Consider the following 42,381-nt stretch of genomic DNA (forward strand, 5'->3'; position numbering starts at 1 on the left):
CAGGTGGCGGTGAAACCCGCTGTGGTGCAGGGGTTTCAGTTCTCGGCGACGGCAGCTCGCCCGCGCCGAGAAAGGCCGGCGGTTCCGTCGTCGGCAACTGCCGGCCTTCATCGGCCGGGATATGCCCGGCGTGTCGCTCAGCGCCGCAGGAGATCGGTGATCACATCGACCACCTCGTCCGGCGCCTCCTCGGCCATGAAATGTCCCAGCGCGAGGGTGCGGTGGTCGAGGTCGGTGGCCCATTCGCGCCATACCGCGGCCGCGTCGTAGCCGAGTTCGGCGCCCCAATCCTGCTGAATCACGGTGACCGGCATGGTGAGTCGGTGTCCGGCGGCGCGGTCGGCCCGGTCGTGGTCGAGATCGACGGTGGCCGAGGCGCGGTAGTCGGCGACGATCGAATCCACCGCGCCGGCACACGCGCGCAGGTACTCCCGGCGGACGTCGTCGGGAATCGCGTCGGGGCGCAGGCACCAGGCGTCGAGGAAATGGCCGAAGAAGTCGTCGGCGCTCGCGCGGATCATGCGCTCGGGCAGCCCGGGCGGCTGGGCCATCAGATAGAGGTGGAAGGCGACCGCGGCGGTGTGGCCGTGCAGGACCTCCCACATATCCGATGTCGGCAGCACATCCAGCACCGCGAGATGGGAGATCCGATCGGGACGGTCGAGTCCGGCGCGAATCGCCACCAGGGCGCCGCGGTCGTGTCCGGCCAGCGCGAACCGATCGAATCGGAAGTGGTCGGCCAGCGCGATCACATCGGAGGCCATCGTGCGTTTGGCATAGGTGCCGGAATCGGCGGCGATCGGTTTATCGCTGTCGCCGTAGCCGCGCAGGTCCGGGCACAGCACGGTGTGGTCGCGGGCCAGCGCCGGTGCGACGTGACGCCACATCAGATGCGTCTGCGGGAAGCCGTGCAACAGCACGATCGGAGTACCGGAGCCGGCGTGCGCGACGGACAACGCGACATCCTCGGCGACCGGAACGCGGTCGTAGTCGAAACCGGGGACGGTGGGTGCGGACATGCGGTGACGATCCCTTCTCTAGGCTTGTTCGGTGCGATGTCCATGCTCGGCGGCGGCAATGAGCAACCGATGAGTGCGCAGCTCACCGGCTCCGACGCGGCACCGACGGCCGGTGTCCTGGGCCCGGTGCGGGTCGCCGCCGCCGACGGGACGCCGCTGCCGCTGCACGGCCCCCGGCATGCCGAGGTGCTGGCCCGCCTGATCGCCGCCGGCGGTCGGGTGGTGCCGGTGCCGGCCTTGGTGGCAGACCTGTGGGAGGACCCGCCGCCGGGCGCGGTCGCCGCCGTGCGCACCTTCGTCGCCGCCCTGCGCCGTGCCCTGGAACCCGGCCGCGCGCCGCGCACCCCTTCCCGCGTGATCGTCACCGAGGGCGCCGGATACCGCGTGGCGCTGCCTCGCGATCACGTCGACGCCTGGTATTTCGACGACCTGGTCCGCGCGGCCGCGAATCAGGCCGGGCCGCAGCGGATCGAGACGCTGGAGACGGCGCTGGCGCTCTGGCGCGGAGACGCCTACGGCGACTACCGGTGGGCGGCCGGAGACATCGCGAAGCTCGATGAATTACGTTCTGCGGCAGTGGAAATGCTCGCGGAGGCGCGAATCCGCCAGGGACGGCCGGAACAGGCCGTCGCCGAACTCGAAACCTATCTGCACGAGCATCCCGTGCGGGAGCGGGCCTGGCTGCTGCAGGCGCGAGGACTGTGGCAGGCCGGGCGGCGGGCCGACGCGTTGGCGGCGCTGCGGCGGGCCCGAACCCGGCTGGGCACGGAAGCCGGATTGGATCCCAGCGCCGAACTGATCGCCCTCGAACGCGAAATCCTCACCGGAGAACCGGAATTCGGTGAGCACCGATTGTGGCGTGACACTGTCGCCGCCTACCGCGCCACCGGTCCGCGCAGCCGCATCATCTCCTCCGCCGATCTGCTGCGCGGCCTGGCCCTGACCGACGCGACCGGTCTGATGACCGCCCAGGATCGCCGGGCGCACGCGATCGACGACCTGTTCGCGAGTGACGATCCCGAACTCACGGCCACCGCGCTGACCCGCATGGAGGTACCGGGGGTCTGGTCGGTGCTCGACGATCCGGCCCGGTCGGCGCGCGTGGCCGAGGCCGCCCGCACCACCCTCGAACGCTTGGACGACGACGACGCCGCGCCCGCGCTGCGCGCCCGGCTGCTCGCGCTGTTCGCGATCGAAACCCGCGGCCGCCGTGGCACGTCCGGCGCCGACGCCGCGCGAGCGGCCGAACGTATCGCCCGCGACCTAAGGGATCCGGCCGTGCTCGTGCTCGCTCTCGACGCCCGATTCCTGCAGTCCTTCCACACGCCGGGCCGGTGGCCGATGCGGGCGCGGCTCGCTCAGGAGCTGATCACGGTGTCGCGCCGGCACGACCTGTCGACCTACCTGATCCTGGGTCATCTCGTCGCGATGCAGGCCGCGTGCGCGCTGGGCGAGGTGGCCGTCGCCGACGAGCATGCCGCCGCGGCCGACCGGCTGGCGGTGCGCTACGAGCGCGACCTCGTCGGGGTGTTCACCACCTGGTACCGCGCGCTGCGCACCGTCCTGACCGACCGGCCGGAACCGGAAGTGGCAGACGCCTACGAACGCGCGCTCGCCACCCTGCCGGGCTGCGGCATGCCCGGTGTCGCAGCGGGTCTCGCGCCGCTGACCGGCCTGTGCCTCGCGCTGCGGGCAGGCCGGGACCCGGCCGAGTTCGCCGCGGCCGACTTCGGGCCGAACACTCCCTACGCCGCCGCGCTGCTCGAACCCGAGCGCGCCCACGAGCTGCTGCGCGCGGCGCCGGCGCCGCCGCCGGACCACTTGGCCGAATTGCGTTGGGCGCTACTGGGAATCGCCGCCGACCGATGTGCGGACCGGAGTACCGCGCGTCAGGTGCATCGCGCCCTGTCCCCGGCGCGCGGCGAACTGCTCGGAGCGGGCACCGGCATGCTGAGCCTCGGTCCGGCCGGCGCACTGCTCGATCGTTCGGCGCCGTAACGAAACATTCGGCGTGGCGATCCCTCGGATGTGAGTATCAACGGCCTCTCGGCCGCCCAGCAGCGCGCCGCGTTGCGCCGCCTGGTGGTGGCCTTCGGTGAACTGAACACCATCGTCGAACTCGCCGCGAACGAGGCCTCTCCGGATCTACGCGAACATGCCGAACTCGTGCGGGACATGCTCGGCGCCCTGGTCACGGAGGTGGCCCAGCCCGGGCGTGACCGGCCTTGCTATCTGCCATTGACAAATGGCACATAGGTAGCTGATGCTCGGTATATGGAGACGAGAAGGTCAACGGAGACCTCACCGTCGGCCACCGCACCGGTCCCGTCGTCACCGTCGCTGCGTTCGCGGCTGGCGCTGACCGCGGGACGGTACGGGGTACGGCCGATCAACTGCCTGCTACCGGCGAATCCGCTCGGCATCGCCGCGGCCCGTGGGCTGGTCGCGTCGATCATGGCGATCTGCGGGCCGGTGCTGCCGGGAACCCGTGTGACACATGTGCGTTCGGGTTCGCTGCGCGGGGAGTGGGTGTGCGCGGCCGGAGTCGGTCACGGCGATCGCGCCCTGTACTACGTGCACGGCAGCGGCTATGTCATCTGCTCGGCGCGCACCCATCGCGGTCTGGCGTCGCGACTGTCCCGCGCCACCGGACTCCCGGTCTTCGTCGTCGAGTACCGGCTCGCGCCCGAGCACCCCTTCCCGGCCGCGGCCGACGATGTGGCCGAGGGCTACCGCTGGCTGCTGGCCCACGGCTACCGGGCCGGGGACCTCGTGATCGGCGGTGACTCGGCCGGCGGGCATCTGTGCGTGGACCTGCTGCTCGACAATGCCCGCACCGGAGTGGCGCAGCCGGCCGGCGCGGTGCTGTTCTCACCGCTGATCGATCTGTCCTTCGAACTGGCCCGCGGCTGCGAACGCCGGGCCGCCGAGGCCATGGCCTCCGCGCGCACCGGTCGCGCCGCGGTGCGGTTGTACACCGGCGACGAACCCGAGGATTCGCCGCGGCTGCGGCTGCGCATCCCCGCGGGAATCGCGTTGCCCCCGTTGTTCGTTCAGGTGAGCGGCGCGGAGATGCTCGCCGACGACGCGCACCACCTCCGCGACCTCGCCCGTGCCGCCGGCGTGCCGTGCGAACTGGAGGTGTGGCCGGGCCAGATCCACGTCTTCCAGGCGCTGCCGCTGGCCGTACCGGAGGCCGCGGCGGCATTGCGCCGCGCGGCCGCCTTCATCACCGGGGTACTCGCGCGATCCCGTGCGGCGCAACCGGTATCGAGTGCTCGAGAGGCGGGATAGTGATGTGGATCGTGGATGCGATGGCGGGGGCGAATGCGGCGCTGCGGTCGGTGATCGGCGGCGACCGGAGCACTTACGACGCGAAGGCCGTCGTCACCGGAGCCGGCAGCGGGATCGGGCGCGCCTTCGCCCTCGAGCTGGCCCGGCGCGGGGGAGAGGTGATCTGTGCCGATATCGACCTCGGCCGGGCGGAAGAGACGGTCGCGCTCATCGACCGGATCCACGGCCGCCGCGCGCACGCGTATCGCTGTGACGTGGCCCAGCGCGCGGAGATGGAATCGCTGGCGCAGCACAGCGACGCGATCTTCCACGGCCCGCCGACCCTGGTGATCAACAACGCCGGTGTCGGTATCGGCGGAAAGCCGGTGGGCAACATCGGATTCGAGGACTGGCAGTGGGCGCTGGGCATCAACCTGTGGGGTGTGGTGCACGGATGCGAACTGTTCGTACCGCGGCTGCGCCGGGCCGGCCACGGCGGCATCATCAATGTGGCCTCGGCGGCCGGATTCGCCGCCGCACCCGCGATGGCCCCGTACAACGTCTCCAAGGCGGGCGTGGTGTCGCTGTCGGAAACCCTCGCCGCCGAACTGTCGGGCACCGGCGTCACCGTGACGGTACTGTGCCCGACCTTCGTGCGCACGAACGTCGCCCGCGACGGGCGCATCACCGCCGGATCGGCCCGCCTGGCCACCGAACTGATGCGCTGGACCGGCTTCTCGCCCGACCACGTCGCGCGCATCACCCTCGATGCCCACGAGCGCGGCCGCCTGCATGTGCTGCCGCAGCTGGACGCGGTGGTCGTCTGGCATCTCAAACGACAATTCCCGGCCACCTACACCCGGGCCCTCGGCGTGCTGAACCGATATCTGCCGCAAGCGGATTCGGCCCCGGCATCGGCCGACAGCGAGAAGACAGGAGTCTGACATGTCCTTCGACTTCGACGATATGCTGGCCAAGATCAAGTCCCGGCAGTGGGCGCTGGCCGATATCGAGTGGGACGCACCGGGCGCGGAACTGATCGATCCCGAACTGCACGCGAAACTGACGCCGTTCATGGCGGATCTGATGTGGATCGAGAACGTCGGCGCGCGCGGATTCGCGGCGATGGCGAAGAAGGCCCCGACGCAGACACTGCGGGAGATCTACCGGTACTTCCACGCCGAGGAACAGCGCCACGCCAATGCCGAACTGGCCCTGATGCGCCGCTGGGGGATGCTCGACGGCGACGAGATCCCCGAACCGAATATCAACGTCAAGCTGGTCATCGACTTCCTCGACAGATACGCCGACGGCATGTCGCTGTCGTTTCTGGGCACGGTGATTCCGATGCTGGAGGTGGCACTCGACGGCGCGCTGATCAAATTCGTCACCGACGAGATCGCCGATCCGATCGCCCAGGAGGTGTTCCGCAAGATCAACTCCGACGAATCCCGGCATCTGGCCACCGATTACGCGGTGATGGAACTGCTCGGGCACTCCACCGCCCGCAAGCTCGCGATCGATCTGGTCGGAGGCTGGGTGAAGCCGTCGCTGATGATCGGCGTGCTCAGCTATGTGCCGCTGCTGAACAAGATGCGCGACAACATCGTCGCGATGGGCGTCGACGAGGACAAGCTGTATACCGCGATGCGCCGGTTCAAGGCAGTCGGGGAGCGTACACCCGTGGTGAACCGGGTGCCGATGTACCGGATCGTCAAGATGCACAGCGACTGGGTGATCAACCGCGACCACCCCTACCACCTGCTGGCCGACACACTGGTGAAGGTGACCGCCCGCATCCCCGACCGGGTGCTGCCCGCGCAGCCGACCTGGTCGAAGGAACTGACCTACGAGCCGGTCGCGTGATGAGCGGGAACACCGTGCTGGACGTCGCGATCGTCGGAGCCGGATTCGCCGGGATCGGGGCGGCGATCCGGTTGCGGCAGCGCGGAATCACGAATATCGCGATCTTCGAACGGGACCGGCGGGTCGGCGGTACCTGGCGCGACAACACCTATCCGGGGGCGGCCTGCGATATTCCGTCGCGGCTGTACTCCTACAGTTTCGCGCCGAATCCGGAGTGGTCGCAGACCTATTCCGGTAGTGCGGAAATCCTCGGCTACATCGATGCGATGGTCGAGAAGTTCGCGCTCGGCGCATCGATTCGCTTCGGGCACAACGTGTCCGGATTGGCCTACGACGAGGCGGCGGGAGAATGGGAGATCGCCTTCGACGCCGGTCGCACGCCGGTGCGGGCCCGTTCGGTGGTGCTCGCGTCCGGGCCGCTGGCCAATGCGAGCCTGCCGGACATCCCGGGTCGCGACAGCTACGAGGGGCATATGATCCACTCCGCCCGTTGGGATCACGACTACGACTTCACCGGTAAGAAGGTGGCCGTGGTCGGCACCGGCGCCAGCGCGGTGCAGATCGTCCCGGAACTGGTCGAGCGGGCCGGGTCGGTGAAGGTCTTCCAGCGCACGCCCGGCTGGGTTCTGCCGCGGATCAACCGGCACACCACCGGCCTGACCCGGCAGCTGTACCGGCACCTGCCACTCACCCAGCAGCTCGCCCGGCAGGCCTGGTTCTGGGGGCACGAATCGGTGGCGCTGGGCGTGGTGTGGAATACCCCGCTGACCAGGATCGTGGAATCGGTGGCACTGGCCCATCTGCACAGTCAGGTCCGCGATCCGTGGTTGCGGCGGCAACTGACTCCCGATTTCCGGGCCGGATGCAAGCGGCTGCTGATGAGCAGCGACTACTACCCGGCGCTGCAGCGCGACAACTGCACCCTGGTCACCTGGCCGATCGCGAGGATGTCGCCGGCGGGCATCCGCACCGCCGAGGGGATCGAGCACCGGTTCGACTGCATCGTGTTCGCCACCGGTTTCGAGGTGTCGAAGGCGGGCGCGCCGATCCCGATCACCGGCCGCGGCGGGCGGGTCCTGGACGACGAATGGCGCAGGGGCGCATACGCGTACAAGAGTGTGACCGTCGCGGGTTACCCGAACCTGTTCTTCACCTTCGGGCCCAATTCCGGCCCCGGGCACAATTCGGCGCTGGTGTATATGGAGGCGCAGATCGACTATCTCGCCGCGGCGATCGGCATGCTGCTCGAGCGGAATCTGCATTCGCTCGAGGTGCGCCGCGACCGCCAGGACCGCTACAACTATCGGCTGCAGCGCCGGCTGCGGGCGACCACCTGGAATTCCGGGTGCCGCAGCTGGTATCTGACCGAGGACGGCTTCAACGCGACCATGTTCCCGGGCTTCGGCAGCCAGTTCACCGGTCAGCTCGCCACCCTCGATCCGCACGACTATGTGCTGATCCCCGGGCGGGGCGGCGCCCGCGCGCCTGTCGCCGATCGGGCGGTGACCTCGTTGGGCTAATGTCGACACGATGCGTCGCGCCCGAGCTGCTCACACGGGCCGGAGGCGGGTGCGACGCGGGTCGGCGTCCGGCACGAGGAAAGGGTGGGCGAGAACGGGATGGCGGAGTACCGCATCGATGAACTCGCCCGCGCCGCAGGCACAACCAGCCGCAATGTGCGCGCCTACCAGGAACGCGGCCTGCTGCCGCCGCCGGTGCGCCGGATCGGGCGCGCGCTGATCTACGACGACTCCCACCTGGAGCGATTGAAGATCATCGACGTGCTGTTGCAGCGGGGGTTCACCACCGCCCATATCGCCGATTTCATCACCGGCTGGGAAACGGGTAAGGACCTCACCGAGATCCTGGGGCTGCAGCACGCGGTCACCGCCGCGTGGGGGCAGCAGGACGAGACGCTGCGGGTACCGCGCGAATTGATCGACACCTTCCTCGGCGAGGAGGCGGCCGATCCGGAGATCCTGGAACGTCTCGCCGAACTCGGGCTCGCCCGGATCGGCACGGAGACAATCGAATTCACCGATCCCCAGCTGCTGGAGAATTTCGCCGAACTGCACGGCTACGGGTTCCGGCTGGGCCGGCTGGCCGATCTGCAGGCAGCCGTCAGCGGCCGCCTCGACGAGATCGCCCACGACATGATGTCGGTCGCCAAGCAACAGATCGTCGATGCCCACGGCCCCGGCTGGCTGCCCGACACCGACGACGAAATCGCCGAAACCGCGAAGATGCTCAACCATTTACGCGGTCTCGCCGTCACCGCGGTGAACAACACCCTGGCACGGTCGCTGGATCGTGTGCTGCGCGAGGAGCTGGGCGACTATCTCGCCGAGGCCGTGGACCGGCGCGCCAAGGAACACTGAGCCACGGCGGCGTGAAGTCACCGGCCGGGACCACCCGTCGGCGCCACCGCAGCGGCGCCGTGCCGAAGCTCCAGCCGCCGTTCCAGTCCCTCGATGATCAGCGCGAGAACGAATTCGAACTGCTCACCGGCGCGGCCGTCGCTCTCGCGCGCGGTCGCGACGGCGCGCAGGAGCGGGAATCCGGACTCGTTTCCCAGCGTGCGCCGCACCGCGGCCGCTTGCGGATCGGCCGGCCCGCCGGTGGCGTCGAGCGCCTCGCGTGCGGCCGAATAGGCCATCGCGGCAACAAGTTTCAGCGTGCGCCCGGCTTCGTTCGCATCGAGTCCGGCGCCGACCAACGCGGCCATGATCCGTTCGACCAGTTGCAGTGCCGACAGCCCCGCCTTCCCGTCGAACCGGACGTAGGCGATGAGCGCCCCCACCTGCACCAGAGCATCGACCACCGCGTAGCCGAACGATCGCAGCAGCTCACGCCAGTCCGCTCGCTCGGGCAGGTCGACCCGGCGGAAACCGGTGTCGAACGCGTCGAACGCGACCAGTTCGAGCAGGCCCTGGCGGTCGCTGACGTGATAGTTGAGCGATTTGCGATGCACGCCCAGGGCGTCGGCCACCGCCTGCATGGTCAGATTCTCCGGCTCCAGATCGCGCGCGGCGGCGAGGATGAGATGACGGTTCAGCCGGGGCGGGCGTCCGCGAGCACGGGCGGGGGCGGCCACGGCATCATCGGTCTCTGCCATGGGGTCTCGCTGTTCCTCGGGAAGCGACGGTCGGCACGACGCGTCGCACAACGCTGGGCGACCGCGCCGCGATATCGAGCGTAGCCGCTTTTTCCCGCCCGGAGAAAATAATTTGGGAACTTTCCCGGGTCTCGGCGGAACCGTCCGCCGGGCTAGGATCGACGATCGGTCCTCGGGCGAAGACCAGGTAGGAGTGTGTGATGGCGTCGAAGGCTGCCGGGCAGCGTCGCCGGCCCACCCAGGAGCGCGCCAAGGCGACCCGGGAGCAGATCCTCGACACCGCCGCCCGGCTGTTCGGTGAGCGTGGGATCGCCAACACCTCGACCAACCGGATCGCCGCCGAGGCGGGGATGAGTATCGGCACGGTGTACCGCTACTTCTCCGACCGCACCGTCATCGTCGAGGAACTGCTCGCGCGGCTGCTCGAGAACATCGAAAAGCGCGCCACCGACAGCATTTTCGACCGCTCGGACGCCACCATGCACGAGCTGACCGCCCGCCTGCTGAACTCGATCGCCGAGGAACTGGTGGCCAATGCGCTCCTGGTCCGGGCACTCGTCGCCGGGGTGCAGTTCTACAGCAGCGGCATCCCGGAGTTCGAGCCGCGGCTGCGGCTGCTGATCAAGGTGCTGCTGATCCAGGTACTCGGCCCCGGGGACGATCACGAATACGACGTGATGACCTTCGTCATCATCAATACGGGCTTCTCCGCGGTGCTGCGGGCCTCGGCCATCGAATTCGACGAGCGGCAACGCCGCGAGGCCATCGATATGACGGCGCACATGATCGGCGACTGGATCGAAGCCGAGGCCGCGCGGCGCAGCGGCGAGGCGCGCGTGCCGCGCCTCAGATGACGGTGCCGATATCGGTGGCGACGATCCGGTCGAGGGCGCGTTCGGCGACCGCGGCGATGGTCATCGACGGATTGCAGGCCGCGGTACTGCCGGGAATCAATGCGCCGTCGAGGACGTAGAGACCGCGCGTGCCGTGGACCCGGCCCTCCAGATCGCACACCGTGCCCATCGGCGCGCCGCCCAGCGGATGCCAGGTGCTCGGGGCCGCGGCATTGGTGTCGAGCACCGTACTGCCGGGTCCGGCGATGGCATGGACACGAGCGGCGATGCGCTGCTGCAGTGCGGCGTCGGCATCGGCGGGCCAGTACAGTTTCGCGTCGTCGGTGGCCGCGTCGTAGGCGAGATGTCCACGGCCGTCGGTGATTCCGAATCCGACCAGCATGGTCGAATGCGCGTCGACGCCGGTCGGCGGAATCGACGCCTGGATCACGGTGTTGGCGATGGCCGGGTCGTCCCACTCCTTGCTGCCGTAGACCACCGGCCCGCCCTGGGCGGTGCCGAAATCGTCGGTCGCGCTGGTCCAGGTGAAGATCCGGTCGCCGTTGTTGCCCCACTGGCCCCCGAGGCCGTCGGGCAGATCCGGGATCTGTCCCTTCGCGGCGGCCCGCAGCAGCAGCTTGGTGGTGTTGATACTGCCCGCGGCCATGATCAGCGCCTGCGCAGTGAGGACGAGTTGTTCGACGACCCGTCCGGCGGTATCGATCCGGTCGACGCTGATCTGCCAGCGGCCGCCGGGCGTTCTCGCCACATCGGTGACCTCGTGCTGGGTTCGCACGGTGGCGCGGCCCGTGGCCTCGGCGCGCGCCAGATAGGTGACATCGACGGAGTGTTTGCCGCCGTTGTTCACCCCGAGCGCGCAGTCGCCGTTGATGTAGGACGGTTTCATCTCGCCGCGCACCTCGCGCAGCGCGAAGCTCCAATCGATCGGCATGGGGATCTTCGACAGCTCGTAGCCGGCTGCGCCGACGTTGCGCGCGAACGCCCGGGAGGGCAGATAGGTGGGGCTGTCGATCAATTCGTCGGGCGCGACATCGGCGCCCAGCATCCGCGCCACCCGCGGATAGTGCTCACGCGCCATCAGCGCGTAGTCGAGTTCGGCGGGGAAGACCGCGGCGAAGGTCGCCTCGGTGGGCTGCAAAGTCATGCCCTGGTACACCAGGGAGCCGCCGCCGACGCCCGCGGCGCAGACCGCGGTCATGTTCTCCCCGACGACGGCCTCCAGCAGGCCGGTGTACGGCTCGACCGCCACCGGCACGCCCAGCACCTGCGGCGCGGACCGGTACCAGAGCATGCGCTTGTCCGGGCGCGACGGATGCGGGAAGGTGTCGGCATCGGGGCCGGTGCGCCAGCGCATCCCGCGTTCGAGGACCAGGACGTCGACGCCGGCCTCGGCCAGCCGCAGCGCGCTGACGCCGCCGCCGAATCCGGAACCGATGATGACGACGCGATGATCTTCCCTGGTCAGTGGGACGGACGTGCGCCGTCTCCCGGTGGTCATCCAGGGCTGGGCGCTCGCGGTGGCCGCAGTGGCCAGAGTCAGACCGGCGGTGGTGGCGCCGAGCAGAAAGGAGCGTCGCTTCATCGGGGGCATGCACTCTCCATCAAGACCTACAGGTACGTAATATCGGTCGCGAGGTTCGCTCCGGACGCGAAAGCGGGGTGCGTGCCGGACCGGTGCGACCGAATCCAACCGGACAATTGTCTCCGGTTGCTAGCGCAGTCTGTACGACCCGGCCGGTCTCGTCAACTGCAACTTGTTTCAGTTGAGGTCGCGAGACTCCGCGATCGCGAAATCCGTACGCGCCGAACGACACCGGGCTCCGGCGTCGCCGTCGGTCCGCGATGCCGGGTCGCGGCACGCGTGCGGTAACGTCGGACAGATGACCGCGTCACCCCGGGCCAATCGAGGGCCGAAGGCAGCTGCGGCGAACCGACGGGCATTGGTTCGCGCGGCGCGGGAGGTGTTCGCCGAGAACGGTTTCGACGCTCCGATGAACTCGATCGCCCGCGCGGCGGGAGTGGGCCCGGGCGTGCTGTACCGGCATTTCCCGACCCGCGAATCGATGATCCTGGCGGTGTTCGACGACAACATCGTCGAGATCGAGGAGGTGGCCGATCGGCCGGGGACCACGGCGGTGGATCTGCTGGATTTCATCGTCGACCAGATCGCGGTCTCGGCCGGCTTCATCGCCACCATCGACCCCACCGGCTTCGACGATCCCCGGCTGTTCGAGGTGTCGCGCCGGCTCGTCGACCTGATCGGCGCCAAATTGGCCGATGCCGATTCGCGCGGTTCGCTACGACCGGAACTCACCGCCGAAGACGTCGTGACGGCTCTGGCCATGCTGGCGGCCGTGCTGATCAAAACCGAACTTCCGGCGCGCCGGGCCACCGCGCGGCACGCTTGGCGCCTGCTGATGCGCGGGCTCAGCCGCGAATCCGGCGACTGAGGTGCGTCTGGTCAGCGCAGGCTGAGCGGCAGGCGCTTGATGCCGTGCACGAAATCGCTGTGCACGTAGTCCGGTTCGCCGACGTCGAAATCCGGCAGCCGGGTCAGCAGTTCCCGGAACAGATGCCGCAGTTCCATTTTCGCGAGTTGCCTGCCCAGGCAGAAGTGCGGGCCGGGACCGCCGAACCCCACATGCGGATTGGGGGAGCGGGAGAGGTCGAATGCGTGCGGGTGGTCGAAAACGGCGGCATCGCGATTGGCGGAACAGTAGAACAACACCAGCTTCTCACCTGCCGCGACCGGTGTCCCGGCAACCTCGGTATCGACGGTCGCGTGGCGCGCGAAATGCATCACCGGCGTCGCCCAGCGCACGAATTCCTCGACCGCGCCGTCGATGCGCTCGTCGAAATCCGCCAGTAACCAGGCCCGCTGCGTGGGATGTGCGGCCAGCGCGGCGAGGGCATGCGAACTCGCCTGTTTGGTGGTGTCGTTCCCGGCAGAGCCGAGCAGCACCGTGAACGCGCCGATCTCCTCGTCGCTGAGGCGGTGCCCGTCGACCTCGGCGGCGACGATCCCGGACATCAGATCCTCCCGCGGCCGCTCGCGCCGGCGCCGCGCGAGATCGATGCCCGCCCCGGTGAGCACCGCCAGCTGCCTCATCAGGTGCGGGGCGCGTTCGGCCAGGCTCGCGTATTCCTCGTCGGTCGTGCTGAACAGGCTTTCGACGGCGAAGGCCACCGGTTCCCGGTCTGCCGGGTCCAGTCCGATCATGTCGGAGATGGTGCGCATCGGCAGCCTCTTGGCGTAGGTTGCGGCGAAGTCGACGGTGCCGTCGGCCCGCAGGTCGGCGAGGAGTTCGTCGACCACGACGGCCGCGTTGGCGCGGATCTGAGATTCGATGCGGCGCACCTGTTTCGGGGTGAACGCCGAGCTGATCAGTTTGCGGTATCGCGTGTGTTCGGGTGGATCCATCGTCAGGAAGAACGAGATGGCGCGTTGCATCTCGGCCGGCATCGGATCCATGCTGATGCCCATCCGGGAACAGAAGATCTCCGGATGGCGGCTGATCTGCTGGATATCGGCATGGCGGGTGACGGCCCAGTAGCCGCGCTCCTCGTGCGGGAAGATCGACTCGACGGGCGGATGCCAGCTCAGGCCCGGTTCCGATCGCAACGTCGCGAAGGTCCGGTCACGGGTGCGGAAGTTGTTGCGCCAGAACGTGGAATCGGAGATATCGAGCTCGTGGAAGCTGCGCCGGGACGCGCCCGGTCGATCGGCGGACATCGGGGACGCCGGTTGTCAGGCGGCCAGGTCGGACGATTCGAACGGTGCGAAGAAGGCACCCATCCCGCCGGCGGCCAGGACGTCGCCCAGCGCGATGAAATCGTAGCTGCCACCGGACTTTCCGGCGACCGCGCGCACCTCGGCCAGGATGTCGCCGGTGTCGTGGCGCAACAGCCGATGCCGGGCCCGGGCCAGATCGTGGGCCGGCACCTGCGCTTCGGCGTGGGCCAGCATCAGATGCAGGCACAGCTGCTGGGCCGGGGTCGCCGGACCGGGCGGGCGGCCCGAGGACAGATCGTCCGCCAACTGGTCGAACGTCTGGGCCAGATAGAACAGGAAGACCGGGCGCGGGCTGTGCAGCAGGACGGCGCGCACCTCGTCGCCGAGCAGGTGCGCCGCGGTGCACAGCGCCGCGGCGAGCCGCGGGGTCGGTACGGTGCTGTCGAAGTCGCTCATCTGTTCTCTCCCAACCACTTCAGTACTGCGTGCTGCCCTGGTCCACCGGGATCGCCGCCGCGGTGAGATACCGGGATTCGTCGGAGGCCAGCCAGCAGACGGTATCGGCGACGTCCTCGGGTTCGAGTACCCATGTCGGCAGAAAGGGCGTCATCATGTGGGCCAGTTGCGGATTGGTTTCCATGGCGGCGCCCAGCCGGGTCACCATCTCGCCGGTGCCCATCGCCGAATTCACCGGCCCCGGATGCACGCTGTTCACGCGGATGGCGTGCGGGCCGAGTTCGGCCGCCAGCGCGCGGGCCATCCCGGTGACCGCGTGTTTGCCGGCGGTGTAGTGCACCATGAACGGCTGCATCTTGATCCCCGCCGCCGAACTGATCAACACGATCGACCCGCCGCGCCCACCCTCGACGATGTGCGGCGCCGCGACGGCCACGGTATTCCACGTGCCCGTCACATTGATGTCGATGACGTCGCGGAAGGACTGCGGGGTGATCGCATCCCACGGTTCCGGGACCGCGATCCCGGCGTTGGCCACCACCACGTCGAGCCGGCCGAATTCACTCACCCCCTCGTCGACGGCCTTGCGCATACCGTCGAGGTCGCGGGTGTCGACCGCCGCGGCACGGATCCGCCGGCCGGTCGCCTCCACGAGGCGGACCGTCTCGGCCAGATCCGCGCCGGTCGCGGAATCGTAAGGGACGCAGGGCGGTAGCGGTCCCGCGATGTCGACGGCGATGATGTCGGCGCCCTCGCGCGCCATCCGCACCGCGTGCGCGCGGCCCTGCCCACGGGCGGCCCCGGTGATGAATGCGACCCGGTCGGTGAGTCTGCCGGTCACGTGCCCTCCTGTGGCCCGATGCGGAATGGCTGCGGCGAGAACGGGTGTCGATTCAGTGGGCGGTACCTCCGGTACTCGGCCGGTTGTAGTAGCGCAGCAACACCAGTGCCAGGACGAAGGCCACGGCGGACGCGGCGGCGAACACGTAGAAGATGTTCGTATAGGCGGCACCGTCCGGAAGCTGCGCCAGCGGACCGGTGTTCAGTTTACGTTCCTCGACGTGTCCGGGGGCGTTGATGTGCAGAATCAGCGGGTTGGCCGACATGACCGCCGCGACGGCGGCGGTGGCGGCCGCAGTGCCGAAACTGTTGAAGGCTCCGTACATTCCGGCGCTGATGCCCTGCTGTTCCTGTGGCACCGCCTCCACCACCATATTGGGCAGGGTGCCCAGATATGCTCCCGCACCGACACCGATGATCAGCGCGATCAGCGCCATCTGCCACACGCTGTCGTGGAAGCGGGCGAACAGCAGACATCCGATCACGAACGCGATGGTCGAGGCGAGATAGGGCTTGAGCAATCCGATCCGGGTCGACATCCAGCCGCACAGCGGGGCGACGAGCACGTACACCAGCGCCAGGCCCAGCATGGCCTGCACGGTGAACTGCAACAGCGTCAGACCGAAACCGGGAAGCGTGCCCTCCACCGAGAAGTATTGCGTGACAGCCGATGTGGGAACGTTGATATGCATCTGTTCGGAGGCCTGCTTGGCGGCCTCGGCGGCCGCGCCGTCGACGATCTGCTTCTTGATCGCCTCACCGTCGGCTCCGCCGGGTGTCTCCGCGAGATAGCCCATCGCATACGACAGGCCCTGCATGACACCCACGGACAAGAACGCCGCGGCGAGGATGCCGGCGAACCGCGGGGCGCGCAACAACTTCGGATCCATGATCGGTTCCGGGGTGATCAGCTCCCAGACGTAGAAGGCCACCAGCAGGACCACGCCGCCGAAGAGCCAGGCCAGCGCCGACAGCTCGCCCCAGCCCCAGGTGGCGCCGTTGCTGAGATAGATGAGCACACCGGCGATGCCGGCGCCGAGCAGCACCGCGCCGAGCAGGTCGATCTTGACCTTGGCGCGCAGCTTGGTCTCGGGCACGAACAGTGCCAGCGGCAGGATCGTCACCACGGTCCAGATCACGCAGAACCAGAACAGTGAACGCCAGCTGTAGTGGTCGGTGAGGATGCCGCCGATCAGCGGGCCCAGGATCGCGCCCACGCCGGTGCCGCCGCCCGCGAGGGCGATCGCCATGTTCAGGTGGCGGCGCGGCGCGAGATCGCGGATCAGACCGTAGGACACGAAGATCGCCGGGAAGGCCAGTCCCTGCAGTCCGCGGCCGAGCAGCATCAGCACCCAGTTCGAGGTCAGGGCGTCGATGAGGCAGCCGATGATCGACAGCAACAGGCAGAACAGGATGATCTTCTTCTTGCCGACCAGATCGGACAATTTGCCGAAGACCGGTACCGCTACGCCGCCGATCAGTGAGTACAGCGTGGTCAGCCAGGTGAGCTGGCCGGCGTTCTGCTCCGGGAAGGATTCACCGATGAAGCGGGCGCTGAGACTGATGAACGTGAAATGGAACGGGACGATCTCGGTGCTCGCGACGATCGCCACGATGATGAGGACGACACGGAGCGTGGAGGCGTTTTCCAGGCGTCCGGTGTCGTTGTCATCGGGGCTTTCGACGCTGGTGGTCGCGGTTGCCATGGGTAGTTCTTCTCCTTCACCGCCACCCGTGCGTCGGCTCGCTGCGGCCTGAGTGCGGTGAATCACATAATAGACATGTGAGAATCTAGTTTCCACTAAATGAGAAGTAGATTTCTGACCGTTATCCCGCGGACTGCAACCGGCCCACGAATTCGGCCACGTCGTCGGTCGCGGGGTCGTAACCCGGGAAGTAACAGCAGATGTCGCGGGCGTACTCGCCGAAGCGGGCGTGAGCCTGGGCCGCACAGTCGGCGGGAGAGCCGACCAGCGCGAGGGTCCGGACCATGGGCTCGGTGATCAGTTCCCGCATCTCGGCGTAGCGGCCCTGTTTGGACAGGGCGTTGAGTTCGGGTTGCAGCTCACCCCAGCCCTCGGCGTCGAGGACCGGGCGGTAGGCCGGAGTGGACGCGTAGAAGGCGATGAGCCGCGCGACCGCGTCGACGGCGGCGGCCAGTTCGGGCGCGGTGCGGCCGAGCGCGACCATGGCCTGGGCGACCACCTCGAAGTCGTCGAGCGTGCGCCCGGATTCGGCCAGCCCGCGCCGCAGCGCCGGTACCGTGCGCCGGGTGAAATGAGTGGCACTGTTGAACGGCATGACCAGCAGCCCGTCGGCCGCCTCGGCGGCGGTGCGGGTCATCACCGGTCCCAGCGCGCCCATCAGCACCGGCGGCGGGCCGAACGGATTGGGGCCGGGATCGAACGTCGGCGGCATCAGCGTGTGGGTGAAGAACTCGCCCCGGAAATCCAAGGGCGCGTGACCTTCCCACGCCGCGAGGATGGCCTTCACCGCCGCCACCGATTCACCCGTTCGCCGGGCCGGGCGTTCCCACCGGCTGCCGTAGCGCTTCTCGATGTGCACCCGGATCTGCGACCCCAGGCCCAGCCGGAACCGCCCGCCGCTGAGCGCCTGCAGATCGTAGGCGGTGTGCGCCAGGTGCAGCGGACTGCGCGGGCCGGCGATGGCGACATTGGTCATCAGCCGCAGATCGGTCTCCGTGGCGGCGAGAACCAGCGGCACGAAGACGTCGTGCGGGCCCTCGAAGGAGAAGATGCCGTCGGCGCCGAGCGCGGCGATCGCCCGGGCGCTCTCGCGGGCGCGCAGTGGCGAACCCTCCACCTGCAGATGCACTTTCACCGGCGATCCTTCCGTTCGGTGGCATCACGCTAGCGGAAGGGGACGCGGCTCAGTCCGGATGCGCAGCGGTGAGACGTTCGGCGCACTCCCACACCTCGCGTTCGCGAGCCGGATCGTAGGACTCGGGTGAGGACTCGGTGACCCGGTGGCGATCGATGTAACTGCCGGACTCGGCCGGGACGGATCCGGTGACCACCGCGGCGAGGCGCCGGCCGGCGGTCTTCGGCGTGCTCGCCAGCGGGGTCCAGGTGAGCGCGCGGGCGAGGCGGCGGGCGGCGAAGCGCTCCAGGCGGCCGGCGTTGCGGGTCAATTCCGTGCCGGGGACGAAACCCGGGTTGTAGGAAAGGATCTCGACTCCGGCAGGAAGTCGGCGTGCGTACTCGTGCACCAGATAGATCATGGCGAGTTTGCTCGTCGAGTACGCGGTGCGGCCCGCTGCCGTACTCGACGGATCGGCGAAGGCGCCGGGGTGGGCCAGCACATCGGGGGAGTGCCACACCGGGCCGGGCACCATGCCCAAGTTGTGCCGCAGATCGCCGAAATGGGTGTCGCTGACGGTGATCACGATCCGCGACGGCACGACGAAGCGGTCGCCGAGCAGGCGCAGCAGCAGGTGGTTGGCCACGACGTTGACGGCGAAGGTGGCCTCGAGTCCGTCCTCGGTCGCGATGGTCGCGTCGGTGTACTGGATGCCGGCATTGCCGACGAATCCGGCCAGCGGCGGCACCTCGCCGCGATCGAGCATGTCGTGGATTCGCCGCGCCGCCGAACGGATCCCGGCCAGCGACGCGAGGTCGGCCTCCACATGCGAGGCCGCGTATCCCGCACCGGACAATTCCGCGCACACCTGTGGGCCGGACGCGCCGCGCGCCAGCACCAGCAGGCGGGTATCGGGTGCGAGGCGCAGGATCTCCCGGGCGGCGATCCGGCCGATTCCACGTGTCGCGCCGGTCATCACGAGGGTGTGCATGCCACGACGGTAGCTCGCGCGCGGCTTGTGCGCCCGGCAGCGGATCGGCGGTCCGCCGTCGTGGCACCGCTAGCCGAGCGCGCCGCGCAATGGCGGCGAGGGCGGGAAGGTGACCGGGAGGGCGGTCAGGGCGCGGTGGAAAGGCCCTGGGCGCCAGCGGAGTTCGTTCACCGGCACGGCCAGCTCGATATCCGGCAGCGCGTCCAGGAGCTGGTCGACGGCGTCCTGGGCGACCAGATAGCCGATCTGCCGGGCCGGGCAGGCGTGCGGCCCGGCGCCCCACGACAGATGGGAGCGGTTCCCGTTGCGGTCGCCCTCGCGCACCTGCGGATCGTTGTTGCAGGCCGCGATGCCGATCAGCACCGGCTGATGCGCGGGCAGCCACACGTCCTCGACGAGCATCGGCTGCCGCGGATAGCTCGCGCAGTAGTTCACCAGCGGGGGATTGTTGAACAACACCCAGTCCAGCGCGTCGCGGGTGGTCAGGGCGCCACCGAGCAGGCTTCCGGAGAACCGTTCGTCGGTCATCATCAGCAGCAGGGCGTTGGCGACCAGATGCACCTGCGGTTCGATCCCGGCGCCGAACAGGCTGACCAGCTGGTTGATGACCTCCTCGTCGTCGAGACCGCTGTCGTGCGCGATCAGCCGCGAGGTGATGTCGTCGCCCGGGTAGGCGCGCTTGCGATCGGTATGTTCCTGCAGTGCGGCGGCCAGCATCCGGTTGCCCGCGGCCGCGTCGCCGGTCGCGTCGAAGATGGCGGCCATCCCGGCCGCGACCCGCTCGGCGATATCCGGTTCGATGCCCAGCATCGTGTTCAGGTTGGCCGACACCAGCGGATGGATGTACTGGGTCAGCAGATCGGCGTGGCCCTCGGCGCTGAAGGAATTGATCAGCGGCATCGCGATCTGCTCGACGACCGTGTGCACCGTGTGCAGATCCACCCCATCGATGGCCGCGACGTTGGCGGCGCGAAAACGCGCATGCTCGGGACCCGTGTTGCGCAACGCATTCGGGCGCCACTCGAGCATCGGCAGAATCGGGCTGTCGGCCGGTACGGTGCGCTGCCAGGTACGCGGGTCGGCCGGGAAATGCTCGGGATCGTTGAGAATGCCGAGGGCGGCCTGATAGCCGATCACCAGTGTCGCCGGCACGCCGGGGGCGAGCTCGATCGGAGCGAAGGAGCGGTGGTGGCCGCGCATGCGGTCGTATCCGCCGCGCGGGTCGGCGGCGAATTCCTCGGTGTAGATGGGAACACGCGGTCCGTCCGGGGCGATCGGTGAATTGTGTGCCACGGGGCACCTGTTCGACGACGATTCCAGCGAATGCGGCGTGGTCACAGAAGACAACTCCAAACGGTCGTGGTGGACGACGACGGCGGCAGCCGCCACCGTCGTGAAGCCAAAAGCGTTGGGCCGAACCATAATCTGAGGTACGGGGGCCGATGATACCTACCGGCGTGCCGGTTGCGCAGCGGAAGCCGGGCATCGGCTACGTGGCCGACGCCCGGCTTCCGGGCCAGTGATGCGGTATTGGCTCTGTCGCTTCGTGGCCGGTCGTCGCAGACTGACCACTATGACAACTCTGCTGATCATCGCGGTCGTGGCGGCGGTGGCGGCCGGCCTGTTCGACAGCGTGGCACCGGGCGCCGACCGCGAGCGGTTCCGGTGCGCGCTACGGCAAGCCAGGCATTCGCTGACCGATTGGGATGCCGCGCGCGAGTAGGCCCGCGCGCGGCCGAACTCATCGGTCGTCGTCCGAGCGACCGCCCGGCAGGAACTCCTGTGCCTTCGTCTTCATGCCCTGCGCGACCAGATGCCAAGCGTTCGGATCGCCACGCAGCACCGCTTCGGCAGTCGCCTTCATCTGATCCCAGGTGGCGTGCGGCGGGATCGGCGGCACCTCGGGATCACAGCGCACGTCCAGCAGCGTCGGCCGGTCGGCGGACAGGGCGCGTTCCCAGGCCCCGGCCAGCTGCTCCGGATCGTCGACCTCGATCGCCGCGAGTCCGAAACAGCGCGCCGCGTCGGCGTACGAAATGTCCGGAAGCGATTGGGAATCCTCGAATTTCGGTGAACCGCCCATGGACCGCAGTTCCCAGGTCACCTGGTTGAGGTCGTTGTTGTGGAAGACGCACACCACCAGTCGCTTGTCGTCCCAGCGTTCGGCGTAGCGCGCGATGGTGATCAGCTCGGCCAGCCCGTTCATCTGCATCGCGCCGTCACCGACGAGTGCGATCACCGGCCGGTCCGGATGGGCGAATTTGGCGCCGATCGCGTACGGCACGCCGGGGCCCATGGTGGCCAGCGTTCCCGACAGCGACCCCCGCATGCTGCCGCGGAACTTCAGGCACCGCGCGTACCAGTTGGTCGACGATCCGGAATCGGCCGTGACGATGGTGTTGTCCGGAATCTGTTGCGACAGTTCCCAGACCACTCGCATCGGGTTGACCGGTTTCGCGGCCAGCGTCGACTGCCGTTCGACGGTTTCCCACCACCGCGCCACATTCGACTCCACGGTCTCGCGCCAGGACCGGTCACCGACCGGCTTCAGCAGCGGAATCAGCTCGGCCAGAGTGGCTTTCGCGTCACCGACCAGATTGACCTCCGTCGGATACCGCATGCCGATCATGGTGCCGTCGATATCGATCTGCACCGCCCGGGCCTGATCCAGCGGGGGCAGGAACTGGCTGTAGGGGAAGTTGGAACCGACGATCACCAGGGTGTCGCAGTCGCGCATCAGCTCGTAGCTGGGGCGGGTGCCGAGCAACCCGATCGGACCGGTGACGAAGGGCAGGTCGTCGGGCAGCACATCCTTGCCGAGCAGCGCCTTGGCGACCCCGGCGCCGGTGATCTCGGCGAGTTCGGTCACCTCGCGCGCGGCCGAGCGGGCACCCTGGCCGACCAGGATCGCCACCTTGGAACCGGCGCTGATCACCTCCGCGGCGCGCTCGATCTCCGCGCGCGCGGGCACGACCACCGAATGCATCTCGGCGGGCGGGCTCGACGGCACCTGCTTGAATTCGTGCTGCGGCGGTTCGTAGCTTTCCTCCTGCAGATCCGCCGGAATGATCACCGCGGTGGGCGCGCGCCGGGTCCACGCCGTGCGGAACGCGCGGTCGAGCGCGTTGGGCAGCTGTTCGGCGACGTTCACCTCGACCAGATATTCGGAGGCCACGTCCTTGTACAGGCTCTGCAGGTCGATCTCCTGCTGGTAGCTGCCGCCCATCGCGCTGCGCGCGGTCTGCCCGATGATCGCCACCACCGGCACATGGTCCAGCTTCGCGTCGTAGAGGCCGTTGAGCAGATGGACCGCGCCCGGACCGGACGTGGCCATGCAGACACCGACGTGCCCGCTGAACTTGGCGTATCCGGTGGCCTGGAACGCCGCCATCTCCTCGTGCCGGGCCTGCACGAACGTCGGCCGGTCCTCGGTGCGGCCGAAGGCGGCGACCAAGCCGTTGATGCCGTCACCGGGATAGGCGAAAACTTGTTTCACGCCCCACTCGTTGAGCCGGGCCACGACATAGTCACCAACCTGTTGCGCCATATCCTCTCCTGTCCTGTCCGGGTCGATCCCACGGGAATTGCCCTGCGTGCCCTGGTCGCCGGGCGGGTACCCGCGGTATTCGAACTCAACCGCGGCCGACCGGCCCGATCGCGGTCAGTGCCGGGTCATCCGGGCGACGGAACCGGCCACCGATTCGACACAGCGCGACATCCACGCCTGCGGGCTGTGCCGGTGGGCCCGGCCGTCGAAGTCACCGTGTGCGCCGAAGTCGTGGCCGTGTTCGTCGTCGAGCGGGCGCCACAGATTGTCCGGCCGGTCGGTCTCGTCGGCGTCGGTCTGCTGCGAGTCGTAGCCGGTGCGCGCCAGATAACGGTCCAGCACCGCCGGCGCGAGCCGCTGCGCGACGACTGTGCCGACCGTGCTCGCGCCCACCCAATATTGTTTGCGTTCCGGATGCTCGGCCGCGAAGGCGATGGTGTCGGCCACCACCTCGGGCTGGTAGATCGGCGGCACCGGCTGCGGCTTCTTCGGCAAACGCGAACGCACCCAGGAGAATTGGGGTGTGTTGACCGCCGGCGCCTGCACGATCGTCACGTGTACGCCGCTGTGCTCGTGCATCAGCTCCACCCGCACCGCCTCGAGAAATCCGTTGACCGCGTGCTTGGCGCCGCAATAGGCCGATTGCAGCGGGATCGCCCGCTCGCCGAGAGCCGACCCGACCTGCACGATGGTGCCGCGATTACGCGGGCGCATCCGGGCCAGCGCCACCATCACCCCGTGCACCGAGCCGAGATAGGTGACCTCGGTGACGCGGCGATACTCCTTCGGCTCGATCTCGGTGAAGGGGGCGAAGACCGAGGTGAACGCCGAATTCACCCACACGTCGATCGGACCCCACTGCTCTTCTACGCGGTCGGCGGCCGCCTCGACGGCGTCGTAGTCGGCGACGTCGGTAGGGATCGGCAATGCCGTACCACCGGCTCGTTCCACGTCCTTCGCCGCGGCGTCCAGTCCGGCGCGCCCGCGGGCCAGCAGCGCCACGCGGGCACCGTCGGCGGCGAAGCGCCGCGCGGCGGCGCGCCCGATTCCGGCACTGGCTCCGGTGACGACTACGACGGGTGACTGCGCGCTCACTCGGTCTCCTCTCCTCGCGCGGTTGTCCGGCGCCCCGCCGAAGGCTGCTGCAGGGGCGTCGCATCTGCGGCGTACCCGCGCCGTGCGCTGTTATTCGGGCCGGGATCGCCTGCCATCGTGTCCGATTCGGCGGGTGTGACCTGCGGTCGACCGGGTACCCGCGCGATGTCCGGCCGCCCGCGGCGAGGTGCGGCCGCACCACATCCGGCCGACCATGACAGGGGTGCACGAATGACGATTTCGGATCGCGCGGCCCGCCCGCACCGCGGCTCGAATCGAGACCGATGGCCGCTGCAGGCACTCGAAACCGCCCTGAAGGAGGCGGTCGACGGGGAGGTCCGTTTCGATTCGGGTAGTCGCGCCACCTATTCCACCGACGCCTCGAACTATCGCGCTCTGCCACTGGGCGTGGTTGTTCCGCACACACCGGAGGCCGCCGCGATCGCGGTCGGAATCTGTCGCGACCACGACGTCCCCTTGCTCTCCCGTGGCGGTGGCACGAGCCTCGCCGGGCAGAGCTGCAATACCGCGGTCGTGATCGACTGGACCAAATACTGCCATCGGCTGCTCGGCGTCGACCCTGAAACGCGCACCGCCGTGGTGGAACCGGGGATCGCGCTCGATCCGCTCAATCAGCAGTTGAAGTCGTCCGGGCTGATGGTCGGCCCCAAGCCGTCGACTCACGTCAGTTGCACGATCGGCGGAATGATCGGCAACAACTCGTGCGGTGCCACGGCACAGGCCTACGGAAAAATGGTCGACTCCGTGCGCCGGCTCGAGATCCTCACCTACGACGGATTGCGGGCCTGGGTGGGTGCCGAGGACCCGATCCCGGGCGCGAATCCGGAGGCCGACGAGCTGGTCCGCCGGCTGCGGGAGATCCGGGACCGCTACGCCGACGACATCCGCGCCGCGTATCCGGACATTCCCCGCAGGGTCTCCGGATACAACCTGGACGCGCTGCTGCCGGAGCGAGGATTCGATATCGCGAAGTTCCTCGTCGGCAGCGAAAGCACACTGGTGACCGTGCTGCGCGCGGAGATCGAGCTGGTCCGGGTGCCGGCCGCCAAGGCGATGGTCGTGCTCGGCTTCCCCGACGTCTATCACGCCGCCGACGCGGTCTCCCGCATCCTGCCGCACGACCCCGCCGCCCTCGAGGGCCTCGACCATCGCCTGGTCCAACTGGAGCACAGCCAACATCTGGCGGCGAAGGCCATCTCCCAGTTGCCCGACGGGAAGGCTTGGCTGATGGTGCAATTCGACGGCGACGACCAGAAGCAGGCCGACGCGCGGGCGAAGAAGATGATCGCCGATCTCGAACGCGCCACCGGCGCGAGCTCCACCATCCTGGACGATCCCGACCGCGAGGCCGAGGTGTGGGCCGCCCGCGAGGCCGGACTCGGCGCCACCGCCTATCCGCCCGACGGCCCGGAAACGCACGAGGGATGGGAGGACGCCGCGGTCCCGCCCGAGCGGCTCGGCGACTATCTGCGCGACTTCGACGCGCTGCTCGAGGAATTCGACTACGAATCCAGTTCGCTCTACGGGCATTTCGGTCACGGCTGTGTGCACACCCGCATCCCGTTCGACCTGCGCACCGCCGACGGGATCGCGCACTACCGGCGCTTCGTCGAACGGGCCGCACGCCTGGTGAGCAGCTACGGCGGGTCGCTGTCCGGCGAGCACGGCGACGGCCAGTCGCGCGCCGAACTGTTGCCGATCATGTTCGGCGACAAGGTGGTTCGCGCCTTCGGTGAGGTGAAGGCGCTGTTCGATCCGCGCAACCGGATGAACCCCGGCAAGATCGTCCAGCCGCATCGACTGGATTCGGATCTGCGCCAGGGTAGCGACTACCGGCCGTGGGAACCGGTGACGCACTTCGCCTTTCCCGACGACGATCACCGCTTCAGCGAGGCGGCCGGACGCTGCGTGGGTGTCGGCAAATGCCGCGGCGAGAGCAGCGGGGTCATGTGCCCCAGCTACCGCGCGACGCGGGAGGAGGAGCATTCCACTCGCGGGCGGGCCCGGCTGCTGTTCGAAATGCTGCAGGGCGAGGCGATCACCGACGGCTGGCGATCCACCGAGGTCCGCGACGCGCTCGATCTGTGCCTGGCGTGCAAGGGGTGTCGCAGCGATTGCCCGGTCGATGTCGATATGGCCACCTACAAGGCCGAATTCCTGTCCCACCACTACGAACACCGGGTCCGGCCGATGGCCCACTATTCGATGGGCTGGATTCCGCTGTGGGCCCGGCTCGGCACCTCGATGGCTCCGCTCGCCAACGCCGTGACCCACACCCCGGGTCTGCGGCGCCTGGTCTCGGCCGCGGGCGGCATCGCGCAGGAACGGGAAATGCCCCGCTTCGCGCGCAGCCGGTTCACTCGCACCTTCCGCAACCACACGAGCTCCACCACCGGCGAGCGCGGCACGGTGCTGCTGTGGCCCGATACCTTCACCAACAATTTCGAACCCGGAATCGCCGAAGCCGCGGTGACGGTGCTCGAGGCCGCGGGCTTCTCCGTGATCGTGCCCGAGCGCACCGTCTGCTGCGGTCTGACCTGGATTTCCACCGGCCAGCTGCCCACCGCCAAACGCGTGCTGCGTCGCACGTTGCGGGTGCTGGCGCCGCAGTTGCGCGACAGCACGCCGATCGTCGTCCTCGAACCCAGCTGCGCGGCCGTGTTCCGGGCCGATCTGCCCGAACTGCTCTACGGCGACCAGGACGCCGATCGGCTGTCGAAACAGACCTACACGCTCGCCGAACTGCTGGCCGAGCGGGCGCCGGACTGGAATCCGCCCCACGTCGACACCGCGGCCATGGTGCAGCCGCACTGCCACCACCACGCGATCATGCACTACGACACCGATCGCGAACTGCTGTCCTCGACCGGCGCCGACGTGCAGGTCCTTGATGCCGGATGTTGCGGTCTGGCAGGCAATTTCGGCTTCGAACGCGGCCACTACGACGTCTCGGTGGCCTGCGCCGAGGACAAGCTGATGCCGGCGGTGCGCGAGCGTGATCCGGGCACCGTGGTGCTCGCCGACGGATTCAGCTGCCGGACCCAGATCCGGCAGCTGCAACCGGACGCCGATCCGCGCCACGCGGTCGAACTGCTGGCGGCGGCGCTGGCGGCGAAGGGCCAGGGATGAGTGCGGCGACCATCGACGAGTCGGTCCGGGTCGGGGTCTACCGGTTTCCGACGCCGGAGCCGGAAGCCGACGGCACCCTCGAATGGGAGGCGACCACCGCGGTGACCGTCGAGATCGACGCGGGCGGGCAGACCGGGCTGGGGTGGACCTACAGCGGCGGCGCCACCGCGGCGATCGTGCGCGAGGTGCTGGCCCCGGTCCTGGCCGGGCGTTCGTCGCTCGATATCGGCGACTGCCGGATCCGGATGCAGCGCGCCTGCCGGAATCTGGGCACCGCCGCCGTCGTCGCACATGCGCTCAGCGCCGTCGACATCGCCTTGTGGGACCTGAAGGCGCGCCTGCTCGGGGTGCCGCTGAGCCGGCTGTTCGGTGCGGTGCGCCCGGCGACACCGGTCTACGGCTCGGGCGGATTCACCACCCTGACCAATGACGAGCTGGGCGAGCAGATCGACGGCTGGCTGTCGGCGGGGTGCCGGTGCGTCAAGATCAAGATCGGGGAGGATCGTGGCGAGCGGACCGAGCGGGACCTCGAGCGGGTGTCTTTCGCGAACGGGCTGCTCGGCGACCGCGCCCGCCTGATGGTCGACGCGAACGGCGCCTACTCCGCCGCTCTGGCCCGCCGGGTCGGCGCCGACCTCGACCGGCACGGCGTGATCTGGTTCGAAGAGCCCGTCACCAGCGACGATCCGCCCGGGCTGGCGTTGCTGCGGGCGGCGCTGCGCTGCGATGTGACCGCCGGCGAATACGTCTACCGCCACTACGACGCGGCCGCGCTGATCGGCTCGGTGGACTGCCTGCAACTCGATGTGACCCGCTGCGGCGGCTACAGCGGCTTCCTGGAATGCGCCGCCCTCGCCGCCGCGCACGGCCTGGACATCTCCGCCCACTGCGCGCCTTCGCTGCACGCACCGATCGTGTCGTCGTTCGCCCATCTGCGGCACGTGGAATGGTTCATCGACCACGCCCGGCTGGAGCCACTGCTGGTCGACGGCGTGCCCGAGGTCCGCGACGGTGTACTCGCGACCGGCCGGGCCGCCGGGCACGGTATGCGGCTCGCGGACTCGGCCGGAAAATTTTCGGTCGGCGGCGCCGGCCGGCGGTGACGGGGTGCGCCCGGGTGGCCGAATACCGGTGCGGCTGCTGGGTAACCGCCGGATATGGCAGCCATCGGATATTTTCTCGCCAGCGAACAGTTCGGACCGAAAGAACTCGTCGAACAGGCCCAGCGCGCGGAACAGGCGGGTTTCGAGCGGCTGTGGATCTCCGATCACTTTCATCCGTGGAACGACGCCCAGGGCCACAGCCCGTTCGTCTGGGGCACGATCGGCGCGCTGTCGCAGGCCACATCGCTCCCGATCACCACGGCCGTGACCTGTCCGACGGTGCGCATCCATCCCGCGATCATCGCCCAGGCAGCGGCCACCGCGGCCGTGCAGCTCGACGGCCGCTTCGTGCTCGGCGTCGGCAGCGGCGAAGCGCTCAACGAACACATCTTCGGCGATCCGTGGCCGCCACCGGGGGAGCGGCTGCGGATGCTGGCCGAAGCCGTGGACCTGATCCGCCGCCTGCACCGCGGTGACGTGGTGACCTATCGCGGCGAGCACTACACGGTGCAGGAGGCGCGGATCTACACGTTGCCCGAACAGCCCGTGCCGATCTATGTATCCGGATTCGGCCCGCAGGCAACGGAATTGGCGGCGCGCATCGGCGACGGCTACTGCACGAGCATGCCCGACGCCGAGCTGGTCGACCTGTTCCGCGACAGCGGGGGTGGCGCCAAACCGGTGCAGATGGGCACCAAGGTGAGCTGGGCGGCCGACGAGGAGTCCGGCGTCGACGCCGCCCACCGGCTGTGGTCCAACGAACTGCTGCCCGGTCAGCTGGGCCAGACCCTGCCACGCCCCGCCGATTTCGAGGACGCGATGTCGTTGCTCGACCGCGAGGCGTCGCGGCAGCACTTCGCCGCCGGGCCGGACCCGCAACGCCACATCGACCAGTTGCGCACCTGTGTGGACGCGGGCGCGGACGAGGTCTACGTCGGCCAGATCGGGCCGGATCTGGAGGGCTTCTTCACCGCATACGAGAAGGAAGTACTGCCGGCCCTGCGCTGAGCGGTACGCGATCACCATCGGTACCGAGGAGAGGCGAATCGGATGGATCACTCACGGGCCCCCGTGCTGGACGCACTGGCCCAATACCACCAACTCGGCGAGGTCACGCCGTATCCACCGGGTATCCCGGTGATCGTGCCCGGGGAACTGGTCGACGCCGCGGTCGTGGACTACCTGCGATCCGGAGTCGAGAACGGGATGAATGTGCCCGATCCGGCCGATCCGAGCTTGCGCACGCTGCGGGTGGTGGCCGAGTGACCGTCGACGGCCGGTAAAATGGGTGGTTCTGGTGTGTCCGAGGGATGCACAATCGAACCGTTTGCCCCCTTACCGTGCTAGGAGACTGTTGTGATCACCGCGACCGACCTGGAGGTCCGGGCCGGAATCCGCACCCTGCTCACCGCGCCGGGGTCGGCGCTGCGGGTGCAGGCCGGTGATCGGATCGGTCTCGTCGGCCGCAACGGCGCGGGCAAGACCACCACCCTGCGCATTCTGGCCGGTGAGGGAGAACCCTACGCCGGCAAGGTGATTCGCTCGGGTGAAATCGGCTATCTGCCGCAGGATCCGCGTGAGGGAAATCTCGATGTGCTGGCGCGCGACCGCGTGCTCTCGGCGCGGGGACTCGACAAGCTGATCCGCGATATGGAGAAGCAGCAGGCACTGATGGCCGAGGTCGTCGACGACGCCGAACGCGAGAAGGCGGTGCGAAAGTACGGCCGGCTCGAGGAACGATTCTCGGCACTGGGCGGCTACGTCGCCGAGAGCGAGGCCGCCCGGATCTGCCACAGCCTCGGTCTGCCGGATCGGGTGCTGGGCCAGGCCCTGCGCACGCTGTCGGGCGGTCAGCGCCGTCGCATCGAGCTGGCGCGCATCCTGTTCTCCGCCTCCGACGGCTCCGGCGGTAAATCCGATACGACGCTGCTGCTCGACGAGCCCACCAACCACCTCGACGCCGACTCCATCACCTGGCTGCGGGGCTTCCTGCAGAACCACGACGGTGGCCTGATCGTCATCTCCCACGACGTCGACCTGCTCGCCGACGTGGTGAACAAGGTGTGGTTTCTCGACGCCGTGCGTGGTGAGGCCGACATCTACAACATGGGCTGGAAGAAGTATCTCGACGCCCGCGCCACCGACGAACAGCGCCGCGTCCGCGAGCGCGCCAACGCGGAGAAGAAGGCCTCCGCGCTCAAGCAGCAGGCGGCCAAACTCGGTGCCAAAGCGACGAAAGCCGCTGCGGCACACCAGATGGTCAAGCGCGCCGAGCGCATGCTGTCCGAACTCGACGACGTGCGCGTGGCCGACAAGGTGGCCCGCATCAAGTTCCCCGAACCCGCTCCCTGCGGCAAGACGCCGCTGATGGCCACCAACCTCACCAAGCTCTACGGGTCGCTGGAGATCTTCACCGGCGTGAACCTGGCCATCGACAAGGGCAGCCGGGTCGTGATCCTCGGCCTCAACGGCGCGGGCAAAACGACCATGCTGCGTCTGCTCGCCGGGGTCGAGCCGCTGACCGCCGGGCAGATCGATCCGGGACGCGGCCTGCGCATCGGCTATTTCGCGCAGGAGCACGACACCCTCGACGACAACGCGACCGTCTGGGAGAACATCCGCCACGCCGCACCGGATGCGGGGGAGCAGGACCTGCGCGGGCTGCTGGGCGCGTTCATGTTCACCGGTCCGCAGCTGGAACAGCCCGCCGGCACCCTGTCCGGCGGTGAGAAGACCCGGCTCGCGCTGGCCGGCCTGGTGTCCTCGGCGGCCAACGTGCTGCTGCTCGACGAGCCCACCAACAACCTCGATCCGGTCTCGCGCGAACAGGTCCTCGACGCGCTGCGCAGCTACGCGGGCGCCGTCGTTCTGGTCACCCACGACCCGGGTGCGGCCGAGGCCCTGAACCCGGAACGGGTGATCATGCTGCCCGACGGCACCGAGGACCACTGGTCGCAGGACTACCTGGAGCTGATTCAGCTGGCCTGAGCGTGGCGAATGCTTCCTGCGACGCGCCGAGACACGCCGAAAGATCCTCGCAATCGGTGAGTTTCATCACAGTGAGGCGTTGATCACTGCGGATCGAGTGTCTAGCCTGGAGTGAGGCTGCACGGCGACCGGAGGAAGCCATGAGTGACAGGCCCGCACAGGGGAAGTCGATGTTGGGTAAGGGCACGCGCGTCACGGGCAAGTCGCGCGACCGGCTGCAGACCCAGCTCAAGAAGCAATACGAGGCGGGCGCCAGCATTCGTTCGCTGGCGCGGGAGACCGGCCGCTCGTACGGATTCATACACAACGTGCTCGTGGAGTCGCATGTGCAACTCCGCAGCCGTGGTGGTGCCAACCGGCGCAAAGCGGTCAGCAAGGCCTGACCCGCCCACTCGCCCGAAGCGGCCGATCGGCTTCCGCGGTCGTCGGCGTCTTCTGCCGCTCCGCCGGAGTTCACGCGCGGTGGGCGTTGCGTTCGGCCCACCACTGCGGCGCGTCGACGAAGTGGTTGTCGTATTCGTCCTGGGTGGCGGCGAGTTCGGCGAGGGTGGCCTCGCCGGAGGCCACCCGCTCGAGCAGCCGGAAGTAGCCGAAGCGCTGCACGGCCGGGGTCAGCGCGATGAGGATCCGCGCCGGTGAACCCGGGGCGGCGCCGAAGGCGTGCGGCATGAACCGCGGCACCGTGATCGCGCCACCCGCGGCGACCGTCGTGATCTGCTCGCCCGCGAGCACCTGCAATTCGCCCTCGGCGACGTAGAACAGCTCGTCGGACAGCGTGTGGTAGTGCGGAGTCGCCCCGTCGGCGCCGGGGGCCATCGTGACCTCGAGCGTGCTGACGCTGCCGCCGGTGCGGTCGGAATCCAGCAGCAGCCGCATGGTCACAGCGTCGGTCGCGCGCACCTCGGCCTCGGCGGGCTGGACGACGGCGGCGGGAATGCGGGGTGCGGTGGTCATCGGATCTCCCAAGTAGTTCGCTATCGGATAGTTCGCTACCGAACTATATCCTGTCGAATAGTATGTGTCCATGGCTGGACGACAGACCGATGCGGTGGATGCGATCGTGGCGCAGTGGGAGCGGGAACGCCCCGACCTGGATCTCGCGGCGATGGCGGTGCTCGGCCGCCTCGGCCGCCTGTACGTCCTCGCCGAGCGCGCGATCGACGCGGTGTTCACCGCGCACGGGCTGCAACGCGGTGAGTTTGATGTGCTTGCGGCACTTCGCCGTTCGGGTGCACCGTTCGAACTCACCCCGTCGGTCCTGGCCGACACCCTGATGTTGTCGCGCGCCGGTATGACGGGCCGCCTGGACCGCCTGGAATCGGCCGGACTGGTGCGTCGTATCGCCGATCCCGCCGACCGCCGCGCGGTCCGGGTCGCGCTGACCGAGGCCGGCCGCGCCCGCGTCGACGAGGTCGTGACGGCGCACACCGAAAACGAGACCCGCCTGCTGTCCGGGTTGTCGGTGCGCGACCGCGCCGAACTGGACCGGATCGCGCGGCTGCTGCTAGCCGAGCTGGACCGGCCATGACACCGGCTCAGCCGGAGACCATCGCCTCACCGTGGACGAGGAACTGGGCGAGACTGGCGAAGATCGGCAGCCCCGTCTTGATCTCCAGATACGCGAACTGCCCCTGCGGATTCACCTCGAGGAAGTAGTACTCGCCGTCGAGTCCGAGTCTGATGTCGAGCACGCCGAAGACCAGTCCGAGCGCACCCATCAGCGTGGTCAGCGACTTGCTCACCGAGGCCGGCAGCCGCTCGGGCGTGAAGGCCACCGAGGTGTCCAGGCGCGAATCCACCCATCCCACACCGGATTGCGAGTCGATCCGCACTGCCCATTCGACGCCGTCGATCCACACCACCCGCAGATCGCATTCGGCTTCGACATAGTCCTGGAAGGTGGTCGGCGCCGAGCGGATGGTGTCGAACCGGCCGAGATCCTCGCTGCTCACGATGCGGGTTTCGGAGAATTCGGAGCGGCCGGTGCCGGTCCGCTTGTAGATCACCGACCCGCCGCGGGAATCGACGAAACTGCGGGCCTCGTCGGGATCGTTGGTGATCAGCGTTTCCGGGATCGCGAAACCGCTGCGCCGGGCGGTGTCGAGTTGCACGATCTTGCGGGTGGCGGTGCGGTCGGCGCCGGGATCGTTGACCCAGACCGCCGGTATCGACCAGAGCAGGCCCTGCAGGAATCCGTCGCATTCGGCCTGGCGGAAATCGTCGTCGCCGTCCAGGAAACCACCGGGCACCTGGCACGGACGGGGGCGACGCCACCAGACGGCAGTCACGTCGTCGAGACCGGCGATATGCGACATCGAGCGAGCGGCGCCGGCCCGGTCGAGCCGGAAACTGCCGCATTCGCGCGGAAAATCGCGCATATCCAGGCGAATCGGTATGAGCCGGTACATATTCCGCAGCATCGAGGCCATCGCGTCGGCGTGTAGATCGCCGGTCTCCGCGACGATCAGCACGGCACCCGGCGAGCGGGCACTCATCGAACGGCCCCTCAGTCCAGGCTGTCGCAGGCGGTGCCGTCGTCGCTGCCACCGCCGCTGCGAGTCTGGCTGTAGCTCACCGTCGCACCGGCGGCGCCCGGGGCGGGCGTGACGTCGAGCCGCCGGGCCCACTGGTCGGTCAGCCGGGCCAGCAGATCGTCACCGACGGCGGGGCTGGGACGAGGCGGTAGCGTCAGCGGGCGTTCGGTGAGCTGAATGCGGCGCTGCTGCGTGAAATCGGCTGTGGCGCCGGGCCGTATCCACACGAGCACGGGGCGTTCCGCGGCGCCGGTGCCGGCGTCCGGGGATCCGTCGCGCAGCTGGAGGACGTCGTCGCGGTGGAGAGTCCAGATTCCCTCGGCGACGCGGACGCTGATGGTGTCGCGAGATTCGGCGACCAGGCGACCGGACAGCGGTGGCGCCGGGTGACGGGGTAGCGGGCGCGGCCGGGTACGTTCGGGTACCTGGCGGCGGGCATCGTTCATGGGCTGGACTCCGATCTGCTCGCAATTTGCCCCGGAAGTCGAGCGTGATCTGGATCATAGCCCGCCGCGGTGCCGGGCCGGTTCGCAACGAAAGATTTCCGGTGCAAACTCGGTGCCCCGGCCCGGGCGCGGAAAACACTATCGCCGAAAGCTATTCGGTTGAGCTGTCAACGGGTCACAGGCCGAGCACATCGGGGGATTCGGCAAGCTCGAGGAAGCGTTTACCCGGGTTCGACACGAGTTTGCGCGCGTCCAGATCCATCAGCCCGAGCACGACGGAGAATTCCGCGGAGACGGTCCCGTCCAACTTGCGGATCTGCTGATCCATCCAGAACGCCTTGCCCTCTCCCCAGCGGCATTCGCAGGTCACGGTGATCTCGTCGCCCAGATGCAGCTCCCGCCGATACTTGACGGTGGATTCCAGAACCACCGGACCGAGTCCGGACAGCCGCATCTTGTCCGGGACCAGACCGGCCGCGCGCAGCACCTCCCAGCGGGCGTGCTCGGCGTACTGGTGGTACACGGCCTGGTTGAGATGGCCGTTGACGTCGAGTTCGTAACCGCGGACGGTGACGGGCACAGAGAAGGTCATATCCGAGGCGAACGGGTGCCGTGTTCCCGGTATTTCCGGATCGAGCGTGGGATCGGTCACCGTCCGGGCGGCGGCTACATGAGTCGCCGCATCAGATACGTGTACTCGAGCGCGCTGGTGTGGGCCTGCTCCTCGCGATCGGCGCCCGCACCGTGGCCGCCCTCGCCCGCCTCGTAGAACAGATACGGATCGCCGAATTCGGCCAGCCGCGCGGCGAATTTGCGGGCGTGCTGCGGGCCCACCCGGTCATCCTTGGTCGTGGTCCAGACGAACGGTTCCGGATAGTGCGTGCCGCGTCGCAATTGCCCGTACGGCGAGATGGATTCGAGAAACGCCCGCTGAGTGGGATCGTCGACGCTGCCGTACTCGTCGACCCAGGAGGCGCCCGCGGCGATCTTCTCGTAGCGCATCATGTCCAGCAGCGGCACCTGGATGTCGACGGCGTTCCACATCTCCGGATGCTGGACGAATTCGACACCCATGAGCAGGCCGCCGTTCGAGCCGCCCTGGATGCCGAGCCGCCGCGCGCTGGTCACGCCGCGGGCTACCAGATCCTTGCCGACGGCCGCGAAATCGTCGAACGCCCGCTGCCGGCCGGTCGTGCGCGCGGTCTCGTGCCAGGCAGGCCCGAACTCACCGCCGCCGCGGATGTTCGCCAGGACGAAGACGCCGCCGTGATCGAGCCAGAGCCGGCCGAGCAGTCCCTGATAGGACGGAGTCTGCGACACGCCGAAACCACCGTAGGCGTACATCAGGGTGGGGTTCGAGCCGTCGAACGCCATAGCGGCGGCGTGGACCACGAAATACGGCACGGCGGTGCCGTCGGCCGAGGTGGCTTTGCGCTGCTCGACCACGTAACGCGACGAATCGAACTGCGGCGGTGTGCTTTTCACCTGCCGGGCCGTGCCGGCGGCGGTGTCCACACTCCACAGTGTGGTCGGCACGAGGAACGAGGTCACCGAGAGATAGGCGCGATCGCCCGTCGGATCGGCGGTGACGGTGTCGACGGTCGCGTTGTCGGGCAACGGCACCGGAGTCGGCGACCAGCTCCCGTCCGGACGCGGGGTGTAGACCGTGGCGCGACCGCGCACGTCGTTCAGCGAGGTGACCACCGCGTGGTCGCGCGTGGTCTGCACACCACTCAGACTCTCCGACGGACCGGGGACATAGACCGGTGTCACCTGCGGCCGGGCCGGATCGGCGATCAGCCGGTCGGCATCCACCGACACCAGCGCACCCGACGGATAGGTCGTCGCGCCGACCGCCCAGTCCTGCTGGAGCGACACCAGGATGTGATTGCCGACGAAACCCGCGAGGTCCGACTTCGCCGGGAGCGCGGTCGGCGCGGGGCCGGTCGCGGTGAGCAGTTCGACGTCGTGTTCGAAGAAGGTGCGCCCGCGTACGACGAGATCGAGCCGGCGGCCGGCGCCGTTGTCCAGCACTACCGGCGTGGTCGACAGCTGATCGGTCCGCTCGCCCCGCGCGAGTTCGGTCGCGGCGTCCAGGGGTTGGCCGCGGCGCCACTGCCGGACGACATACGGGTATCCGGAGGCCGTCGTCTCGCCAGGCTGCCATTCCCGCGCGATGAGCACCGTATTCTCGTCGCTGAACGTGAGGTCCACCTTGCCTCGCGGCACCACGAATCCGCCCGGCACGAACTGCCGTGTGCCCCGGTCGAATTCGCGGACCGACACGGCGTCCTCGCCGCCGTCGGACAAACTGATCAGGCACCGGCGATGGGTGACCGGATCGCAGTCGGCGCCTCGCCAGACCCAGTTCTTCCCTTCGGCTCGTGACAGCTCGTCGAGGTCGAGCAGGGTGGTCCAGGCCGGTTGCGGCGCTTCGTAATCGGCGGTTGTCGTCTCGCGCCAGATGCCGCGTTTGTGGTCACCGTCCTGCCAGAAGTTCTCGACGGTGCCGTCCTCGAAGCGCGGCATCGGGATCCGGTCGGACGTCTTCGCCAGCGCCGTCGCCTGCGCGAGATTGTCGGCGTAGCGCGGATCGTGTTCGAGCACGTCGAGGGTCCGGCGGTTCCCTTCGCCGACCCACGCCTGCACGCGCGGACTGTCGAGTTCTTCGAGCCAGAGATACGGGTCCTGCGGTGAGGCGCCACCGCCGCACGCGGCGGCCAGCACGGCGATCGACAGCAGGGTCGCCGCACGCCGCAAGGAGGTACGCGGCGCACCGCCGGCCGATCCGTGTCGTCGTCCCCGCCCCATGATCATCAGCACATGGTACGGCGAATCCGGCCGGGGCACGGACGGTTGTCGCGGCCGGCTCACTCCCGGCGGCGAACCGACGCCTCCACGAGATCGAGTACGGCCGTGAGGTTTTCGTTGACATGACCGGAGGCGATGCGGGCGATGAGGCCGTCGAGGACGAGATCGAGATAGCCGAGCAGCACGTCGGTGGGGACGTCGTCGCGCAGCGCGCCGGCCGCCTTGCGGCGTTCGAGGCGGGCCAGGGTGGCCGCGGTCAGCTCGGCCGAACGCTGGGTCCAGCCGGCGGCGAACTCGGGATCGGTGCGCAGTCGCCGGGCGATCTCGAGGCGGGTGCCCAGCCAGTTGTACTGCGCGGGATTGTCGAGCATCTCCCGCATGACCTGCACGATGCCCTCGTTGGCCGCGACCTCGGCCATCCGTTCGGCATCCTCCTGGGCCAGTGCCAGGAACAGGGCGTCCTTGTCCCGGAAATGATGGAAGATCGCGCCGCGGGACAGCCCGATCGCCTCTTCCAGGCGGCGGACGGTCGCACCCTCGTACCCGAATTCGGCGAAACACCGCCGCGCCCCGTCCAGAATCTGGCTGCGCCGGGCGGCGAGGTGATCGTCACTGACCTTGGGCATGGGCTCCTCCAGCGGGGAATGCACGGACCCCCGCGCCGGGACGATCCGGCGCGGGGGTTCTCACAGTACGAGCATGAACGCGTAGATCCTGCAGCGGCGCAACGCTGTTCGTGCCGGCCCGGCGAGCCGAACGGACGCCGGGCGCGGCACGACGCAGCGCGGATGCGGGATATCAGCCGCGAATCATGTTGCGCAGCACGAACTGCAGGATGCCGCCGTTACGGTAGTAGTCGGCTTCACCGGGGGTGTCGATGCGCACGACCGCGTCGAAGGTGACCTTCTCGCCGTTCTCCTTGGTCGCGGTGACCTTCAGGGTCTTCGGCGTGGTGCCCTCGTTGAGCTTGGTGATGCCCTCGATGTCGAACACCTCGGTGCCGTCCAGGCCCAGCGACGCGGCCGACTCACCCGCCGGGAACTGCAGCGGGATCACGCCCATGCCGATCAGGTTGGAGCGGTGGATGCGCTCGAACGACTCGGTGATGACGGCCTTGACGCCCAGCAGACGGGTGCCCTTGGCCGCCCAGTCGCGCGAGGAACCCGAGCCGTACTCCTTACCGCCCAGCACGACCAGCGGAATGCCGGCCTTCTGGTAGTTCTGCGAGGCGTCGTAGATGAACGCCTGCGGGCCGCCCTCCTGGGTGAAGTCGCGGGTGTAACCACCCGAGACGTCATCGAGCAGCTGGTTGCGCAGCCGGATGTTGGCGAAGGTGCCACGGATCATGACCTCGTGGTTACCGCGCCGCGAGCCCAGGGAGTTGTAGTCCTTGCGCTGGACGCCGTGCGAGTCGAGGTACTGCGCGGCCGGGGTGCCCGGCTTGATCGGACCGGCCGGGGAGATGTGGTCGGTGGTGACCGAATCACCCAGCAGGGCCAGCACGCGGGCGCCCTTGATGTCCTCGACCGGAGCCGGCTCGAGTTCCATCCCGTCGAAGTACGGCGCCTTGCGGACGTAGGTGGAGTTCTCGTCCCAGGCGAAGGTGTCACCGGACGGAGTGTCGAGGTTGCGCCAGCGCTCGTCGCCCTTGAAGACGTCGGCGTAGGACTTGCGGAACATGTCCTGGCTGATCGCCGACTTGATGGTGTCGTCGATCTCCTGGGCCGAGGGCCAGATGTCGCGCAGGAACACGTCCTTGCCGTCGGTGTCCTGACCCAGCGCGTCCTTCTCGAAGTCGAAGTCCATCGTGCCCGCGAGCGCGTAGGCGATGACCAGCGGCGGCGAGGCCAGGTAGTTCATCTTCACGTCGGGGGAGATGCGGCCTTCGAAGTTGCGGTTGCCGGACAGCACCGCGGTCACCGACAGGTCGTTGTCGTTGACGGCCTTGGAGATCTCCTCCGGCAGCGGGCCGGTGTTGCCGATGCAGGTGGTGCAGCCGTAGCCACCCAGGTAGAAGCCCAGCTTCTCCAGGTAGGGCCACAGGCCGGCCTTCTCGTAGTAGTCGGAGACGACCTGCGAACCCGGGGCCATGTTGGTCTTGACCCACGGCTTGCTGGACAGGCCCTTCTCCACCGCGTTGCGGGCCAGCAGCGCCGCGCCGATCATGACCGACGGGTTGGAGGTGTTGGTGCAGGAGGTGATACCCGCGACCACGACCGCGCCGTGATCGAGGATGAACTCGCCGCGATCCTCGGAAACCACCTTAACCGGCTTGGACGGACGCCCCTCGGCACCGTTGGCCGCCGAGTGGGCCGGGGTGTAGCTCTCCGTGCCCGCGCCGGCCGACACCGAGACCGGATCCGAGGCGGGGAAGGTCTCCTCGACGCCCTCGTCGAGCGCGGTGTAGTCACCGGTGACGTAGTCGGTGATGTCGGAGCGGAACGCGGCCTTCGACTCGCTGAGCAGGATGCGGTCCTGCGGGCGCTTCGGACCGGCGATCGAGGGCACCACGGTGCTCAGGTCGAGCTCGAGGTACTCCGAGTAGGCGGGCTCGTGCGCGGCGTCGTGCCACATGCCCTGTTCCTTGGCGTAGGCCTCGACCAGGGCCAGCTGCTCGTCGGAGCGGCCGGTCAAACGCAGGTAGTTGATGGTCTCCTCGTCGATCGGGAAGATCGCCGCGGTGGAGCCGAATTCGGGGCTCATGTTGCCCAGGGTGGCGCGGTTGGCCAGCGGCACCTCGGCCACACCGGCGCCGTAGAACTCGACGAACTTGCCGACCACACCGTGCTTGCGCAGCATGTCGGTGACGGTGAGCACGACGTCGGTGGCGGTCACGCCCGGCTGGATCTCACCGGTGAGCTTGAAGCCGACGACCCGCGGAATGAGCATCGAGACCGGCTGGCCCAGCATCGCGGCCTCGGCCTCGATACCGCCGACGCCCCAGCCCAGCACGCCCAGGCCGTTGACCATCGTGGTGTGCGAGTCGGTGCCGACGCAGGTGTCCGGGTAGGCCTGGCCGTTGCGGGTCATGACGGTCGGGGCCAGGTATTCGATGTTGACCTGGTGCACGATGCCGGTGCCCGGGGGGACGACCTTGAAGTCGTCGAACGCGCCCTGGCCCCAGCGCAGGAACTGGTAGCGCTCGCCGTTGCGCTGGTACTCGAGGTCGACGTTGCGCTCGAGGGCGTCGGCGCGGCCGAAGACGTCGAGGATGACCGAGTGGTCGATGACCATGTCGGCGGGGGAGAGCGGGTTGACCTTGTTCGGGTCGCCACCGAGCGCGGTGACGGCCTCACGCATGGTGGCCAGGTCGACCACACACGGCACGCCGGTGAAGTCCTGCATGATCACGCGGGCGGGGGTGAACTGGATCTCGATACTCGGCTCCGCCGACGGATCCCAGTTGGCGATGGCGCGGATGTGGTCGGCGGTGATGTTGGCGCCGTCCTCGGTGCGGAGCAGGTTCTCCGCCAGGACCTTCAGGGCGTAGGGCAGCTTCTCGGTGCCGGGCACGGCCGAGAGACGGAAGATCTCGTAGGAGTTGCTTCCGACCTCGAGGGTGCCCTTGGCGCCGAATGTATCGATACTTGTCATACGTTCAGCTCCACTCGTCGGTGTTCCGATCGGGGCGCGTGCGGGCCCCGTGGGTGGCCACCGGCGGGGCTGCGCCGGCGGCTGTCGCCGAGGACGCGTTTCGGGCTGCGCGCCTCGTACTTCCGAACTCTAACAGTACGCTTGTCCTATGAAGCATGCGGGGCACGTACGGCGCGGCGTGCCGCCATCCATGATCCCCCCGTCGCGTACTGTGCTCGAAGGCCCCGTCGGAGTCGTCGCCTCCGGTGTGCCGGCCAGGTGTGTGTGTTGATCTCGTGAATGTGTTGGACGTCCGTCGCTGGAGTCGGCGGCTCGACAAGACCGGATGGAAGATGACCGTCTCGTATGCCTCGGTTTTCACCCCTATGGCCGCGGAGCTACCGCCGGATACCGACGTCGACGCCATCGTGCTGGATCTGGCCGACAACCACGTAGCCGCGCCGCCCGCCAAGGATCAGGACAAGCTCGCCGAGATCGCGGATCAGGCCCGTGCACACGGCATCGAGTTGAACATCGTGGTCGTGAAGGGAAATCCGGGCCGCGATTCGGATCTGCGCGACCTGGCGACCACCCTCGGCAAGAGTGAGCACGGCACTGTCGTGGTGTTCAGCGACGACTGGATCGGCACCTACAGCGATTCCATCAACCGCGCGCGGCTGGAGTGGGCCGAGGACAAGGCCAAATATCAGGGCGGGCACACCGCGACCGCCGCGCAGATCTTCGTCGACCGGCTGGAGACGCCGGAGAAGGTGTCGTGGACGGCGATCACGGGCGTTCTGCTGGCGGGCACCGTGCTGATCATCGGTGGCCTGTACTACCTGAAGTCCCGCCGCGCGGCGCGCGAGCGGGTCGCGGTGGCGGCCGACGCCGCGCCGAATCCGCGGGTGTCGTCCCGGTAGGCGTTCCGGCGGCCATCGGCGTGTCGCGAGCCGATGCCGGATGATCGCCGGAAACTAGCCACCACCTCGGCGTCATGCCCGATTCGAGGGATACGTCTCGATTCGCGGGACGAAACTGAACGACCGGTTTGATTCGTCCCCGGAACCCCTATTCACGGTTAGCAAATTTTCAGCAAACCGGAAATTACTCCCCTGTGATTCGTCGTCCGATGTTTCCTCTGTGAAAGAAGTGTCGTACGGTTTCGAGGTGACACTCTTGGGGAAGAAGTGTCACATGGGCCTCCAGCGTCCCTCGAGGGCAGATGGACCGTTGGTGCTCGTGCGGCGACGCCTCGATCGGTCGCCCAGCGCAGTCCTGGCGAATCTGGTGCTCGCCGGGAGCCGCAGCGGGATCAGGGAGGTGTTATGCGAATATCGGCGAGGCGGTCCGGGGGTGCCGCAAAGGTCGCTGTGGGGTTGCTCTTATGTGGGATCGCTCTGACGGTGACCGCTCCGCTGGTGGCCGCGGTGCCCCCGCCACCTCCGAATCCGAGTGACGGCGATATCGCCGCGGCGGGCGCGCAGGTCGATGCGGGAGTGAATCAGGTCAGCGGTCTGATCAATCAGGTCGCCACCGCCGACCAGCAGCTCGCCCAGCTCGACACCGAGGTCGCCGGCAAGCGGGAAGCCGTGAACAAGGCGCTGGTCGATCTCCAGAACGCCCGCGACGCCGCCGACGCGGCCGCGGCCACGGTGGCCGCCACCCAGCGCGACCTGCAGTCCGCCGGAGCTCAGCTCGATCAGGCCCAGGGCAAGTTCGACGAATTCGCCGTCGACGCCTACACCCACCCGGGTTCGACGTCGATGGTGAACTATCTCGCCGGCTCCGATCCGGCCTCCGCGCTCGACCGCGCCGATCTGCTCGGCATGGCGTCGAAGAATCAGCAGGCCGCCATCGACGGCCTGCGCCGCGCACAGGTCGAACAGGCCAACAAGGATTCCGCGGCCCGTCAGGCCAAGAAGGCCGCCGACACGGCCGCGGCAGCGGCCGATCAGAAGCGCGAGCAGGCCCAAGCCGCGGTCGCCGCCGCCAAGGCCGCTCTCGACGAGCAGGCGCAGAAGCGCGATGCCCTGATGGCCCAGCGCGATTCGGCCCAGCAGCAGCTCGACCAGGCCCGGGCCACCGTGACCGGACTGCAGGGCCAGCGCGACGCCTACCTGGCCTGGGATCGTCAGCGCCGGGCCGAGGTCGCCGCCGCCCAGGCCGC

The 42,381-nt window shown here is 68.6% G+C and carries 38 protein-coding genes; 19 read left to right on the forward strand and 19 right to left on the reverse strand.

Going from position 1 to position 42,381, the window contains the following annotated elements:
* Positions 1-137: 137 nt before the first annotated feature.
* Positions 138-1,019 (reverse strand): alpha/beta fold hydrolase, encoded by an 882-nt coding sequence (locus NN2_RS14520; protein ID WP_063013939.1) that lies wholly within the window; start codon positions 1,017-1,019, stop codon positions 138-140.
* A 69-nt stretch (positions 1,020-1,088) separates the two neighbouring features.
* On the opposite strand from NN2_RS14520, the gene NN2_RS14525 reads away from it, so the two are divergent.
* From NN2_RS14525 to NN2_RS14555, 7 genes are all read left to right on the forward strand, one after another.
* The gene (locus NN2_RS14525) at positions 1,089-3,017 is read left to right on the forward strand and encodes an AfsR/SARP family transcriptional regulator (protein WP_063910764.1); all 1,929 of its coding nucleotides are present in this window, start codon (positions 1,089-1,091) and stop codon (positions 3,015-3,017) included.
* Between the two features lie 30 nt (positions 3,018-3,047).
* A complete protein-coding gene (locus tag NN2_RS14530) occupies positions 3,048-3,275 on the forward strand; it encodes a hypothetical protein (RefSeq protein WP_063013943.1) in 228 nt (75 codons plus the stop codon).
* Positions 3,276-3,293: 18 nt separating this feature from the next.
* Positions 3,294-4,313, forward strand: coding sequence for an alpha/beta hydrolase (locus NN2_RS14535; protein ID WP_063013945.1), 1,020 nt, complete (start codon positions 3,294-3,296; stop codon positions 4,311-4,313).
* A gap of 20 nt (positions 4,314-4,333) precedes the next feature.
* Entirely contained in the window at positions 4,334-5,236 is a 903-nt protein-coding gene (locus NN2_RS14540; protein WP_063014009.1) for an SDR family NAD(P)-dependent oxidoreductase, read from the forward strand.
* A gap of 1 nt (position 5,237) precedes the next feature.
* Complete coding sequence (locus tag NN2_RS14545) at positions 5,238-6,158, forward strand: ferritin family protein (RefSeq protein WP_063013947.1); 921 nt, start codon at positions 5,238-5,240, stop codon at positions 6,156-6,158.
* A complete protein-coding gene (locus tag NN2_RS14550; protein ID WP_063013949.1) occupies positions 6,158-7,678 on the forward strand; it encodes a flavin-containing monooxygenase in 1,521 nt (506 codons plus the stop codon). The genes NN2_RS14545 and NN2_RS14550 overlap by 1 nt, the downstream gene beginning before the upstream one ends.
* Positions 7,679-7,777: 99 nt before the next feature.
* On the forward strand, positions 7,778-8,536 hold the full coding sequence (locus NN2_RS14555; RefSeq protein WP_063013951.1) for a MerR family transcriptional regulator: 759 nt from the start codon (positions 7,778-7,780) through the stop codon (positions 8,534-8,536).
* A gap of 17 nt (positions 8,537-8,553) precedes the next feature.
* Here NN2_RS14555 and NN2_RS14560 read toward each other — a convergent pair whose 3' ends face one another.
* Entirely contained in the window at positions 8,554-9,273 is a 720-nt protein-coding gene (locus NN2_RS14560) for a TetR/AcrR family transcriptional regulator C-terminal domain-containing protein (RefSeq protein ID WP_063013953.1), read from the reverse strand.
* Positions 9,274-9,473: 200 nt separating this feature from the next.
* Here NN2_RS14560 and NN2_RS14565 point away from each other — a divergent pair, with 200 nt between their 5' ends.
* Positions 9,474-10,127, forward strand: coding sequence for a TetR/AcrR family transcriptional regulator (locus tag NN2_RS14565; protein ID WP_063013955.1), 654 nt, complete (start codon positions 9,474-9,476; stop codon positions 10,125-10,127).
* Here the strand turns inward: NN2_RS14565 and NN2_RS14570 are convergent.
* The gene (locus NN2_RS14570) at positions 10,120-11,718 is read right to left on the reverse strand and encodes a GMC oxidoreductase (protein ID WP_063013957.1); all 1,599 of its coding nucleotides are present in this window, start codon (positions 11,716-11,718) and stop codon (positions 10,120-10,122) included. The genes NN2_RS14565 and NN2_RS14570 overlap by 8 nt on opposite strands.
* A 289-nt stretch (positions 11,719-12,007) precedes the next feature.
* Between NN2_RS14570 and NN2_RS14575 the strand changes: the two genes are divergently transcribed.
* Positions 12,008-12,577, forward strand: a complete 570-nt coding sequence (locus NN2_RS14575; RefSeq protein ID WP_063013962.1) for a TetR family transcriptional regulator — start codon at positions 12,008-12,010, stop codon at positions 12,575-12,577.
* Positions 12,578-12,588: 11 nt separating this feature from the next.
* Here the strand turns inward: NN2_RS14575 and NN2_RS14580 are convergent, their stop codons facing one another.
* From NN2_RS14580 to NN2_RS14610, 7 genes are all read right to left on the reverse strand, one after another.
* The gene (locus tag NN2_RS14580; RefSeq protein ID WP_063013963.1) at positions 12,589-13,860 is read right to left on the reverse strand and encodes a cytochrome P450; all 1,272 of its coding nucleotides are present in this window, start codon (positions 13,858-13,860) and stop codon (positions 12,589-12,591) included.
* A gap of 15 nt (positions 13,861-13,875) precedes the next feature.
* On the reverse strand, positions 13,876-14,316 hold the full coding sequence (locus tag NN2_RS14585; RefSeq protein WP_030514557.1) for a hypothetical protein: 441 nt from the start codon (positions 14,314-14,316) through the stop codon (positions 13,876-13,878).
* A 19-nt stretch (positions 14,317-14,335) separates the two neighbouring features.
* Positions 14,336-15,157 (reverse strand): mycofactocin-coupled SDR family oxidoreductase, encoded by an 822-nt coding sequence (locus NN2_RS14590; RefSeq protein ID WP_063013964.1) that lies wholly within the window; start codon positions 15,155-15,157, stop codon positions 14,336-14,338.
* A gap of 52 nt (positions 15,158-15,209) precedes the next feature.
* Positions 15,210-16,862, reverse strand: coding sequence for an MFS transporter (locus tag NN2_RS14595; RefSeq protein WP_063013966.1), 1,653 nt, complete (start codon positions 16,860-16,862; stop codon positions 15,210-15,212).
* A gap of 121 nt (positions 16,863-16,983) precedes the next feature.
* Positions 16,984-17,997, reverse strand: a complete 1,014-nt coding sequence (locus tag NN2_RS14600; protein WP_063013968.1) for a TIGR03617 family F420-dependent LLM class oxidoreductase — start codon at positions 17,995-17,997, stop codon at positions 16,984-16,986.
* Positions 17,998-18,046: 49 nt separating this feature from the next.
* Positions 18,047-18,967: an SDR family NAD(P)-dependent oxidoreductase gene (locus NN2_RS14605; RefSeq protein WP_063013970.1), complete on the reverse strand. Its 921-nt coding sequence runs from the start codon at positions 18,965-18,967 to the stop codon at positions 18,047-18,049.
* A 69-nt stretch (positions 18,968-19,036) separates the two neighbouring features.
* On the reverse strand, positions 19,037-20,260 hold the full coding sequence (locus NN2_RS14610) for a cytochrome P450 family protein (protein WP_082976800.1): 1,224 nt from the start codon (positions 20,258-20,260) through the stop codon (positions 19,037-19,039).
* Positions 20,261-20,540: 280 nt separating this feature from the next.
* On the opposite strand from NN2_RS14610, the gene NN2_RS37190 reads away from it, so the two are divergent.
* Entirely contained in the window at positions 20,541-20,690 is a 150-nt protein-coding gene (locus tag NN2_RS37190) for a hypothetical protein (RefSeq protein WP_156511336.1), read from the forward strand.
* An 18-nt stretch (positions 20,691-20,708) separates the two neighbouring features.
* Here the strand turns inward: NN2_RS37190 and NN2_RS14615 are convergent, their stop codons facing one another.
* Both NN2_RS14615 and NN2_RS14620 read right to left on the reverse strand, forming a co-directional pair.
* Positions 20,709-22,514, reverse strand: coding sequence for a thiamine pyrophosphate-requiring protein (locus tag NN2_RS14615; RefSeq protein ID WP_063013972.1), 1,806 nt, complete (start codon positions 22,512-22,514; stop codon positions 20,709-20,711).
* Between the two features lie 114 nt (positions 22,515-22,628).
* Complete coding sequence (locus NN2_RS14620) at positions 22,629-23,609, reverse strand: SDR family oxidoreductase (protein WP_063013974.1); 981 nt, start codon at positions 23,607-23,609, stop codon at positions 22,629-22,631.
* 231 nt (positions 23,610-23,840) lie between these two features.
* Here NN2_RS14620 and NN2_RS14625 point away from each other — a divergent pair, with 231 nt between their 5' ends.
* The 6 genes from NN2_RS14625 (at position 23,841) to NN2_RS14650 (ending at position 31,233) form a co-directional block, all read left to right on the forward strand.
* Positions 23,841-26,759, forward strand: coding sequence for an FAD-binding and (Fe-S)-binding domain-containing protein (locus NN2_RS14625; RefSeq protein WP_063013976.1), 2,919 nt, complete (start codon positions 23,841-23,843; stop codon positions 26,757-26,759).
* Positions 26,756-27,862, forward strand: a complete 1,107-nt coding sequence (locus tag NN2_RS14630) for an enolase C-terminal domain-like protein (protein ID WP_063013978.1) — start codon at positions 26,756-26,758, stop codon at positions 27,860-27,862. Before NN2_RS14625 ends, NN2_RS14630 begins: the two co-directional genes overlap by 4 nt.
* 54 nt (positions 27,863-27,916) lie before the next feature.
* On the forward strand, positions 27,917-28,870 hold the full coding sequence (locus NN2_RS14635) for a TIGR03557 family F420-dependent LLM class oxidoreductase (protein WP_063013981.1): 954 nt from the start codon (positions 27,917-27,919) through the stop codon (positions 28,868-28,870).
* A gap of 63 nt (positions 28,871-28,933) precedes the next feature.
* On the forward strand, positions 28,934-29,128 hold the full coding sequence (locus NN2_RS14640) for an Orn/Lys/Arg family decarboxylase (protein ID WP_281208725.1): 195 nt from the start codon (positions 28,934-28,936) through the stop codon (positions 29,126-29,128).
* 90 nt (positions 29,129-29,218) lie between these two features.
* Positions 29,219-30,850, forward strand: coding sequence for an ABC-F family ATP-binding cassette domain-containing protein (locus NN2_RS14645; protein ID WP_063013986.1), 1,632 nt, complete (start codon positions 29,219-29,221; stop codon positions 30,848-30,850).
* A gap of 140 nt (positions 30,851-30,990) precedes the next feature.
* On the forward strand, positions 30,991-31,233 hold the full coding sequence (locus tag NN2_RS14650) for a helix-turn-helix domain-containing protein (protein WP_051042699.1): 243 nt from the start codon (positions 30,991-30,993) through the stop codon (positions 31,231-31,233).
* 70 nt (positions 31,234-31,303) lie between these two features.
* On the opposite strand, the gene NN2_RS14655 is transcribed toward NN2_RS14650, so the two are convergent.
* On the reverse strand, positions 31,304-31,804 hold the full coding sequence (locus NN2_RS14655; RefSeq protein WP_030514543.1) for a cupin domain-containing protein: 501 nt from the start codon (positions 31,802-31,804) through the stop codon (positions 31,304-31,306).
* 70 nt (positions 31,805-31,874) lie between these two features.
* On the opposite strand from NN2_RS14655, the gene NN2_RS14660 reads away from it, so the two are divergent.
* Complete coding sequence (locus NN2_RS14660; RefSeq protein WP_174553958.1) at positions 31,875-32,378, forward strand: MarR family winged helix-turn-helix transcriptional regulator; 504 nt, start codon at positions 31,875-31,877, stop codon at positions 32,376-32,378.
* A 7-nt stretch (positions 32,379-32,385) separates the two neighbouring features.
* Here NN2_RS14660 and NN2_RS14665 read toward each other — a convergent pair whose 3' ends face one another.
* The 6 genes from NN2_RS14665 to acnA all read right to left on the reverse strand — a co-directional run bounded on the left by NN2_RS14665 (position 32,386) and on the right by acnA (position 40,235).
* A complete protein-coding gene (locus NN2_RS14665) occupies positions 32,386-33,345 on the reverse strand; it encodes an MvdC/MvdD family ATP grasp protein (RefSeq protein WP_063013990.1) in 960 nt (319 codons plus the stop codon).
* Positions 33,346-33,356: 11 nt separating this feature from the next.
* Entirely contained in the window at positions 33,357-33,830 is a 474-nt protein-coding gene (locus NN2_RS14670) for a hypothetical protein (protein ID WP_227462785.1), read from the reverse strand.
* A gap of 175 nt (positions 33,831-34,005) precedes the next feature.
* Positions 34,006-34,410 (reverse strand): acyl-CoA thioesterase, encoded by a 405-nt coding sequence (locus NN2_RS14675; protein WP_227462786.1) that lies wholly within the window; start codon positions 34,408-34,410, stop codon positions 34,006-34,008.
* 86 nt (positions 34,411-34,496) lie between these two features.
* Complete coding sequence (locus NN2_RS14680) at positions 34,497-36,647, reverse strand: prolyl oligopeptidase family serine peptidase (protein WP_245658704.1); 2,151 nt, start codon at positions 36,645-36,647, stop codon at positions 34,497-34,499.
* A gap of 53 nt (positions 36,648-36,700) precedes the next feature.
* A complete protein-coding gene (locus tag NN2_RS14685; protein ID WP_030514537.1) occupies positions 36,701-37,267 on the reverse strand; it encodes a TetR/AcrR family transcriptional regulator in 567 nt (188 codons plus the stop codon).
* 172 nt (positions 37,268-37,439) lie between these two features.
* Positions 37,440-40,235, reverse strand: a complete 2,796-nt coding sequence (acnA, locus tag NN2_RS14690) for an aconitate hydratase AcnA (RefSeq protein ID WP_063013992.1) — start codon at positions 40,233-40,235, stop codon at positions 37,440-37,442.
* Between the two features lie 275 nt (positions 40,236-40,510).
* Here acnA and NN2_RS14695 point away from each other — a divergent pair, with 275 nt between their 5' ends.
* Together NN2_RS14695 and NN2_RS14700 are read left to right on the forward strand one after the other, a co-directional pair.
* Positions 40,511-41,134, forward strand: a complete 624-nt coding sequence (locus tag NN2_RS14695) for an Rv1476 family membrane protein (RefSeq protein ID WP_245658705.1) — start codon at positions 40,511-40,513, stop codon at positions 41,132-41,134.
* 483 nt (positions 41,135-41,617) lie between these two features.
* Positions 41,618-42,381, forward strand: a 764-nt coding sequence (locus tag NN2_RS14700; RefSeq protein WP_369689958.1) for a coiled-coil domain-containing protein, incomplete at its 3' end; no start/stop codon positions are given.

This window comes from Nocardia nova NBRC 15556 (assembly GCF_001613005.1).
GTDB classification, from domain to species: domain Bacteria; phylum Actinomycetota; class Actinomycetes; order Mycobacteriales; family Mycobacteriaceae; genus Nocardia; species Nocardia nova.

Excerpts from the sequence above, each read along its gene's own strand:
- NN2_RS14520 (WP_063013939.1), bottom strand. The coding sequence starts at position 1,019 with ATGTCCGCACCCACCGTCCCCGGTTTCGACTACGACCGCGTTCCGGTC.
- NN2_RS14525 (WP_063910764.1), top strand. The coding sequence starts at position 1,089 with ATGAGTGCGCAGCTCACCGGCTCCGACGCGGCACCGACGGCCGGTGTC.
- NN2_RS14535 (WP_063013945.1), top strand. The coding sequence starts at position 3,294 with ATGGAGACGAGAAGGTCAACGGAGACCTCACCGTCGGCCACCGCACCG.
- NN2_RS14540 (WP_063014009.1), top strand. The coding sequence starts at position 4,334 with ATGGCGGGGGCGAATGCGGCGCTGCGGTCGGTGATCGGCGGCGACCGG.
- NN2_RS14545 (WP_063013947.1), top strand. The coding sequence starts at position 5,238 with ATGTCCTTCGACTTCGACGATATGCTGGCCAAGATCAAGTCCCGGCAG.
- NN2_RS14550 (WP_063013949.1), top strand. The coding sequence starts at position 6,158 with ATGAGCGGGAACACCGTGCTGGACGTCGCGATCGTCGGAGCCGGATTC.
- NN2_RS14555 (WP_063013951.1), top strand. The coding sequence starts at position 7,778 with ATGGCGGAGTACCGCATCGATGAACTCGCCCGCGCCGCAGGCACAACC.
- NN2_RS14560 (WP_063013953.1), bottom strand. The coding sequence starts at position 9,273 with ATGGCAGAGACCGATGATGCCGTGGCCGCCCCCGCCCGTGCTCGCGGA.
- NN2_RS14565 (WP_063013955.1), top strand. The coding sequence starts at position 9,474 with ATGGCGTCGAAGGCTGCCGGGCAGCGTCGCCGGCCCACCCAGGAGCGC.
- NN2_RS14570 (WP_063013957.1), bottom strand. The coding sequence starts at position 11,718 with ATGCCCCCGATGAAGCGACGCTCCTTTCTGCTCGGCGCCACCACCGCC.
- NN2_RS14575 (WP_063013962.1), top strand. The coding sequence starts at position 12,008 with ATGACCGCGTCACCCCGGGCCAATCGAGGGCCGAAGGCAGCTGCGGCG.
- NN2_RS14580 (WP_063013963.1), bottom strand. The coding sequence starts at position 13,860 with ATGTCCGCCGATCGACCGGGCGCGTCCCGGCGCAGCTTCCACGAGCTC.
- NN2_RS14585 (WP_030514557.1), bottom strand. The coding sequence starts at position 14,316 with ATGAGCGACTTCGACAGCACCGTACCGACCCCGCGGCTCGCCGCGGCG.
- NN2_RS14595 (WP_063013966.1), bottom strand. The coding sequence starts at position 16,862 with ATGGCAACCGCGACCACCAGCGTCGAAAGCCCCGATGACAACGACACC.
- NN2_RS14605 (WP_063013970.1), bottom strand. The coding sequence starts at position 18,967 with ATGCACACCCTCGTGATGACCGGCGCGACACGTGGAATCGGCCGGATC.
- NN2_RS37190 (WP_156511336.1), top strand. The coding sequence starts at position 20,541 with ATGACAACTCTGCTGATCATCGCGGTCGTGGCGGCGGTGGCGGCCGGC.
- NN2_RS14615 (WP_063013972.1), bottom strand. The coding sequence starts at position 22,514 with ATGGCGCAACAGGTTGGTGACTATGTCGTGGCCCGGCTCAACGAGTGG.
- NN2_RS14625 (WP_063013976.1), top strand. The coding sequence starts at position 23,841 with ATGACGATTTCGGATCGCGCGGCCCGCCCGCACCGCGGCTCGAATCGA.
- NN2_RS14630 (WP_063013978.1), top strand. The coding sequence starts at position 26,756 with ATGAGTGCGGCGACCATCGACGAGTCGGTCCGGGTCGGGGTCTACCGG.
- NN2_RS14635 (WP_063013981.1), top strand. The coding sequence starts at position 27,917 with ATGGCAGCCATCGGATATTTTCTCGCCAGCGAACAGTTCGGACCGAAA.
- NN2_RS14650 (WP_051042699.1), top strand. The coding sequence starts at position 30,991 with ATGAGTGACAGGCCCGCACAGGGGAAGTCGATGTTGGGTAAGGGCACG.
- NN2_RS14655 (WP_030514543.1), bottom strand. The coding sequence starts at position 31,804 with ATGACCACCGCACCCCGCATTCCCGCCGCCGTCGTCCAGCCCGCCGAG.
- NN2_RS14660 (WP_174553958.1), top strand. The coding sequence starts at position 31,875 with ATGGCTGGACGACAGACCGATGCGGTGGATGCGATCGTGGCGCAGTGG.
- NN2_RS14665 (WP_063013990.1), bottom strand. The coding sequence starts at position 33,345 with ATGAGTGCCCGCTCGCCGGGTGCCGTGCTGATCGTCGCGGAGACCGGC.
- NN2_RS14670 (WP_227462785.1), bottom strand. The coding sequence starts at position 33,830 with ATGAACGATGCCCGCCGCCAGGTACCCGAACGTACCCGGCCGCGCCCG.
- NN2_RS14680 (WP_245658704.1), bottom strand. The coding sequence starts at position 36,647 with ATGATCATGGGGCGGGGACGACGACACGGATCGGCCGGCGGTGCGCCG.
- NN2_RS14685 (WP_030514537.1), bottom strand. The coding sequence starts at position 37,267 with ATGCCCAAGGTCAGTGACGATCACCTCGCCGCCCGGCGCAGCCAGATT.
- acnA (WP_063013992.1), bottom strand. The coding sequence starts at position 40,235 with ATGACAAGTATCGATACATTCGGCGCCAAGGGCACCCTCGAGGTCGGA.